Genomic DNA, 55,920 nt, shown 5'->3' on the forward strand with positions numbered 1-55,920 from the left:
AGTAGGAATTCGTTGTCCATCAATCATAAAAAAGCGGTCGAAAAACTAATTTCGACCGCTTTTTTATGATTTTAAAATTCGGGATGACTCATGTTAATCAAGAAATACTACTTCGTTCCATATTTCTCAGCATATTTTTTATACAAACGTTTTTGTTTGTCGTCCAAATCTACTTTGCGACCTTGGATGAATGCTTGTTCTACTTTCGCAGTACGCATGTCTAATACATCGCCAGCAGAAACTATCAAAGTAGCGTGTTTGCCTACTTCTAAAGTACCTACATATTTATCAATACCTAAGATTTTTGCATTGTTGGCAGTGATTAACTTTAAAGCATCTTCTTTATCCATTCCGTGGCCAGCAACAGTTCCAGCTACGAAAGGTAAATTACGAGTTCTCCAGTTTAAACCAATATAAGCTAAGCCAACCAAAACACCTTTTTGTTGTAATAATTGTGGTAATTTATAAGGCAAATCAGTATCGTCATCAACTTTGTTTGGTAAACGGTGTGTTGTACCAACGATAACTGGAACATTATTTTCTTTCAAGAAATCAGCCGCTAATAATGATTCTTCACCACCAATAATTACGATTTTCTTTACTCCTTTAGCTTTAGCAAATTGAACTGCTTCGATGATTTCTTTTCCATAATCAGCAGAAATGTATAGATTTTTTGAACCATCAAAAAGTCCTTTCATGGCTTCCAATTTTACATTAATAACCGCTGGACTTTTTACTTGAGCGTATGCGATGGCATCATCAAAAGTTTTGTCGATTTCTCTTAATAATTCATCTCTTTTATCATTTCTTTTTGTCGTTGCAGTGAAAGAAGCAAAATCAAATTCACGTTTGAAATAGCCAATCCAATTGATATGAATACCATCGTCTTTTTTCAATACTGCGTCTTCCCAGTTCCAACCATCCAATTGCATGATTGATGACATTCCAGTAATAATGTCACCTTGTGGAGTAGCTTGTGTCAACAAAATACCGTTACTTCTTACAGTTGGAATCAATTCTGAATCTGTATTATAAGCAATCAAAGCACGAACGTGTGGATTGAATGGGCCAATTTCAGCTTGGTCGTCAGTAGCACGAACAGCTTCAATTTCAACCATACCTAATTGGTTAGCAGGTGAAATTAAACCTGGATAAACGCTTTTGCCAGCTACATCAATTACTTCAGTATTTGCTTTGTTGAAAGAAGTATTAGCATCGCCAACAGCGGTAATAATTCCTTTGTCAAAAACGATTACTCCGTTCTGAATTACTTTTCCTGCGGCAGTATGAATCTTTGCACCCGTCAAAGCGATAGCTTTGGTTTGTGGTGAACCCGCTGCCTGATTTTGCGCAAACATTGTATTCGCCAGCAATAGGAATACAAGGCAGTATATGTATTTTATGTTTTTCATTGTATGTTCTTTTGAAAAAATGTTTTAAGTCTATGAGTTCATGAGTTTAACGTTGATGAGTAAATGCTAAAAATAATTTTAATCACTCAGTCGCTATTCACTCAATCACAACTATTAATCATGGTCATGACCTTCAGATTGAGAAACGCCAGTTTCCTTATAAGCTCCAGTTTCTTCGGTTAGGTCACCTTCAGAATTACAAACGAATAATCTTGGTCTTCTAACTTCTGGTTTTACCGTAGCAGCACCGCCCGCTTTAGCGTTTAACATTTTTTGAGTAATACGATTACGTTCAGCAGCAATTTTTAAACGTAATTCTTTATCTTTCTCAAGGTCGAAATACGTAGCACCGTCGATAATTACTTTTTCAGGTTTTGCATAAACTGAAAGTGGATTATTATTCCATAACACTATGTCTGCATCTTTTCCTACTTTGATACTTCCTAAACGATTATCCAAATGCAACATTTTTGCTGGATTCAACGTAACCATTTTCCAAGCTTGTTCTTCAGTCATACCGCCATACATTACTGTTTTAGCAGCTTCTTGGTTCAAACGACGAGCCATTTCTGCATCATCAGAGTTGATAGATGTATTTACGCCTACTTTCGTCATCAATGCCGCATTGAATGGAATGGCTTCTTTTACTTCCATTTTATAAGCCCACCAGTCAGAGAAAGTAGAAGCATTTGCACCATGCTCTTTCATTTTATCTGCTACTTTATAACCTTCCAAAATGTGCGTGAAAGTATTTACCTTAAAGCCTAATGAATCGGCAACTTTCAATAACATATTGATTTCAGATTGAACATACGAGTGACAAGTAATGAATCTTTTCTTGTTCAAAATTTCTACCAAAGCATCTAATTCTAAATCACGTTTTACTGGAGCCAATGCAGGATTTGCTGCTGCCGCTTTTGTTGCTTTTTCGTATTCTTTTGCTCTTAAGAAAGCATCCATCATGATTTGCTCAACACCCATTCTTGTTTGTGGGAAACGGATTCTAGCACGGTCGCCCCAGTTAGCTTGCTTTACGTTTTCACCCAAAGCGAATTTGATAAAACCATCTGCATTTGGAATTTTCAAAGCATCTGGTGCTTCGCCCCATTTCAATTTGATAATGGCCGATTGTCCACCGATTGAATTTGCCGAACCGTGTAATAATTGAGAAGAAGTAACTCCACCCGCTAATTGACGATAAATGTTAACGTCTTCTGAATTCACCACGTCTTCCATTCTTACTTCAGAAGTAACAGATTGTGTACCTTCGTTCACTGATAATAAAGCAATGTGTGAATGTTCGTCAAAAATACCGTTTGTTAAATGTTTGCCAGTTCCGTCGATTACTTTTGCACCACTTTCAGAAAGATTTTTACCTACTTTCGCAATTTTACCATTTTGTAAAAGTACGTCTGTATTTGCGATGATACCATCTTTTTCGTTCGTCCAAACCGTTGCATTTTTTACTAAAATAGTTTCAATTTTTGGTTTTTCTTCTGTTCCGTAGCTAGTGAAAGGATATGATAATTTTCCGATTTCTGGAACTACTTTTTTAGCAGTATCTACTTTTGCAGGTGTTTCTTTGAAAGCTTCTTTGAAAGTAGCGGTGAAAACAACCGCTTGTCCGTTGGCATCTAAACCATCACCTTTAAAATTCTTTCCATCGAAATAAGTGCTGATGCGAGTATCACCTTTGTCTTTTTTAGGATCAAGTTTAAAACTCAAAGTGAAATTTTCGCCAACTCTAGTCACTTTAGGACTTACTTTGATAGAATCTGTTACCACAATTTGGAAATCTGGTTTTTCTACTTTTCCAGTAACATTTAATTTCAAACCAGTTTTACTTCCTAAAGTTAAATCATAATTCGCACGAACATCAACAACGTTCATGTTTGAAATCACATAACGTTTTCCTTTTACCCAGTTTTCAAAAATTACGTTTCCGTCTTTGAAAAGATTATCAGAAGTAATCAAAAAATTCGCCAACATTCCCACTTTTAATGAACCTACTAAATTATCAACTTTCATCAATTGTGCTGGCGTAGAAGTAATGGCTGCTAAAGCAATTTTTTCATCTAAACCATATTCAATTGCTTTACGAAGGTTCGCCATAAAATCTGCTTTCGATTTTAAGTTTGAACTTGTAAAGGCAAAACTCACACCCGCTTTTGATAATAAAGAAGCATTTGCTGGTGCCATTTCCCAATGTTTCATTTCTGCCAAAGAAACCACAGAAGCATCATAAGGATCTTCAACGTCTGGTGTAGTCGGGAAATTTAAAGGTAAAATTAAAGTAGCACCTGTTGCTTTTACCTCATCAAGACGTTGATACTCATCGCCCATTCCTTTGATGATGTATTGAACGCCAAATTCTTTAGCGATTTTGTTGGCACGAAGAATTCCTAATTTATCACCCACTTCAAATACTTGTGGAATGCCTTGATTGGCATTGAAAGCATCTAAAGAAATATTAAACTCAACTTTGTTTTTTGATTTTTTGAACCAATCTGCATCATAATAAGTCTGGCGAATTAATGCCACAGAACCCATCATAGAGTTTGGATAGTCTTGCGTAGAAGTTCCTTTTGAGAAAGAGTAATGAGCAGAAACTTTACTTTTTAACAAAGCGTCTTGGTCACGACCATCGCCCAAAGCCAATAAAGTAGAAGTACCTCTCACGATTCCGTCTTGCACGTGGCTAATAGTAGCACCAAATCCAGCTTTACGAAATTCGTCTGCTGTTGTTGGGTTGATGGTGAAAAGACTTGCCGCATCTACTTCTGGCAAAATAGCTTGGTTCCAGTTATAAGCACCTTTTTTCTTAGATTCAAATTGTGGGTCAGCTCTGAAACCTCTTCCACCTTCACTTTTATTTTCGGGTATGCCATAATTTGAATAAACTTCTACCAAAGAAGGATAAATTCTTTTTCCTTTTAAATCTGTAACGGTAGTTCCTGTAGGAATGCTGATGCCCTTGCCAACTGCTTCAATGACTGAACCACGAATTAATAATGTTGCCCCTTCAAGCGTAGTATTGGCATCCACAACAATCGTTACATTGGTGAAAGCGTAAAGGTTTGGTCTTTCGTCCTGAACGCCATTGCGAGGGGAGAATTGTGTTTGCGCATGAACTATTGACCCCAACAGTAGTATGTTAATAAGGGTAATAAAAAGTTTTTTCATGTTTTGTTGATTTATGTGAGTGTGATAAATAATAATAAGGTCTAAAAATAGAGTCAAAATTAGAAATATCCTATTTCACTTTTATTTTTTCGCTCAAATAAGCCTTTATAATGCTTAGTGGTTTGTAAAAGTGATAATTCATAAATAGTTTCTAATTTAAATTAACTGATTGACCTTCTTTTTTAGAAAAGTTTTGCTGTAAACGTTTCCGTAAACGTTTACGGAAAAATATTCAAAAAAAACCTTGAAAAGTGATATTTATTTGATATATCTTTAAGAGAAAATTATACAGATACTTTTATTTTATCTATGATAACTACTAAAAAAATAATCGACGAGGTTGCATTATGGAATGAATTTAGAGCAGGAGACCATGCTGCTTTTTCTTCAATTTATCATAACTATGTTAGTTTATTGTACAATTATAGTACAAGTATTACCGCAGATAGAGAATTGATCAAAGATTGCTTGCACGACTTATTTGTAGAATTGTGGAAAAACCATCGGAATTTAGGTGAAACAACTTCTATTCGCTATTACTTGATGGCTTCTATCAAAAGAAAATTGGTACGTCATTTAGAAACTCAACAACGCCATTTCCAGCATCAAGAGGCTTATTATCTTGAAAACCCAGATTTTATTACTTCGCATGAAAACCGTTTGGTGGCTTTTGAAGAAGAACAATCTTTTAGTGATACTTTGGCGGAGTCATTCAAGTATCTGACAAAACGTCAGCGTGAAGCAATTTCATTGAAATTTTTTCATGATATGGACACTGACCAGATTTCTAGTAAGATGAGTATCAATCCGCAGTCGGTTTACAATCTTATTTTTGGGGCATTAAAAATTTTAAAAGAACACATTTCCGTAGAAAAACTCACAATCGCATGATATAAATTTACTTTTTGTACTTAGAGCCAAAATCACCAGATTTTGGCTCTTTTTTTTTGTCAAATTATTAGATTAATACATTTTTTAAAAAAAATAGTAATAAATGAGTAGAAAGCATAATTGACGAGTCTTTTATTCATAATACAAGTTTTACTTAAAATATTTATAAAATTGTTTGAACAGCGATTCACAAAGTACAAAGATTTTATGTCTGAAGATTTTATGTCAGACAGTTGCTTCATTGATTGGGTAAAATCAGAAAATCAGGTAGTCGAAAATAATTTTTGGCAAGCCTTTTTAAAAAAATACCCTGAGAAGCAAGAAGAAATCGAAATAGCAAAATTTATTCTAAACAGCCATGAAAAGAATGTTTTGCCAGAAAACGAAGTAGAATCGCTCTGGAGTCGTATCAATTTAACCATTTCAATTTTTTAATAATCAGAATACTTTAACTATCACAATTAAATCAATTAAAAACACATGGGTATGAAATCTTTACTTAAATTAAAAAGTAATGTAGGTTGGGCAATATGTTTAATGCTCATCACGATTACGATGTCCAGTTTTGGGCAGCAGACGATTACTGGGAAAATCACGTCAGCAGATGATTCTCAAGCAATCCCAGGAGTTAGTGTTATTGTGAAAGGTACAAGCAGAGGAACTACAACTGATGCTTCAGGGGTGTATAAAATTGCTGCGGCTAATAATGCTACCTTAGTATTTTCAGCAGTTGGTTTTTCTTCAAAAGAAGTAGCTGTTGCGAATCGTTCAGTTGTGGATGTAAAATTGAACACAGATGTTCAATCTTTGGAAGAAGTAGTTGTAGTTGGTTATGGTACACAGAAAAAGAGCCAATTAACAGGGGCTATTTCTTCGGTATCTGCCAAGCAAATTACTGAAATGCCTATTACAAACTTAGGTCAAGCTATTCAGGGACGTATCGCAGGGGTAGATGTAGCTCAGTCGGGAAGTAAACCAGGTTCAACTCCAAATATCCTGATTCGTGGTCGTCGTTCTTTTAATGCTGGAAATAATCCTCTATACGTGGTTGATGGAATACCGATGACAGGTGACAGAAATGAATTAGCGAACAATCGTCCTTTTGATTTTGCTTCAGGAGGTTACGAAGATATTAATCCAAATGATGTTGCTTCATTAGAGGTTTTGAAAGATGCTTCTGCGGCTGCAATTTATGGAGCAAGAGGTGCAAATGGCGTTATTTTGGTTACTACTAAGAGAGGCAACACCAAAGGGAAAACAACCATTACCTATGACAATTTCTTTGGAACAAGTAAAGTTTTAGATAAAATAAACTTATTTAGTGGGTCTGAATTTGCTGAATATGTACGTGAAGCCTACCGTGCTACGGGTGGATACAAAGATGCAAATGGAGTAGCTGTTCCGACGGGTGTAGCTGATGCTTTTGCAGACTCAAAAGTTGCGGTTTTGGGAGGAGACCCTGCTGTAGCAGATGGTATTACAAACAATAGAAATACAGATTGGCAATCTTTAATGTTGAAAACAGGGATAACTCAAAATCATACTTTGGGAATTCAAGGAGGTAACGAAAAAACTCAATTTTATATCTCAGGCGGGTTTTTCCAAGACAAAGGTATTGCGGAAGGGTTGGATTTTACTCGTTATTCTTTCAGAGCAAACATTGATCATCAATTAAATAAAACATTCAGGATTGGGGTATCTTCTTACATGATGAATAGCGTTAGAAATGGTGCAACTTTAAATCCTTACGCTTTTTCATTACAACAAAATCCTTTAGCCAATCCTTATAATGCGGATGGAAGTATCAAGTTTGCACCTACCAATGATGCTCTTTTAACAAATCCTCTGTCAGAAATTGTACCAGGGGCTCAAGTGGATGAAATTAAGAAGTACCGTATTTTTAATAGTATCAATGTTGAAGCTAAAATTATGGAAGGGCTTAGTTATAAAATCAATTTTGGCCCAGATTTTACCATTGCACGAAACGGACGATTTGTGGGTGCTTTAACAAATCTTAATAAAAATGGAAGCAATTTTGCTTCGGTAAACAATCAAATTGGTTTCAACTGGACACTTGAAAATATTATTAACTACCACAAAACTTTCAAAGGTGTGCATAATGTTAATTTCACAGCACTTCATTCTATCCAGCGTGAAAATTTCGAGTATTACAGCGTGTCAAATTCTGGCATACCTGTTGAAACTCAGCAATTTTTTAGTCTTGGAACTACCAGTGGAACAAACATAGTTCCTAATAGTGGTTTAATTCCATGGACTATTAACTCTTACATGGGACGTATCAACTATGATTATAAAGATAAATATTTAGTAACAGCTACTTTGCGGAGGGATGGTTCGAGTAAATTTGGAGAGAACGTGAAATATGGTAATTTCCCAGGAGTTGCATTGGCTTGGAATATTAGTAATGAACCTTTCATGAAGGAAGTTTTAGCAATTGATCAATTGAAGTTGAGAGCCAGTATTGGAACTGTAGGAAATCAAGGAGTTATACCGTTTCAAACCCAAGGACAGCTAGGTCGTACTGCTTACGCATGGAATACGACTCCTGCATTCGGTTATCGCCCAAATATCATTGGTAATCCAGATTTAAAATGGGAAACCTCTACTTCTAAAAACATTGGAGTAGATTTCTCTTTATGGAAAGGTAAAATTTCTGGTTCATTAGAATTATATCAAACCAATACGACTGACTTACTTTTATCTGATTTTTTACCAACTTCAACCGCATTTGAAGCAATAACTCGTAACGTTGGTGAAACTCAAAATTCGGGTATTGAATTAGGAATCACTACCGTAAATGTGGATAAAGGCGGTTTTAAATGGTCATCTGACATTGTTTTTACAAAAAATACTGAAAAAATCATCTCTTTGTATAATGGTGCAAAAGATGATATTGGTAACAAATGGTTTATTGGTCAGCCATTATCAGCAATTTATGATTTAAAAAAATTAGGTATTTGGCAAACTAATGAAGCAGATGCAGCTAAGGCCTTAGGTAGTTCAGTTGGACAAATTAAAATTGAAGATAATAATGGACGTGATGCCAACGGTAATCTGACAGGTTTGCCTGATGGAAAAATCACGCAAGACGACAGAGTAATTTTGGGTTCAGATATTCCAAACTGGACGGGAAGTATTACCAACCGTTTTAGTTATAAAGGATTTGATTTGAATTTTATTTTTTATGCACGTCAAGGACAAACAATTATAAGTGGGTTTCACCAGAGTTTAAACCAATTGGCTGGTCGTTATCAACAAATGAAGGTTGATTATTGGACTCCAAATAATCCAACGAATGAGTTTCCACAACCAAAATCTAATCAAGAATTTCCAGTGAATAATGGTGCTATCATCAATTTTGATGGTTCTTTCGTAAAACTTCGTAATATTAACTTTGGATATGCTGTTCCTCAGAAATACGCTAAAATGATTGGCTTGGAATCTTTAAGATTCTTTACCAGTATTCAACAACCATTTATTTGGTCAACATATCGCTCAAAATATAACGGTGTTGATCCAGAAACTGCTGGCAATAGAGTAGAAAGAGACGTTACTCCTGCTACTACAATCACAACCTTTGGGTTGAATGCTAAATTCTAATATTTATTAAAAATTAATGGGTTGAATCATTTCTGTTTGTAAAAATATTTATTGGTTCATTCTGATATAAAACATAAGAAAATGAAAAGAATATATTTTAGTTTAAAAAAATCAATAACCCTAATGAGTTTTGCAGTCTTTATGCTCATTAGTCAATCTTGTTCAGACTTACTGAAAGAAGAAATAGTGTCGGGCGTTGGTAATGATTATATCAATACTCCTGCTGGATTCAATGCTGCCATAAATTCTGCTTATGCGTCATTGAGAGGATTTTATGGAACTCAAATGGGGCTAACCGTAACGGAGTATGGGACAGATTTATATGCCACAGGTGCCGATGGAAGTTATAAAGGCTTTCACTTCTATGACTCACAATTAAATTCACAAGTGGATTGGTTAAAGTTAATTTGGGATGAATTGTATAGAGGTATCAATACTTGTAATGCAGTTATTGAAAGAGCTCCACAAGCAGCTGGTATATCTGATGCTTTGAAAAAACAGAGAGTAGCAGAAATGAAGTTTTTAAGGGGGCATCATTATTTCCTTTTGTTGCAACAATGGGGAGCAGTAGATTTAAGATTGACTGAAACCTTAGTCCCAACAAAAGTTACGAAAAGAGCAACCGAAGCACAAATGTATACCGCCATTATTTCGGATCTTGAAGGAGCATTGCCAGATTTGGAAAATAAAGCAAAATCATCTGATTATGGTCGTGCAACTAAGGCGGCAGCAGAACATTTATTGGCTCGGGTATATTTGGCAAAAGCAACCTCTTCGGTAAAAGCTGCCGATGATTACACAAAAGCTGCTACTTATGCTCAAAATGTAATTTCTAATTATGGATTCAAATTATTACCTGATTTTGCGAGTGTATTCACTCAAGGTGCTGGTGAAATTAATGACGAGGTGATTTTTGCTGTTCAATACACAACTGACCCAGCAACAAACTTAGCACCAGCACCCTTAAATAATGGTCAACCAAGTGGTGATGGAAATACGCAGGGAAATAACCTTCATCTATTTTTCGGGATGCAATATGACACTCAGGCAGGTATGACACGGGATATTTTTTACGGCAGACCTTTCAAGCGTTTACGTCCTACAAAATACGCTCTTGAAACTGTTTTTGCTCTTGATAATCGTGTGAACGATTCTCGTTATAAAAAATCTTTTAGAGACACATGGTTGAGTAATAACCCTGGAACTTACAACACGGCATTTGATAATTCAAAAGCTAAAGTTACCTACAAAGCTGGGGATACTGCCATTTATATTCCTGGATATGAAATGCCATTAGCTGAAAGAGCTAAAAAACCTTATCAAGTATTAGTGCCAAGTGCTTACAATGAAGCTCTTTTCCCGACGTTGGTGAAGTTTATGGATCCACTTCGTCCTGATAGAACTTATGCACCGGGTAGCCGTGACTTCTTGGCATTTCGTTTGGCGGATACTTATTTGATGTTGGCTGAAGCATTGTTATTTCAAGGAAAAACTGCTGAGGCTACTGCAGCAGTAAATGTTGTTCGTCGTCGTGCTGCTTGGCCAGGTAAAACAACCGCAATGGAAATAACGTCTGCACAAATGACTTTTGACTTTTTGATGGACGAACGTGGACGTGAATTAGCAGGAGAACAAATTCGTTGGATGGACTTAAAACGTTGGGGTAAATTAGTGGAAAGAGTAAAATTAGCAAATCCGCAAGCAGCTGGTAATGTGAAAGATTTTCATAATTTACGTCCAATTCCACAATCACAAATTGATAGAACAGATGGAGGAGCAACAGCATTTCCTCAGAATAATGGATATTAATTGAGTGTTTAAATATTATTAAAAGAAAAGGGGAAATTGAAATTTCAATTTCCCCTTTTCTTTTAATAAGCATTCTGTATTTGAGTTTCTACAATCTAACTAAGACGGTCTTTAAAGCTTTCATAACCAAAAGATTTAATCAAATCAAAAGTATCATCTTCTCTCCAAATACCAATTGAAGGCAAGTTTACGCCATTGAAAGTTGTCGTTTTTACCATCGTATAATGAATCATATCATCAAAAACGATTGAATCTCCGATTTTTAAAGGCTCATCGAATGAGTAATCTCCGTAAAAATCACCTGCTAGACAAGTCATTCCACCAAAACGATAAGTATGTTTGCCCGCTACTGGTTCTTGATGTGCTCCTAAAATTTTAGGTTTATAAGGCATTTCTAAAGTATCGGGCATGTGTGCTGCAAAACTTACATCCAAAATTGCCACATTAATTCCTTGAGAATCAAGAATATCAAGGACTGTTGACGTCAAGTAACCTGTTCTCCAACCCACGGCTGAACCTGGCTCTAAAATGATTTTTAGATTTGGAAATCTATTTTTCAAACCCTTTAAAACACTGATTAAATGTTCTGGCTCATAATCGGCACGAGTAATCAAATGTCCTCCGCCTAAATTCAACCATTTGGCTTGTTTTAATAAGTCTCCAAAACGTTCTTCAATGGCTTTTAAAGTACGTTCCAAAGTATAAGAATCGTTTTCGCATAAAGTATGTGAATGCAACCCTTCAATACCTTCGGGCAAAGTATCGCCTAATTGATTACGAGTAATTCCCAAACGAGAACCCGCAATACAAGGATTATACATGTCTGTTTCTACTTCAGAATATTGAGGGTTGATACGAAGTCCACAGCTAATACCGTTTGCAATTGATTTTTCTTTGAATTTTTCAAACTGATTCAAAGAGTTAAAAGAAATATGCGAAGAGTAAGAAAGTAATTCATCAAATTCTTTATCTAAATATGCTGGAGAATATACATGAGCCTTTGAACCCATTTCTTCAAAAGCCAAACGTGCTTCGTGTAAAGAGCTTGCCGTAGCTCCAGCCAAATACTGTCGAACCATCGGAAATGTAGAGAACATCGAAAAGCCTTTTAAAGCACAGATGATTTCGATTCCTGCTTGTTGCTGAACGTATTGTAAAAGCTCTAAATTTTTACGTAATAACCTATCTTCTAATACATAACAAGGAGAAGGTATTTGTGAGAAATCAATCATATTAAATTGAAATTGATTATCAGGAAAGTAGTTTACTTACCGTTGATTGTATAATTCTTTGTTATTAAAATTGCCCGCATTTTTCAACACGGGCAATGGATTTTATCATTTTGATGTAATTATAAGCTCTTTTTAATGTTTTCTACTTTAGCTATTGGCACTTTTAGCGTTTCAGCAATCTGAGCAACGGTCAGTAAATTTGACAATAGTAATTGTTTAATATTGTCGTTAAGTGTTTTTTCTTTACCTCTTGCTTCACCTCTTGCTTCACCCTTTGCTTCGCCTTTTGCTTCACCTTTATTCATACCTTGTATGAAACGGATGTCTGTTTCTAAATCATAAACTATTGGCATATTAGTCGTCTGTTTGATAGTTTCTTCTTGTAAATCACGAAGTTTTGATAAAACCTCTAATTGCTTCATATATTTTCCAAAACGATTCTGTCCTTTTAATAGTTCGTCTAATTTATTCAAAATCTTATGAATGACTTTTTCAGGTGAAGTATTTTTGAAGTTGCAAAGAATCGATAAAATTACTTCTTCTGGAATTTCAGATTTAAGAAAATATTCGTAATCAAATTCATGAATATCAATAATTTCATATTCAAAAGTTAATCCTTGACTAACCAAATGGTTCGTCATTCGTTTGTGTTTATTTTTACCAATGTATAGCACAAATTGACGAACATCTGATTTATATTTTCTTAAAAGTAATGATTTATACTCCAGCATTCTATAAACCATGTCTTTTTCATCAATCGACTGGAACTCAATTTGTAGAATATAGCTCTGACTTTCTCCTATTTCTTTCACCTTTTTCAAAAAATCAGGCTTTCTTTCAATAGTTGTATGTAAGTCATCTTTAATAGTGGTGTATTTTGCTCCAGTTAAACCTAATAACTTCTGAGCAAAAGGAAGGAGAATAGGTTCAATATTCTCCTTTAAAATCCTATCGTATTCATTAATACTCATGCGGAAGTGTTCCGTTGATTTCCTCGTTCCAAGGTAAACCATGAATATTCAACATTGCCATAAATGGATCTGGATCTAATTCTTCACAATTCCAAACGCCTGGCTTCATCCATTCACCAGTTATCATCATCATGGCACCAATCATTGCTGGTACGCCTGTTGTATAACTTACACCCTGAGCTTGTACTTCTTTCCAACAATCTTGGTGTTTGCAATTGTTCCAAACATAATATGTTTTTTCAGCGCCGTCTTTAATACCTTTAATTTGACAACCGATTGAAGTTTCGCCTGTGTAGTTTTCTCCTAAAGAACCTGGTTCTGGAAGTACAGCTTTTAAAAATTCAAGTGGTACAATATCAATTCCTTGGAATTTGATGGGTGCGATGGATGTCATTCCAACATTTTCCAATACTTGTAAATGTGTAATATATTGTTGCCCGAAAGTCATCCAAAATCTTGCACGTTTTAAAGTAGGGAAGTTTTTCACCAATGATTCTAACTCTTCATGGTATAAAACATAAGATTCTTTTGGCCCGATGCCTGGGTATTCAATTGCTTTATGAATAGACATTGCTGGAATTTCTACCCATTCTCCATTTTCCCAGTAACGACCCGCTTGAGTAATCTCACGAATGTTAATTTCAGGGTTAAAGTTAGTAGCAAAAGCTTTTCCGTGGTCGCCAGCATTACAGTCGATAATGTCCAAATAGTGCATTTCATCGAAATGGTGCTTGTTTGCATAAGCTGTATAAACTTGAGTAACGCCCGGGTCGAACCCGCAACCTAGTAAAGCCATCAAGCCAGCTTCTTTAAAGCGTTCTTGATAAGCCCATTGCCAAGAATATTCAAATTTAGCAACATCTTTAGGCTCGTAATTAGCAGTATCCATGTAATGTACTCCTGTTTCCAAACAAGCATCCATGATTGTTAAATCTTGGTATGGAAGTGCTACGTTGATTACCATGAATGGTTTTACTTGATTAATTAAAGCAACCAATTCAGGAACATTATCAGCATCAACTTGAGCAGTTTCTACTTTAGTTGGTAAACCTATTTTAGCACATTCTTCAGCGATAGCATCACATTTACGTTTTGTACGGCTGGCTAAAACTACCTCAGAAAATACTTCTGGATTCATGGCACATTTCTTTACTACTACGTTTCCTACGCCACCTGCACCAATAATTAAAACTTTCTTACCCATTATTTTTTTGATGTTATCTGTTAGACGTTTATCACAAATACTTTTATTACCTATAATAAACATGAATATATCTGCAAAATTAGTTAAAGCTGAGAAATTATGGGAGATATATAGATTAAATTTGTATTGAGTAATTATAATTCTATAAATAGGCTTTGAAATGTATGTGCTAATGTTTGATAAAAAGAGTGAAAAAAATGTTAGGCATGGACTATGTTAGGATTAAAAGTTTTGTACTTGTAAGTTTGTATTTTATCAACCGTTTCAGAAATTTTAACGTTCTCTACGAAATGCTTCCAAATATTAGTCTCCTCTTTGCCAAATTCAATTATTTTGTCAGTAAGTATTTGCAAAATAAGTATTGGAATATTGGCGTTTGCCTACTGGTTTTTCTGGTTTTTTCTTTAATATATTTTCCAGAAGCTATTAGGAAAAGAGTAAACAATGACTGGCTAAGTATTGATCTTACAGTGCAAAAGTTTGTGAATGATAAAATTGAAAAGCCTTTACAACCAACTTTAAATTTCCCTTCTGAAGATCATTTTAGAAAGCGAGACCTGAGAATTACTCCTTATTTGTTGGCAAATATATTTGGGTTAAATGCTCTTCGATTATTCTATTTACAGATTTTATTACTTCCTGTTTTTATTTGGTTTTCAATCAGAATCATTTTTCGGGTCACCAAGAATGCTGCTTTGAGCTTTTGGGCAACCATTGCATTATTGTTTTCTTATGTTGGAAATTCATTTAATTACGATACGCTTTTTTACGATTCTTACGCTTATCTTGGTTTATTGATTGCCCTGTATTTTTACAAAAAACCAATAAGTATTTTGTTTTTGTTAGCAAGTTATTTTGTTGATGAAAGAAGTATCGTTCCCTCTTTGATTATTCCCTTATTCGCTGGATTGGCTACTTTCCCTTTAGAGCAAACAACACAAGATTTTAAAACTACGTTTCAGAAATTATTTATCCATAACAAATCATTTTGGATGGTTTTTATCAGTGTGTTGATTTATATTTTTATCAGAATTTTATTTTACAAAAATTATCATTTAGATACGCCTATCGGAAAAGATAGTGGTGTTTCATTAGGATTAGGCTTTATCCATCGTACAAAAATTCCTTTTGCTATTTTCTCTTCATTAAAATTAAATTTACTTCTTATCTTATCTACGTCTTTTTACTTAATCAAAAAGAAATATTACATAGTAGCACTTTGGTTTATTGGAATTTTTGTGGCTTGTTTTTTAGTAGGAACAGCCGTTGAAGATGTTACAAGAAGTTTGGCTTATACTTTTTTACTTGTTTTTGTGGTCTATTTATTGGTAGGACAAACGAATGAAAAAGTGAGTAGGTTTATTTATTTCATTGCTTTGGTAAATATTTTAACGCCAACTTATTCATTATTGTCTAGTTTGTATAGAATAGAAGCTTTCAGTTGGTTTGTTCATTTTTCACAGAAATATTAATTCACTAAATACGCTTTATTTTCTTTCTTATTTCCATGAATCAAACTAATACTGTTTTTATTACTGCTTTGAGTATCATTTTGGTCGGATATTTTTTGAAACGCCAAAATATTGTTTCTGAAAAAGAGGGTAAAATTATTTCTAAATTGCTAATGCACACTACTTTCCCAGCGTTGATGTTTTTAACGATGAAACGTGTGCATTTTGAATTTAACCTCTTATTACTGCCAGTTATTTCTTTTTGCTTTTCATTGCTTACCATGTTTACAGCTGCGAAATTGTTTAAAAATCAAACGCAGAAAATGAAAGCAATTTTGATTATGGGAAGTGGAGGTTTTAATCTGGGGCTTTTTGCTTATCCATTGATTGAGGGCATTTGGGGACAAGCTGGAATGGTTTACGCTGCCATGTTTGATTTTGGAAATTCGTTCGCAGTTTTTGGCTTAGTTTATGGTACTGGCGTATTTATGTCGGATAGAAATGAAGGGGTAAGTATTTCACAAAATGCCAAAAAAGCCATCCTGAAAATATTTACTTTGTTGCCTTTTCAAGCCATACTTTTGGGCGTTTTTGTAAACTTAGCAAAAATAGAAATTCCTACGATTGTGATTGATGTAATAGACGTAATGGCAAGAGGAAATAAAGTAATTGTTTTATTAATCATGGGAATTTATTTGAATATTTCTACTTCTGGAGAAATATTCAAAAAGGTGTCAAAAGTACTTCTAATTCGTTATTTCTGGGGATTTTTGTTAGGTTTTACCTTCTTTTACTTTCTGCCTGTAGAGCAATTGTATAGAAATGTACTATTAATTGTTCTGATTATTCCTGTAGGGATGACAATTTTACCGTTTTCTGACGAATTAAATTACGATACCAAAATCGCTGGAATGCTGGTAAACGTTTCTATGCTGATAAGCTTCGCAATGATGTGGGCTTTGGTGATTGGGCTGAATTTAGCTTAGAACGGCCTACTTGCCTTGGCAAAACACCCCATCCAATATTTGCTGTAAAGATTGTCTTCTCTGATACCTTTTGATGAAGACGCATGAATAAACATTACTTCAGTTTTACTTTTTAGTTCTGTAATTAATCCAGCATGATTAATATTACTTACGTTGCCTTTATTGGTTACGAAAAAGACCCAATCGCCAGGACGAAGATCATCAATTGATATTTCTTTGCCAAAATCTGATTGTTGATAAGAAATTCGTGGAATTTTAAATCCTACTTGTGTATAAACACAGAATAATAAACCAGAACAATCCATTCCCTTTCTATCTGTTCCGCCCGCACGATATGGTACTCCTGTGTAGCTTCTCGCTGCTGAAATTAAACTATTGATTGTTTTGGCATTGTAAGTTTTAGAAGTATTTGTTGCAGGTGCTGGTTTTGGACGAGTAACCACAACGTTATTGTCTTCTTTTTTACGAAATAATTTACAAGAATCTAACAATACAACTACGCCAATTAGTACAGAAAAACGATAAAAAGTATTCAAATGGTTTTGTTTCATAAGGAATCAATAAAATAAATTTGTTAAAACTGGGTTGTTCCGTTCTGAGCATTTTTTAACATTTTTACGGTAACATAAAGTTGCCCAGTATGGCGTTGAGTATGTTCAGCAGCATGAAAAAGCAATCCTAAAACATTCGTCGGTATTCGTTTTCTTCCGATTCCTCTTGTTTCCAACAATGTTTTTTCGTCAGTATTTTTTAACTGTGTCAATGCCTTGTTTACTTGGTTATTAAAACGTGTGAGTAATGACTTTACGTTTATATTGTATTGATTTTTTACTGATTCTAGTTGTAATAAATCTAACTGTTCTTCGCTCAACATCTGGTCGTTTGCATAAGTAAAAAGTCTGTCTAACACCCCTGATAAATGTTGTAAATGAAAAGCAACAGAAGCACAATCCGAAGGAGATTCCCAAAGTAATTCTTCTGGAAAATCAATCATCATTAGATTTACTTCTTCACGTGCCTGCAAAATTGCATGAGCTACTGGTTGTAATAATGGAGCCAATCCAGCAATCGGCCCCCGCATCCATACTTCAAGGTTGTTCATTTTATTTTTGGACTTTAGGATTGTTAGATTTGAAAGACTTTAGGACTATATGATTATAAGACTTTAGGATTAAAAACAAATAAAGTGAACTATAGAATAGCCTCTTGAGTTCTTTTAAGTCCTAAAGTCCTAAAGTCCTAAAGTCCTGATAGAATTAAACCGCCTTCATACTCAAAGCAATTCTTTTTCTGGCGATATCAACTTCCATTACTCTTACTTGTACTTGTTGTTGTAATTTCACCACCTGATTGGGGTCTGAAACGTATTGATTGGCTAATTGAGAAATATGTACTAAGCCATCTTGTTTTACGCCAACATCTACAAAACAACCAAAAGCAGTAATGTTAGTTACGATACCCGGAAGCACCATTCCTTCATATAAATCTTCTACTTTTTTCACATTAGCGTCAAATTCAAAAGCTATTAATTGTTCACGAGGGTCACGTGAAGGTTTTTCTAATTCTTTCAAAATATCTTGAAGTGTGAGTAAACCTACTTTTTCATTGGCATAAGCGTTTAAATTCAGCCGTTTTCTTAATTCAGCCGAACTCATCAAATCTTTTACTGAACACTTTAAATCTTTCGCCATTTTTTCAACAATCGGATACGTCTCTGGGTGAACTGCCGAATTATCTAAAGGATTTTCTGCATTATGAATTCTGAGGAAACCAGCACATTGTTCAAAAGCTTTTTCACCCAAACGAGCTACTTTTTTAATTTGCTGACGAGATTTAAACTCTCCATTTTCCTGACGATACTTCACAATGTTGGCAGCTAAAGAAGGTCCCAAACCAGCAACATAACTCAATAAATGCTTGGAAGCCGTATTCAAATTTACGCCAACAGCATTTACACAACTTTCTACCACAGTGTCCAAAGTCCCTTTTAGTAAATTTTGGTCAACGTCGTGTTGATATTGCCCAACGCCAATAGATTTTGGGTCGATTTTAACTAATTCTGCCAAAGGATCCATCAATCTTCTACCGATAGAAACTGCTCCACGAACGGTTACGTCTTTATCAGGAAATTCTTCACGTGCAATAGGAGAGGCGGAGTAAATAGACGCTCCTTGTTCTGAAACTACAAATATTTGTGGTACTTTTTTGAAAGCTAATTTCTTAACAAAATCTTCAGTTTCTCTTCCCGCTGTACCGTTTCCGATGGCAATGGCGTCAATTTGATACTTTTCAGCAATAGCTAAAACGGTATTTTGTGCTTCAATAGATTTGTCAAATGGATAAATGACCGTATCGTGCAATAAATTTCCTTGAGCATCTAACACAACGGTTTTACAACCTGTACGATAACCAGGGTCGATAGCCAATACTTTTTTCTGTCCAAGTGGTGAAGCCAACAATAATTGACGAAGGTTTTGTGCAAAGATTTTTATGGCTTCTGTATCTGCTTTTTCTTTTGAAAAACCTGCGTATTCGTTTTCGATAGAAGGTTTCATCAATCTTTTATAGCAATCGGTGATAGATTCTTCTACGATTTTTTTAGCATCAGGTAAGCCTTTTAAGAAAATTCTATCTAATGCTCCTAAAGCGTTGTCTTCTTCTGGAGAGATACTAACGCTCAAAAATCCTTCTTCTTCGCCACGACGTAAAGCCAATAAACGATGTGAAGGTACTTTTTTCAAAGGTTCATAAAAATCAAAGTAATCTTTGTATTTGATGCCTTCTTCGTCTTTGCCTTTTTTTACTTTGGCATAAACCATTGCTTCACGCTCAAATACTTTTCTGACTGCATTTCTAGCTTCTACATTTTCGTTAATCCATTCTGCAATAATATCTCTTGAACCTTGTAAAGCTTCTTCTACATTTGCTACTTTATCATTCAAAAAAGCTTCTGCTTTTTTAAATACATTAGCCTCTTTTTGCTCGAAAATTAATTTTGCCAAAGGCTCTAAACCTTTTTCAATCGCAATACTTGCTCTTGTTTTACGCTTTTGTTTGTATGGTAAATAAAGGTCTTCTAGTTCTTGTAAATAATAAGCATTGTTAAGCTTTTCTAACAATTCTGGCGTCATTTTTCCTTGTTCTTCAATAGATTTTATGATGCCTTCTCTGCGTTTATCTGCTTCTTTGAGTTTGCCTAAAAGCTCTTTAATATCAAGGATTTGTACTTCATCTAAACTTCCCGTTGCTTCTTTTCTGTATCGTGCAATGAACGGAACTGTTCCACCTTCCTCTAATAAATTAATCGTATTTTGAACTTGGTTAACGTTTACGCCAACGGTTTTGGCAATAATTGAAAGCTGTGTTTTATTCATGAATTTGTATAAAATATAAACTTGACAGAGAAGTAATTAAGCGTATCTGACAGTGTTTGAATCTTGTTTTTGCTCAAATGATAATGCTTTAAAAAGCTTTTTTTCTAAATGATGTTACGTTTTTTGTTCGCTAAAATACGGATTTGTTTTATTCATTCCTCAACATTTCGATATGTTCGATGCCATCTTCTAAATAAATTTCACTAACTTGTTGAAAGCCAAAAGATTCATAAAATTGCTTTAAATATAATTGTGCACCGATTCTGATTGGACTGCCCGCAAAGATTTCTTCCATCATTTCAATTGACTTAAACATTAAAGTTTTACCAAAACCACCGCCACGAGCTAAAGGAGAAGTAACAACTCTACCAATTGAGGCTTCTTCATAGGAAATACCGGGTGCAATTAAACGAGTATAGGCTACAATCTTTTGACTGCTGGTATCAAAACCAATAAAGTGAAAAGAAATTAAGTCTTTATCGTCTAAATCTTGGAAAGGACAATTTTGTTCAACAATAAAAACCTCATTACGAAGTTGTAGAATTTGGTATAATTCGATTGTAGTTAAGTCTCTGAAATGCTTGAGGTACCAGTGAATGTTCATTATGAATTTAGTTTTGATGAGTAATTGATACAATCGTGAATATACAAAGTTTATTATCTTTGTAAAACTCAAACTTTCAAATATGCTAAATAGATTTATCTGGATTTTATTGCTACTGTTTACTTTCCAAGTCGGGAAGGCTCAGAATTCACTTCCTGAATATGAGTTAGCTTATAAAAAAGCACTAGAATTATATAAAAATCACGAGTACGAAAAAGCAAAATTTGCCTTCACGAATCTCTCCAATAGCCAATTGGTCTCAGCACTTGTGCCTAATTCTTTTTATTTTTCTGCATTAAGTGCGATAAAACTAAAAGAATATTCAGCGGCGAAAACTGCATTGAAGAATTTGATTACAGTTTACCCGTCGTGGACTGATAAAACTGAAATTAACTTTTTGTTGACACTTTTGGCTTTTGAAGATAAAAAATATTCGGAAGCTTTTGGCATTGCTCAAAAAATCCCAGCAGATTCTTTACAGGATGATTTGAACGAGATGAAAGCATTTTACGTACGTAAGATTGACGCTCCAAAATTAGTTCAAGAATTATCTAAGAAATATCCTAACGAAACAAGTTTGTCGGATAAAGTGCAACAAAATATCGTCATTAATACTACTTCTGCTGGTGTTACAAAGTCAAGAACAAGTAAAGGCTATTTCAATTTTGGCTTATTGTTACCAGTTGAAATTGATAGTTTTGGACCAGATAAAACCCGTAAAAATCAGTATGCATTGGATTTATATCAAGGTATGAAACTAGCGAAAGCACAACTTTTGAAAGAGGGAATTACCTTGAATTGCTTTGTTTATGACATGATAAACGAGCCTGATGAAATGCTTGAGCTTGTAAATAATCGTTCTTTTCAAATGATGGATTTGTTGGTTGGTCCACTTTATACCGAAACCAATAAAATCGCAACAGCTTATTGTGAAGCCAATCAGATTCCGATTGTGAATCCGATGTCGAACAATCAAAAGATTTTACAAGATTATAACTTGTCTTTCTTGGCACAACCTTCATTGGCGATGCAAGCTGCTAAAGCGGCAGATTTTGTGAGCAGACAAGCATTTTTGGGAAGAAATACTGCGATTTATTATTCTGATGCACAAAATGATTCTCTGATGGCGGTAAGCTATCGTGAACAAATGGAAAAGATTGGTTATGAAATTGTGAAATTCGAGAAGATTAAATCTTATTCGGAAGACATCGTCGCTAAACTACCTGAAAAAAGAGTGAGTCATATCTTCATGTCAACTTCTGATAAAAAGGCTGGACTTTCGATGATTACAGCTTTGAATAAAAAAGAAATCATGACGCCACTTGTTACCACAGCAGAGGCTTTTAATTCTTATAATTTGAGTAATGGTACTTTGTCGGGAAGAGAAATTTATTGTATTAATCCTGAATTTGTAGATAATGAAAAACCAGAAGTAGATGCTTTTCGTAAAGATTATTTAGCGAAGTATGGCGTAATTCCTTCTTATTATGCTTTTCATGGTTATGATTTAGCACTTTTTTGGGGAAGATTATTCGGTAAAAATGGTTATAATATCAGGAAAAGCTTAGATACGCCCGCTACTTACAACAATGCTTATACTTTAATGGGCTTTAATTATTTCAAATCACAAGACAATCAAATTTGCCCAATAACAACTTTAGATAATTTTAAGTTTGTATTGGCAAAGTAGATTTTTAGAAGTGAGATGTTAGATACAAGATACAAGAGGAAAGAAGTGAGATATAAGAGATAAGATGCAAGAAATAAGATTCGAGATTTAAGAATTGATGAAATAAAAAGTTATTAAGTAAGATTTATCAATCATAATTTGATTATCAATACCTTAGATTATGTCTTTTCTCTTCAATAATGTTTCTTTTATCTTATATCTTGTTTCTTTCCTCCTGCCTCTTGCTTCTTGTATCTAATATCTTGTTTCTCCACAAAAACAAAAACAATGACACAATCAGAACAACTTTTTCAAAAAGCTAAAAACTTTATTCCTGGAGGCGTGAATTCGCCTGTGAGAGCATTTCGTGCAGTAGGAGGAAACCCAATTTTTATAAAATCAGCCAAAGGTGCATACTTACATGATGAAGATGGAAATTCATACATAGAATTAATCAATTCTTGGGGTCCAATGATTTTAGGTCATGCCCATGAATTGGTAGAAAAAGCCGTTGCCGATGCCATTCAAAGCGGTTTTTCATTCGGAGCTCCCACTCGTAGAGAAGTAGAAATGGCAGAATTGATTTGTTCGATGGTTCCATCAGTTGAAAAAGTCCGCATGGTAAACTCAGGAACAGAAGCAACGATGTCGGCAGTAAGAGTAGCTCGTGGTTATACAGGTAGAGACAAAATCATTAAGTTTGAAGGAAACTATCACGGACACGGAGACTCATTTTTGATTGCCGCAGGTTCAGGCGTAATGACATTCGGAAGTCCAGATTCACCGGGCGTAACCAAAGGCGTAGCCAACGATACTTTAACAGCTCCATATAATGATTTAGCAGCCGTTCAAACTTTGGTAGATGCCAACAAAGGAAACATCGCTTGTATCATTCTTGAACCCGTAGTAGGAAATATGGGCTTAGTAAAACCCGCAGAAGGTTTCTTAGAAGGACTAAGAAGTATCTGTGATAAAGAAGGAATCATCTTGATTTTTGATGAAGTAATGACAGGCTTCCGTTTGTCAAAAGGAGGTTTCCAAGAGCGTTGTGGCGTTACTCCTGATATGACGACAATGGGAAAAATCATCGGCGGAGGAATGCCAGTAGGAGCGTATGGCGGTAAAAAAGAAATCATGGATTGCGTTTCGCCAGCAGGACCAGTATATCAAGCAGGAACATTGTCAGGAAATCCAATTGCGATGGCAGCAGGTTTAGCGATGTTGAATCACTTGAACGAAACGCCTTCGGTTTATACCCGTTTGGAAGAAGTAGGCACAAGATTAACCGATGGTATGAAAGCAAACATGGCTAAATTAGGATTGAATTATACCTTAAATCATGTTGGTTCAATGTTTACGCTATTCTTTACCGATAAGCCCGTAAACAATTTTGAAGATGCAAAAACTTCTGATACTGTAGCATTCGGAAAGTACTTCCAAGCGATGTTGAAAAGAGGCATTTACTTAGCACCATCACAATATGAAGCCATGTTCCTTTCAACAGCCTTGACAGACGAACATATAGCAACTATTTTACAAGCCAATTACGAAAGCTTACAAGAAATCCAGTAGCTCGGATTTCCAATCTGAGAAAATTTTACTAATGAAATACTTGATGAAATAGGCATTTAGTAAGATTGAATGGTCATCTAGTAAACTGAAACAGGCATCTAGTAAGATTGAATGGTCATCTAGTAAACTGAAATAGGCATCTAGTAAGATTGAATGGTCATCTAGTAAACTGAAACAGGCATCTAGTAAGATTGAATGGTCATCTAGTAAACTGAAACAGGTATTTAGTAAGATTGAATAAGCATAAAGTAAAATGAAATGCTCATAAAGTAAGATTGAATAGGCATAATTAAAACCGTAGGTCGGGTTTCCAACCCGACTTGCTGAAAAAACTAAAAATCATTGACTCCTAAATTTGAATAAAAAATGAATGCGTTTAGACAAAATACAGACCAATTTGGGGTTTATTTGAATAAGCTATATCTAAAAAATGTACGCTGTTTTAAAGGTAATCATGAAATTAATTTGAATGATGGGAATAATAAGCCTATTCAATGGACGGTGATTTTAGGAAATAATAATGTTGGAAAGACTACTTTATTGAGGGCTTTGGCGTCGCTTCAGTTTCAGCTTTTTGAAGGAGAGAAAGACATTAAAACTAATGTTAGAAATTTAAATATTTTTAGGAAATACATATCTTTTAAAAAGAATTTTCTTTTTTTTGGATACCAATTATTGACTACTAACAACAATGAATTAATTCCATTGAAAAATTCATCGTTTGATGATAAAGGAAATATATTGTTTGCAATTGAACAGGGAATAGTTGAAGAGTTATTATCAGATTGGATAACAAATGTAGATTTAACTTCATTTATAGTAAATGATTTAGTTAATGAAAAGCTAACTTACACTGGATTTTTAAAGGATCGTGATGATTTTATTGTATTCGGTTACGGCACTTCAAGAATGATGGTTGATTCTCAATCTCCAACTGAAGATAGTACACAAGGTCTGTTCGATAATAAAACCTTATTATTGAATGTAGAAGAATGGTTGAAAGAATTACATTTTGCTGCAATTAGTAAAATTGAGGGAGCAGAAAAAAGATATAATCAAGTAAAATATGTATTGTGCAACGGATTACTACCCGATGTAAGTGATATTCGTATCCAAACGATTCCTGATAAATCAAGCTATGAAACCTTTCCTGAATTTTTGACCTCGAACGATTGGGTACGAATGGAAGATTTAGGCTATGGCTATCAAGCTACTTTGGCTTGGGTAGCTGATTTAGCCAAGCGAATGTTTGATACTTTCCCAGATTTACCTAATCCATTACATGGTTCGTCAGTTGTGTTAGTAGATGAAATTGATTTGCATTTACATCCAGAATGGCAACGTAAAATTATAAAGTACCTAAGTGATTTGTTCCCCAATGTACAATTTATTGTTACGGCTCATAGTCCGCTTATTATCCAGTCTGCTGATAATGTAAACTTGATAATGCTTGAAAAAGATGATAATCCAGAGGGAAATGGCATTAATATCAGACAAAGATTTGGTTCATTTCAAGGTTGGACGATTGATGAAATTTTAACAGAGTTAATGAGTTTAGGAGAACGTACTCGTTCAGATTTATACTTGAAATTGATGGAAGAGTTTGAGAATGCTATTTTAGAAAATAGTTACGAAAATGCTCAGAGCCTTTACAAGCATTTAGACGAAATTCTTTCACCAAGTAGTTATCAACGCAAAGTTTTACAAATACAAATGTCTTCTTTAATGCCCATTGGAGTATGATTAAATTAGAAGCAGTTCCGCCACCCTCTCAACTTACACCACAATTAGTTGAAGACCTAACAGCAAAATTCAAACAAGATGGAAGTGCTGTTTGGAATAAAGAATTTATTAAAAATAGATTACTTGAAATGAGTAATGGAAAATGTGCTTATTCTGAAATTAAACTTCGAGTAGAAGGGAAGTATGTAGAAGTAGAACATTTTTTACCTAAATCAGCATATCCAGATAAAGTAGTAGAATGGGATAATTTATTGCCTGCTAGTAAGTTTTGTAATTCAAAAAAAGGAGATAAAACCCATCCAATTGTTCATCCTGTTCGAGATATACCTAAAGAGCATCTTTACTTGGATGAACTTCATTTTATGTCAGGGAAAACTCCTAAAGGTAAGAATTCTGTAATCATATTAGGATTAAATGATTCAGAACACTTACTCAAACCAAGGTTGGCAATTCGTGATGCAATTCAAGCTGAACTTAGTAAGCAGAAATATCTCCTATCATTTTATGAAAGGGAGACAACAGAGAATCAAGGTTTATTACTTACTGGATTTCTTATAAACTTGCTGAAACAAGGAACAAGAAAAGAAGCTTATAGTGCAACGGTGGCAACGACAATATTAAACGACCCTCATTTTTTAGCAATTAAGAACGTTTTTATAGCCAATAATCTCTGGACAAGTGAAATAGAAGTATTGGAAGATGAATTAAAATTTTGTGCTTTAGATACTAAACCTTGACAGAAAAAGTGCCAAATCTCTTCATCGGGTTGGAAACCCGAGTTACGGTTTTGATTATCAACTCGACCTTCAGATTTTATGGAAAATAATAAAAAAATATTACTCATCGAAGATGATAAAAGGGTTTCTGATAGTCTGAGAAATGGATTAGAGAAAAAGAATTATATCGTCGAACCCGCCTACGATGGTTTTATGGGAGCTAGTTTGGCTACCAATAATACCTATGATTTGATTTTGCTAGACATCAATTTGCCTTTAATGAATGGTTTTGAAGTCTGTAAAATTATTCGTCAAAATAATATTCTTACGCCGATTTTAATGCTTACTGCGATGGGAGAGGTAGATGATAAAGTAAAAGGATTAGAAGAGGGTGCTGACGATTATATGGTTAAACCTTTTGAATTTAGAGAGCTAACCGCTAGAATTCAGGCTTTGATTCGACGTGCGAACCAACAACAAGATGTGAGTACGGAGATTTTACGAGAAGCCAATTTGGCGATGAATTTAAGAAGTAAAACCGTAAGCCGAGATGAGCAAAGTATTGAACTAACAGCCAGAGAATTTGAACTGCTGGAATATATGCTTAGAAATAAAGGAAGAGTATTATCCAAAATGGATATTGTAGAAAATGTTTGGGATTTGAATTTTGATACAAGTACCAACATCGTTGAAGTATATATTAATTACCTCCGCAAAAAGATAGACCGTGAGTTTGAGCCTAAACTTATTCATACTAAAACAGGCTTAGGATATGTATTAAAAACGCTGTAAGTCGCATCTGTAAGATAAACGACTTCATTGTATGAACTAATTGTGGTATTAAAATTCATAACTCATCAGTCACAATTTATCACTATTAGTAATACATGCAAATTCGTTATAAAATAGCCATTCAGTTTACCATCATTGTAGCGATTATCTTGCTGATTTTCTCTGCCATTGTTTTTCTTCGGGCAGAAAGTCAACGCAAAAAAAACTTCTATGACCGCCTGCAAGCTCGTTCAAATACTACCGCTCGTTTGTTGGTAGATGTACAAGAATTTACCCCCAGATTATTGAAATTAATGGACAGTAATTCGTCTTTGCGTTTGCCCGACGAAGAAGTATTTGTCTATAATTTTAGAAATGAGCTACTATATACCAATGTAGAAAAGCGAGCGAATTATCTTAATAATCATTTATTGGAAATGGTTCGGAAGGAGGGAAGAGTCACTTTTGAAAGTAATCAAAGACAAGTAATTGGGATATTGTTCGAAGGGAAATTCGACCGTTTTGTGGTAATAGCTTCTGCCACGGATAGCGTCGGCATTGAACAAAAAGAGAATCTTATCAAAACATTAGCCATCGGTTTATTGTCGGGAATACTTATCACAATAGCTTTAGGAGTATTTTTTGCCAGTCAAGCCCTGAAACCGATTCAATCAGTGAATGAAGAAATTTCAAGGATTACGGCTCATAATCTTAAAAAGAGATTAGACGAAGGCAATGGTAAAGATGAAATTGCAGCCCTTGCTGTAAATTTCAATAGTATGCTTCATCGACTCGAAATGGCATTTATTCAGCAAAAACAATTTGTGTCACAAGCCTCGCACGAACTTAGAACGCCCTTGGCTGCTTTAAAAACAGAAGTACAAGTAGGCTTGGATGAGGAGTATTCCGCAAAGGAATATCAACAAATCTTAAATAATATTTTGAATGATACCGAAAGACTTATTCAATTATCCAATGGTTTATTGCAATTAGCTAAAGCCACAGATGATGGTGAAAAGTTTACTTTTGAGGTGCTTAGGACGGAAGATATTTTATTGAATGCCCAGAAAACAGTGCAGCAAATTCATCAAGATTATCGCATTACTTTTGATTTTGAAATCATTCCAGAAGAAGATAACCTTACTTTAATTGAAGGAAATCAAGTTTTGTTAGAAAACCTTTTTGTCAATTTGTTAGAAAACGCTTGTAAATACTCTGCCAATCAACAAGCCAATATTTTGTTAAGTTTTGATAAAAAGTATTGTATCGTAAAAATCCAAGACAAAGGAATTGGTATTTCAAAAAGTGATTTGCCCAATATTTTTAATCCTTTTTATCGTGCCAGAAATACCAATAATATCAAAGGATTTGGCGTGGGTTTATCGGTAGCCAAACATATTATTGAACTTCACAATGGCATTATTCAAGTAAAAAGCAAATTGAATTTAGGAACTGAATTCGTTGTAAAAATTCCACATCAATGATATTTTGTACTTTCTAATCAAATTCTAATGTTAGGTTAAGCTCATCTTAAGATTAAAACGAGACCTTTGACGTATAAACAGTGTTCTTCTTATTTGAGATAAAAATCAAGATTTGATAAACATGAAATAATGATGGGATTTCTGTTATAACGTAGTAGAATAATTTGATCTGTTAAGGAATCACCGTTAGTTATGCTGACGGTGATTTTTGTGAGTAATCATTTCTGTAAATATTTAACCAAATCCATATTCTTAAACCATAACGATGCAAACTTTATTAATTCTTACTTTTGTAATTGGCTATTTGGCAATTGCTTTTGAACACACCATTCATCTTAACAAAACGGCAACTGCTTTAATAACAGGGGTATTATGTTGGACGATTTACATTCTTTTCGACCATGAACCTGCTAAAGTTGGCGAAGAATTATCACATCATTTAGGCAGCGTTTCTGAAATACTTTTCTTTCTTTTAGGGGCGATGACTATCGTGGAATTGATTGATTCTCATTATGGTTTCAAGATTATTACCGATAAAATTACCAGTAAAAACAAAGTTACTTTACTTTGGATAATCAGTTTGATTACCTTTTTCTTATCGGCTGCTTTAGATAATCTTACCACGGCCATTGTAATGGTTTCTGTTTTGCGAAAATTGATTAAGGATAAAGAAACACGAATGTTTTTTGCAGGAATTGTCATTATTGCTGCCAATGCAGGTGGGGCTTGGTCGCCGATTGGCGATGTTACAACAACAATGCTTTGGATTGGCGGACAAGTTACTGCAACGGCTATCATCAAAGGATTGTTGATTCCGAGTTTGGTTTCCCTTTTTGTACCACTGATTTATCTTTCGTTTACGATGAAAGGAAATATTACCTCGCCATCTTCTAAAATTAGTGTAGAAAATGAAACGTATTTGGCTAGAAAACACTCTATAATAATGCTTTCAACAGGTTTGGGGATGCTTCTATTCGTACCAATCTTTAAAACCGTTACACATTTACCTCCTTACATGGGTGTGCTTTTAGGCTTAGGAGTTGTGTGGGTTGTTTCAGAAATACTTCATCATGGCAGAGATGATGCTGAGAAAAAACCTTTTTCAGTTGCACACGCACTGAGTAAGATTGATTCTTCGAGTATTTTATTTTTCTTGGGAATTTTGTTAGCGATTGGTTCTTTAGAAGCAACACATTTGTTGACGGCTCTCGCTACTTGGATGGACAGTAGTATCGGTAATCAAGATGTGATTGTATTTGCAATAGGTATAGCTTCGGCTATAATAGATAATGTTCCTTTGGTGGCAGCATCAATGGGAATGTATGATTTAGCAAGTTTCCCGACGGATTCAAAACTTTGGGAGTTTATGGCTTATTGTGCAGGTACGGGAGGAAGTATTTTAATCATTGGTTCAGCTTCTGGTGTAGCTGTAATGGGTATGGAAAAGATAGACTTTATGTGGTATCTAAAAAAAATAAGTTTGTTGGCTTTTGTTGGTTATTTAGCTGGAGCTATTACTTATTTGATACTTTTTTAATGGATGTTAGTGAATTGCCAATAAATCATACAAACAATTTATTGGCAATTCGCTATATCATAATTGAAATTGTTGCTTCAACATAATCATCTTTTTGGGTTAATGTAAAAGATGCTTTGTCTTGAAAATTCAAAAACAAACGTTTTTGTAAATTCTTCATTCCAACGCCGTCTTCACTAGCCGTACTTACAATTTTTCCTGTGTTTATTACCTTTAGTGTAAAAATATTTTGACTATAATCTGATATAATTCTTAATTTCCCACCTAATTTGTTTTTACCAATTCCATGCTTGATTGCATTTTCAACTAAAAGTTGTACCGACATCGGAGGAATACTTAAACTTAATGTTTCGGGTTTAATATCGAAAGAGTAATCTAAACGTTTTTCATACCTTATTTTTTCAAGGAAAAGATAATCTCTGACTAAAGTCAATTCCATAGACAAAGGCACTAATTGCTGATTGCCCATGCTCAAAGACGTTCTCAGTAATTGAGAAAGCTCAGTCAAAGCTTGACGAGCAAGTTCTGGGTCGAAAATCGTGAGAGCCTTAATACTGTTGATGGCATTAAAAAGAAAATGTGGATTAAGTTGATTTTTCAGGTTTTCAAGTTCTGCCGTTTTCAAGGACATTTCTGCATTTGCCAATTCTAATTCTTTCTTTTGGGCTTTTCTGTTGCTTAGGAAGAGGTGAAAAAACAGAAACCAAATAATAACATATCGCACAGATTCAATAAAAAATTGATAATAATCATAAGCTTCTAAAGCGATGCCCATACTTGGTTTTCGGTAACGTTGAAAACCAAAAAAGTAATCAATCAAGAAAAAAACTAAGCCCAAGAGTAAGGAAGAAACGAAAGGGAAAACAATCATCTGTCCGTTTTCTCGGTCTTTGGTTAAATAAATTTTTGCATAAAAGTGTGTAAAAAAAAGACCCACCAAGAAATTAATCGTTAGGTAGGAACCCAATTGCATGGGCTGGTTGAAGTATTTTGTTGTTGGTTGTCTAAGAACAAGTGTCGTAAAGAGCCACCAAGAAACTTGCATTATCCAATAAACTCGGTATGAGAAAAAATTCATATTAGATGTACCAATTTGAACTGATAGATTATTTCTCAAACATAAATGTTTTTTCTTAAAAACCAATATCAATTACCAAGGGTTGAAAGATAAATCGTCCTTGATTTGGTAAATAAATCCCTCTACAACCTGCTTCAAATTGTTGTGAGAAACGCAAAAGATGGAACTGAGCGGTAAAATCAAAGCCGATTGAAGTGAAATTTCCTTTATCTGAACCTTTAAAAGTAACCGTTTGACCATTTCGAACTTCTGTCCAGTTATAATTGGTTTCACCTTGACCAAAATCTGCGAAGAAATTAGCTTTTAATCTTTTTAAATAAACTAATCTTCCAAAATTCCAGTCGGGATCTAATAATGGTAAACGATATTCTACTGAACCTGTACTAAGGTTTTCAAAAGCACGATAGTTATAACCTCTAGGAAAAAACGTTGGACTACCAAAAATATATACTTTGCTATTAGGTGAACCATTCGGATTTTTAAAACCACTCTGATTTTGTAAAGCTGCTCTTAAACGAATGCTATGATGTTTTAAAAAACCTGGGACATAAATACTTCCCTGAATCGCTGTCAATCCACCATTCAAATCTCCGCCAAAAGGCATATTTCGTGCATAAAAACTAATACTTTGTCCCCAACGTGGTGCTACGTCTCTCAAGGCTCTTTTCAATTGTCTTGAATATGCGAAAGTATAAATCATTGAATTGACATTACCATTGAAACTTTCAGAAAGGTAACGGTCTTGTAAATCGTAGCCAGATACTTGTGAAATAGCCGTATTTACGCCAATTTCCATGGATTGATAATACTTGGAACGAGTAAAATTAAATGGTAAACTCACTCCCAATACCATTTGTTGCTGATTCCATTTATCAGATCTTAAACTATCTCTTGGACTGCTTTTATCTATATAAATATCCGTTTGACGTTGCCCGTTGGTATAGTTCAAATTGATTTTTGGATACCAAGCTTCAAAACTTAAATCAGCGAAGAATTGCCCAGTTTTTTCGTTGGCATTGTATGAATAACCAGTACTAATGGCAGTAGTACTTAATAAATCTTGAGAAGTTAGACCAACGTTAAGATTATTGCTATTTGAACTAAAAACTGCACCCCAATTATAAATATTAAAAATATTGGCTTTGCTATAAGGCTTGGTTTCGTAAACTTGATTTGGGATATTTTTGAGTAAGTTTTCTCCTGCTTCTTGAACCAGCATTTGTCCAAAAAACTTTACAGGTTTATTCAGAGATTCATCAAAAGCCAAGAAATTAGTAGGATTAAAAGGCATTTCAACTATGCGATTACCATTTTCGGTAAAATCGTTGAAGTAAAGCGTTTTTCCATCACTTGAAATGGCAGGATTAAAAGCACCAAATTTTCGATTAGTTACTTGAAAACGCTTTTTTGTTTTTGTATCAAAAGCAAAAATATTATCAATTCCTGTTACTCCTGAATTAAATAAAATGTAATCGCCTACTTTTATAGGATGAGCGATGTTTTCAGTAATTGGCGAAAATAATTCTTTTTCAAAATTGCTTTCAGGATTAATGGTAACGATGTTTTTTTTGTCATCAAGTAATTTTACAGCAATAATTTCATTGTTTTCCGTCCAACGTGGATGCAAGTAAAAAGCATTTTTAGGATTCTGAATTCTTGCAATTTCCTGTCCATTTTCAGCCTCTAAAATCACTAAACTACATTTATTTTCAGGAGTATTTTCTATCACTACAATTTTACTAGCATCGTTTGATAAAGCTGGTGCTGTAAATTTTGTTTTGTGAGTAAGTGTTTTTGTTATTTCTGTATTAAAATCATACATTTTGATGACAGAAAAATCTTTTTGTCCCCAACGGACATCAAAATTAAATTCAGACCAAACTACTTTTGAACCTGCAGTAGAGAGTATTCCTGCATTATTGAAAATACCTAATTCAAGTAATTTTTCTTCATTATTTTCCTTATCTAATAATACAAATTGTTGAATATCAGCCAAGCCAGATTTCAAGGCAATAATTCTGCCATCAGGAATAATTTGTGGAAATTCGTACTGCGTAAAAAACTTGTTTTTTGAAGTTTTCAAAGGAGAAACTGCTGTTTCTTGAATGTCTTTTAACTGTGTTTCCCAAGCTTGTTTGGCATCATCAAAAGCATTTTTGTAAAGTTGTTCTGTTTTTAAACCTGTAACTTTTTTGATATTATTCGAAAAAGAAAAAGGATAAAAAGGCATTTTGTATGTTCCTTCCAAAATTTTATCCCAAGCATCGGCTCCGTACTTGGTTTTCATATAAGACGTCATCAAATAACCATTTACATAATGATTAGGAATGAAATTTTTATATGAACCACTTACGGCTTTAGCATAACTATAAGTGCCTTTTGTCAGCAACTGTGTACGCAAAGCCATATCAAAAGTAGGAATTTTTCCTCTTCCAGAATGAGTCAATGCAGATTCTGTTCCAACCGCATCGCCTTCTGTAAACCAATTAGGAACAGCCAAAGAGTTGATGATGCCCAAACCATTGTTTCCAAAAAGAGTGTGCATTAATTTGGTAGTTCCTGTTAATGCTTTGTCGTATTGAACGATGTGCCGAAATTCATGGATTGCTAATAAATCTAACCAATTGTTAGTGCCGAGTAAAGTATAGTCTTGCGGAGGAGTAATATAAAATTCTGAACGACGAGGAAACAAAGTAACAAAACCATTTGAAACAGTCGTTTGATTTTGAAGAAGTATAGCAATCGGACGTGGATTTTTTCCAAGTGTTTTACTGACAGGCTGATAAACTGTTTCTAATACATTGGCGGTTCTTTCACCTAATGACTGGATATTGCTAGGAAAAATTAAGCGAAAGTGAGGTGTTTTAATCTGTGACCATTTCAGCGAAGCAGGGTTTTGAGATAAATTGACAGCGTTTTCTTGAGCAAAAATTTGGCATCCACCAATCATGATGAATAAAAAAAAGAATACTCTTCTCATAGATTTTACACAGTAAAAATTGGTTAGGAAATGGAAATAGTCGCTCCACGAGAACGACTATTTTTAATTTTTTACTATAAATATGCTTCAAATTTTTGATATAAATCTACAATGTAAGCTCTGTTTCCATTCGGATTTTTTAAGCTTTTCGTGAATTCATACCAAAAACCATCACCAATTGAAATGAATTTTCCAACGGTTTTGGGTTCAGCTTTTTGTGCTTTATCAGTGATAAAATCACCGATGAAAATGTGTTGTAATAAATCGCTGGCTTCTTCCCAAGAAAGATTTTTACTTTCTTCAATTCCATTCGTAGTGGTTGACGCAAGTACTTTTCTATCGGTATAATGTAAATTCAATTCAAATGTTGAAGTACTTTTATCTTTTTCTATTTTTTTGAAAACCAATTGAAAAGGAGCTTCTTTGCCATAAGTTTCATAAACAGCTTGCGTAAGTTCTTGTAATAAATATTCCCAAACGTCTTGATTTACAGGATTTCCTTTTATTTTTTGATTGATAGATATTTCCAAAAAATTCTGTTCTTCTTCCAATGCTTTAGTATTGAATTTTTCCGAAGTTTGACCAATAAGTTTTAGAATCGGAGCTTCCCATGCTTTTGATAATTCGCCAGCCCAAGCCAAATCTTCATTGCCAGTAAAACCTTCTTCTAAAATTTCTTCGTCGGTCAATTCATCTCTGTAAGTATAGGCAATCTCAAATTTTGTATCAATAAAGTTTTCTTTAAAATCTAAAGTGAGGAGAATTTGGTGTGAAAAAGGAGGAGGCAAAATGTCTGCTGTCTCGAATTTGATTTCTAATTGTGATAATTTTTCTACTTTCATGCTTTCTATTTTCCTTTAGTCATGTTGACTTCGCTATTTTTATTACAAATTTAATCTTTTTATGGTAGCTTTTTTATCAATTTTTCCTGTTGGTGTTTCCGAAAAAGTAGAAATTGTAAAAATGTTTTTGGGAATTTGATAAATAGTGTCCGACACATTTTTTATATCCTCCAACAATTTACGTTTTATTTCATCGTCCAGATTCTCTGATTCAAGTACTAAAATTAATTTTTGTCCTAGTCGTTCATCTGCCATGCCAAAAGCAAAAAAACGATTGATATGAAGCGATTCTAGAAAGACTTCAACAGTATTTTCTACTTTTTCAAGCTGAATTTTTACGCCACCGCTATTAATGATATTATCAAAACGACCAAGTAATTTAAACTCATCTTTAGCAATTATTTCCACCAAATCGTTTGTTTGCACTAATTCAAAATTGCTTGCTGCTGACAGAATATTCAAGCAATTACGTTCGTCAATTCCGATTTTTACGCCTGATAAAACTTTAAAGTTTTGAGAAGTATTTTCTCCATTTATCCTACGAATGGCAATGTGTGAAACCGTTTCCGTCATGCCATAAGTACTATAAGCTGGAACTGATAATTCTTGAGTTTGTTCAACCAGTTGTTGACTAACTGCCGCTCCGCCAACGATAATGGCTTTCATCCGATTTAAAGTAATCAACAAATGCTTGTTATCACTTTCTAAAATACTTTGTAATTGTAAAGGAACAAAAGCAGCGAAATCAATCTTTTGATTTTCAATGTTTAATAATGGATTACTGGAAGGAGGAAGAATCAGCAGTTTCAGCTTCAAAACCATACCTCTGACCAACATCATAATGCCTGCGATATACTCTACATTCAAGCAAACCAAGGCTAAATCTTGTTCTTTTAAACCAAAAGTTTTGCCTGTTAATAAAGCACTCGCTTCCATTTGCTTTCTGCTCAATGAAATGGGTTTAGGTTCACCCGTTGAGCCAGAAGTTTTTAGAATAAAACTTTCTTGTCCATTTAGCCAAAGTTTACAAAAGGTTATTACTTTTTCTTCATACTCCGAATTGGGCTTCGGTAAATTATTATAATCGTCGATCAACATCATTTCTCAAATAAAAAACACTCCTGAAAATACCAAAGTTAGCATTTTTGAGGAGTGTTCTTAATAAAAGGTTAGTTTTTCTAAGATACTTTTAGCGTGTTCTTAGCACTATCAAAAGAAGTAGAGAATTGTGTGAGTGGACTAGCCGCTGGGCCATTGATTACTTTTCCAGTCAAATCAAAATTTGAACCATGATTTGAACAATTAAAACGGTTATTATCTGCTTGGAAATCTACCGTGGTTCCTTGGTGAGTACATGCTTTGGCTACTGCAATGTAATTTCCTGCTTTCGTTCTAGCAACAATTACATCGCCAGTTACAATTGCCTTTCCATCAGTTTTTAAATCAGCAAAACTTGTACTTGTTAAATCTAAGGTAAAATTTATGGCACCTTTTGAGATTGTGTTATTACCTGTTAAACCAGTTGTAGTACCACCAGTACCACCAGTGCCACCAGTATTACCATTGTTGTTGTTTGTAGGCGTTGGGTCTGACGAATTTGAACAACCCGACAAGCAGCTTTGTAAAATAATAGCACCAACACTTACTCCAACCAGCGATAAAAATTCTTTACGTTCCATAGGACTGAAATTTTAAATTAAATGAGAAGATTTAGTTTTTTAAACCATACGCCAAAAACTTTGGTGAGGTTGCGTTTGTTATAATTATTAAATGATTGAAAAATTGTTAAAAAATATTTTCGATGTAAAATAATAGCCTTATTGAGCATTTATTTGCAGGGAAAATGTCTTTTAAGGAAACTATTTGTTAATAATTTTAAAAGAATACTCTTTTGGTTTCTTATTTTAAAGATTTATTATCTTCATTTTTATTGAAAAGTAATTATATTATCCTTATTTCTTAATTTTGGCAGATATTCAATGGCGTTTTGTTTAGAGAATTTATATGTTGAGCTCAAGACAAATGCTAATCAATGTTCAAATCATTTCATCATTCAATTAAATAAAAGCTCGTTATGGCAGCAACTGAAGATAAATTTTTAAACCCTATCAATAAAGATAAAGTAGCCGAAAATCCCGGTTTACTTCCTTATGCTCATACGGCTGGCGGCGCCGTTATCAGACCTGAAGATTTGGGTAAATCAAAAGGTCGTTCGGTTTTAGCGATGCGTCAACAAACTGATAGACAAATGAATCAGTTGTATGAACAAATGGAAACCTTGGCTCGTCAGGCAAAATTATTAGCCCAACGCAAAGAGATTTCAGAAAGAATTTATGATGCTGCCATCGGTTTTGAACCTATTATTAATGAAACCTATTACATGTACGAGAAAGAAGATGGTACGGATTTACTTTCATTAATTGCACCAAATGAATGGGGGCGTTCGTTTAAATACAGCAGATATTTAGCGAAGTGTTTATTGTTAGCAGACCATACTTGGGATGTTCAATATAATGAAGAAGCTTAAAAAGAATAATTGGAGCTTTGTAAATGAGTGATTAATTTTGAAGTTGTTTCTACAAAATAGCTGTCAATAAAATTTTCACTTTAAATTCAAAATCAATGGAGCAGTTGCAAAAAGAAGAAGAACAGCTTGTAAAAAATTTAGTATTTACTGCTCAATGGGCTAATCCTAGAAAAAACGGAGATGGGTACATCGTTACCTATTTAATTACCTCTCCAGAGATTCAAGTGCAGTCTGACGGGATGTTAGGTATCAAAGAGCAGAAAGGTATATTTGTCCGTTTACAAGCGAATGAAAGACCTGATTGTTTGCGAGACGAAACTGGTGCAATCATTGATGAACCAGGACACACTCCTAAGTCATGGACAATTTCTGTTGAAAAGTTTGTAGAACGCTTTATGATTGTTAGCCGTAGAAATAAAGCCTACACAAAACGAGACGGAACCTTTGTACCAGAAGCTCAGTTTGTGGAATCATGGATTGAACCAGTAAATAATAACTTCCTTAGAGATGCTTTGCATGTAACACAGGCTTTAAACAGACCTGCAATTCCTGAACAAGAGCAAGTAAATCAGCAAGGTATGGCTGAATCTAAAATAAACATTATAACAAACAATAATATGAAGTGGGAAACCCTTAAAGAATACAAAGAGATTTTATTTACTTTTCATGAAGGAATTGCAAAAATCTCAATCAACCGTCCACAAGTGCATAATGCCTTCACACCATTAACGGTGAAAGAAATGATTGATGCAATGAACATTTGCCGTGATACAGAAGAAATTGGCGTAATTATTTTGACAGGTGAAGGCGGGAAAGCATTTTGTTCGGGTGGAGACCAATCAGTTCGTGGACATGGTGGTTATGTTGGCGAAGATACAGTGCCAAGATTAAACGTGTTAGATTTACAAAGACAAATTCGTTCGATTCCTAAACCTGTTGTAGCGATGGTAGCTGGTTGGGCAATTGGTGGAGGTCACGTTTTACACGTTGTTTGTGATTTATCAATTGCAGCTGAAAATGCTCGTTTCGGACAAACAGGTCCAAATGTTGGTTCTTTTGATGGCGGTTTTGGTGCTTCATACTTGGCTAGAGTAGTTGGTCAGAAAAAAGCTCGTGAAATCTGGTTTTTGTGCGACCAATACAATGCTGAAGAAGCACTAGATATGGGCTTAGTCAACAAAGTAGTCCCTTTAGATAAATTAGAAGAAACAACTGTAGCTTGGTGTAAAAAGATTTTAGAAAAAAGTCCATTGGCTCTAAGAATGTTAAAATCATCATTCAATGCTGAATTAGACGGACAGGCAGGTATTCAGGAATTAGCAGGTAATGCTACTTTGTTATATTATTTATCAGAAGAAGCGAAAGAAGGTAAAAATGCTTTCTTAGAAAAACGCAAACCAGATTTTAGCAAATTCCCTAAATTTCCTTGACATTAACTTCCGAAAGTTTCAACACTTTCGGATTTTTTTATTCCATTAATGGAGTAATAATTAATGAAAAAGAGTAATTTCATTCTCATCAATTAAAAATTTCTCAAAAAAATAAAATTTAGAAAAGCATGAATTATTGGCTCGTAAAATCAGAACCTTTCAAATATTCTTGGGATGATTTCGTTAATCAAGGCACAGGCGTATGGGATGGTGTGCGAAATTTTCAGGCACGAAATAATTTAAAGGCCATGAAAGTGGATGATTTAGTTTTGTTCTATCATTCAAATGAAGGCATGGAAGTAGTAGGAATCGCCAAAATTGTAAAAGAGGCTTATCAAGACCCAACAACTGATGATAAAAATTGGGTTGTTGTAGATCTTGTTCCTGTTGAGAAACTTCCGAAAACTGTTACTTTAAAACAAATGAAAGCTGATGAACGATTGAAGGATTTATCTTTAATCAAACAATCTCGCCTTTCGGTTGCTCATATCAAACCTGAAGAATTTGATATCATCCTTGGTCTTGCTCATGAATAAACAAGCTCAAACATTTAATTTAAAAATATGAAAACCGTCGTTAAAAGTATTGCTTTTTTTGTATTGATGACATGCAGTTTTCAATTCTCACAAGCTCAAAGCGTTAAAAGAGTTGAAATCCCTTTGCCTTCAAGCAATTCCGAACTTTTTACCATTCCAATCAATGACCAAGGGGTTTTGGTACTTTCTCAAATAAGTAAAACCAATTTTACGCTTACCAGATTCGATACAAATCTAGAGCAAATTTGGTCGATAAATGGTACTATTGATGGTAATTTGGATTATGTAAAACATTGTTATGATGGTAAAAATTTGTATTTACTTTTTAGCCGTTATAGAAGTAACGTTTATGAAGTAATTAAAGTAAATATTGGTCCTGGTTTTATTGAGAAGTACCAAATTATGTCGGTTGATAGAATGGAAGTTTCTGATTTTCAGGCAATCAATGCTTCAATTTTTATTGCAGGAATGGTGAATAATCAACCTGTAATTTTGTTTACAAATCTTGTAGAACGTAAAACAAAAGTATTGCCAAGTGCTTTGAAGAGCCAAGCTGAGATTCAATCAATGGAATTGGATACAAGCACTGCCATTGTTAATGTTACTTATGCCGTTGGAACAAGAGGTAAAAATTATCAATTGGTCGTAAAATCGTTTGACGAAGACGGTAAACAGATTTCGCAAGTAGTGATGAATCCTGAAAATGAATTTGCCATGATGAATGGGAAATTGAATCTTGTTTCAGATTCTACCGAAGTAATGTTTGGTACTTATGGACATAAAAATTCAATAGGCTCATCTCGTGGACCAACCTCTCAAGGAATTTATTTTTCTAAGTTGCTCGACAATGAAATTACAGATTTGAAATTCCATAGCTTTACTGAATTCAAGAATTTCTTCAATTTCATGGGCGAACGCCAAAAGGAAAAACAAGAAAAGAAAATTCAGGATAAAAAAGAAAAAGGTGGCGATTTACGTTTAGATTATCGTTTGTTGGTACATGACATCATCAAACAAGACGATAAGTATATCATGGTTGCTGAGGCTTTTTATGCCGATTATCGTTACAACAATTATAGTCCGTTTGGTGCATTTAATGGTTTTGGTAGCCCCTATAGTTCGTTTTATAATCCATATCGTTGGGGTTATGGTTATTATGGTTTGTATTCGCCATTTAGTTCATATTATAGCCCGTGGGGTTGGGGAAACAGATATTATGGAAACCAACAGACTTTTGATGGTTGGATTTATACTCACGCCATAGTAGCCGCTTTTGATGAAAAAGGGAATTTACTTTGGGATAATAGCATCGAAATGAAGGATGTAAAAGAACAAAAGCTGAGTGAAAAAGTAAAAGCATCAGTAAAAGGGGATGAAATTACGCTTTCATATAGTAACAAAGGACAAATTTTTACTAAAATCATCAAAGCAGACAAAGTTCTCGAAGATACTCAAAGTGCTAAAGTAGCTACTCAATTGGAAGGAGATAAAGTAAAACAGACAACTTCTGATGCAATTGATTATTGGTATAAAAACTATTTTATTGCTTCTGGTTATCAGCGAATTACGAATGATAATGAAGGTGGAAGAAGAAATGTATTTTATATGAATAAGATTTCATTTTAGTTCAAACAAAGGCTTTTGAGTAACTTGCAGCGGTATCTACGGATACCGCTTTTTTTATGAATGAAAAAATCATTACAGATTTCATAGACATTACATTATGCAACAAGAAATTATTAAACTTGAAACCCCGCAAAGCTGGAAAGAATATCAATTGATAGATTCTGGAGGTTTTGAGAAATTAGAGAAATTTGGTAAATACATTTTGCGTCGTCCAGAGCCACAAGCTGCTTGGGATAAATCAATGCCAGAAGCAGAATGGGAGAGAACCGCAAATGCTACTTTTAAAAAAGACAAAGGTTCGCAAGAAAAAGGAGAGTGGATTTTGAAAAAAGGAATGGAAGAGCGTTGGTTTATGCCTTATAAAACGGATGCTTTAGATTTGAATTTTAAATTAGCACTTTCTTCTTTCAAACATGTTGGTATTTTTCCTGAACAAGCTTCAAATTGGGAATTTATCATGGATAAAGTAAAAAAGCTTCCTGTTAAAAACCCGAAAGTACTCAATATATTTGCTTATACTGGTGGTGCATCAATTGCCGCTAAACAAGCTGGATCCGATATTACTCATGTTGATTCTATCAAACAAGTAATTTCATGGTCGAGAGAAAATATGGAAGCGAGTAACCTTGAGAATATACGTTGGGTGGTTGAAGACGCACTTAAATTCGTAAAGCGTGAAGCTAAACGTGGTAATATTTATCAAGGAATTATTTTAGACCCACCAGCTTATGGTCGTGGTCCAGATGGTGAAAAATGGATTTTGGAAGAACAAATCAATGAATTATTGAAAACAGTAGCACAAATTCTTGATAAAGAAAATTACTTCTTAATCCTGAATATGTACTCAATGGGTTTTTCTTCACTGATTGTTGAAAATTTAGTCAAATGTTCTTTTAGCCAAACCCAAAATCATGAATTTGGTGAATTGTATCTACAAGATGGATTCAAGAAAAAACTTCCGCTAGGAGTGTTTTATAGATTTGCTAGCGTTTAGTGGGCAAATACTTCTATTACTTTTAATAAAAGTAAAAAAAGCACGAAATAGTACATCTTTTTCATTGGTATGTTTTATTTTTCAGTGGTTAATTATTTGATACAAAAGTAGTTATATTCTATTCGTTTTTCAAAAGAAAATATTTCAAAAAACTGTTTTTACAGAAAAATAATATTGTATCTAAATAATTAACCACCAAATATTTACCAAATCATTCTATCTATTACGATATACTCTTTCGTAAAAGAGGGGAAAGATAAACAATGTTAGAATTGTTGCTCCAATCATTCCGCCGATTACCACAATGGCTAAAGGTTTCTGTGATTCCGAGCCAATTCCTGAAGAAGTAGCCGCTGGTAACATCCCAAAAATTCCCATCAAAGCTGTCATCATTACAGGTCTTACTCTCGACTGGACTCCTTGCATAATAGATTCATGCAGTGATAATTTTTGATGAAGGTTATCCTTAAATACTTCAATCATAATTACCCCATTCTGAATACAAATTCCAAACAAAGCGATAAATCCAATTCCAGCCGAAATACTAAAGTTTGTCCCCGTGACTAACAGTGCCAAAGAACCACCAATAATGGCAAAAGGAACATTGGAGAATACCAAACCAGCATCTTTCAAACTACCAAACATTAAATAAAGAATGAAGAAAATCGTAATCATTGAAATTGGAACTACTTGAGCCAAACGTTTTGATGCTCTTTGTTGATTTTCAAAATCGCCTTTCCACTTCATTTCATAGCCTTTTGGTAATGAATGAATTACTTTGTTTACTTCTGTTTGTGCTTCTTCAATGGTACTTCCCATATCACGTCCACGGACTGAGAATTTTACGGCGATAAAACGTTTTGTATCTTCTCTGAAAATCAAACTTGGTCCAGTTAAAGTACGAATCGTAGCAATTTCTTTGATTGGAATTTTTGTTCCATTCATGGTTGGTACCATCAAATCGCCAATTTCAGCTTCTGATTTACGATATTCAGATTGAAAACGAATTCTAATATCAAATTTACGTTCGCCTTCAAATAACTGGCTAGCTGTTTGTCCACCAATTGCCATCGAAACTACAGCCTCAGCATCAGCCGCCTGAACTCCATATAAGTCCATTTTTTGTTGGTCGAGTTCAATGCGTAATTCTGGCTGTCCTAAGTTTTTGATGATTCCTAAATCTTCAATACCTTCAATTTTTTTCAAGACATCATTTACTTTTTCTGCTTCTTTTTCTAAATATTCAAAATCTTGACCATAGATTTTTACTGCTATTGAACCTTTTACTCCTGAGACTGCTTCTTCAACGTTATCCATAATTGGTTGAGAAAAACCAAGACTTACTCCTTGGAAAACGTCTAATTTCTTTTGCATTTGCTCAATTAATTGGGCTTTCGTCAAACCACTTTTCCACTCTTTTTGCGGATAAATATCAACGTGAAACTCAACATTGTAAAACCCTGTCGGGTCGGTTCCATCATTTGGTCGCCCAGCTTGTGACATTACTTGTCGTACTTCTGGAAAACCTTCAAATACTCTACGCATATCATTAGCATAGCGAACAGATTCATTCAAACTGATACTTCTTGGCATAGTTGCTCTTACATAAATAGAACCTTCGTTCAATTGAGGAAGGAATTCCGTTCCATGAATTGTAAGCGTCCATAAACCAACTACTGTTGTGATTGCTGTAATGATAAAGGTTTTCTTTTGATGAGAAAAACAGTAATTGAATAATTTCATAGAGTATTTTAGAACAGCATCTACAAAGAAATTAGATTTTTCTTTGACGTTCTTATTCATCAAAATACTTACCATAACTGGAACAAGTGTCAAGGTAAAAATCAAAGCACCCAACAAGGCTGCACCTAACGTCCATGCTAAAGGTGTAAACATTTTTCCTTCTACTTTTTGGAAGGCAAAAATGGGTAAAAGTGCAACCAGAATAATTACTTTTGAAGTAAAAATGGCTTTCCCCATCGAAGTACCAGTACGTTTAATTAGCGATAATTTGGCTAATTTATTAAAACGTTCCATACCAACTTCATGAGCTTTATGAGAAAGAACTACAATCAATCCTTCTACCACGACGACCGTTCCATCAATAATAATCCCAAAATCGACAGCACCGAGCGAAAGTAAATTCACCGACATTCCCATTAATTTCAAACAAGTAAAAGCAAAAAGTAAAGCTAATGGAATAATCATCGCCACAATCAAAGACGCTCGCCAGTCTGCCAAAAAGATAAGTACCATCAGAGTAACTAAAACAATTCCCTCCAGCAAATTATGAGAAACTGTTTCAATACAGAAATCAAGTAAAGTTTGACGATTGTAAAACGCTTTGATATTTACATCAACAGGAAGAATTTTGGTATTCAATTCTTCAACTTTTTCATTCAAACTTTTGATAACTGCCGAAGGGTCTTCACCTTTTCGCATCACAACAATACCTTCAACGGCATCATTGTTTTGTCCACGACCAACTTGTCCTAATTTTGGTAAAGCAGATTCGTTAACCGTCGCAACGGTTTTTACATAAACTGGAACGCCATTGATATTTTCAACCAAGATATTTTCGATGTCAGAAATCTTGGCTAATAAACCAATTCCACGGACAACATAAGCTTGATTGTTTTTAGTGATAACATCGCCTCCTACGTTAATATTACTTTTTTGAACCGCCTGAAAGACATCTAACGGAGTAATATTATACGCTTGTAATAGATTTGGATTAACACTTATTTCATACGTTTTTACTTCTCCACCAAAACTTACAATATCAGCAACACCAGGAACTGAACGTAAATTTCTGTCAACTACCCAGTCCTGAATTTCTTTTAATTTTCTAGCATTCAGTGATTTAGAATCTAACGTATATCTAAAAATTTCACCAGTTGGGCCATAAGGAGGTTGAATTTCTGGTTCAACGTCGTCTGGAAGACTTAATCCTTGAAGTGCATTATTAATCTGAATTCTAGCAAAATTATTATCAACACCATCATCAAACATTACAACGACAACCGATAAACCGAAAAGTGTCGTAGAACGAACGGTCGTTTTTTTCTGTACACCATTCATTGAAATTTCGAGTGGAGCAGTGACAAATTTTTCTATTTCTTCTGCACTTCGCCCTTGCCACTGTGTAATAATAGTTACTTGAGTGTTGGTAACATCAGGAAAAGCATCAATTGGCGTATTAATGAAACTAAAAATACCTCCAACAACAATAACAGCCGTAAAAAAAAATACGGCAAATTTGAATTTAAGTGATAAAGCCAATAGTGTCTTCATTGTATCGATTCCTTAATTATTTAAGGCATTATAGATCATTAATTGATTTTTTACTACTACTTTTTCTCCTTCGGCTAAGCCGTTGAATACAAAAGCTTTGTTGTCTAATACTTTTGCTACTTGCACTCTTCTGGCTTCTACTTCTCTAGCATTTTTATAGACGATTACAAAATTTCTATCTTTATCGAAAATGATAGATTCGGAAGGAATTGATACAATTTTTTGATTGTCAGAATAGCTCACCGTTACTTTTGCGAACATTTCTGGTTTTAGGATTTTTTCAGGATTGGGCAAGTTGATACGTACTTGCATTGTTCTTGTTTGTGGGTCAAGAACATTATTAATTTTATCAATTTTTCCTTGAAAAACTCTATCTGGATAGGCTACTAATCTAATAGTTGCCTGATAACCTACTTTGATTTTAGCAATGTCTGATTCATAAACATTGGCAATAATTTGTACTGTAGAAAGATCTGCTACTGAAAAGAATGGACCAATGTCACCTTCACGATATGCCATTTTTTCAGAAATATTTCTGTTCACATCTACGATATAACCGTCTATTGGTGCTTTTACAGTATAAAATGAATTTTTTACGCCATAAATGCCAGAGATTTCATTGGCTCTTCTCAAAGTTCCCTCTGCTTTCAAAAGTTCATTTTGAGCGATAGTGATGTCTTTTTCAGAAGCTAAACCTGATTTATACAAATCTTGTTGTACTTGTAAGTTTTTCTGTGCTGTTAGAAAATCTGATTTTGCACTTACAATTTGGTTTTCAACATCAGCAACTTCCGAACTATGGATGATTGCCATAGATTGTCCTTTTCTAACATAATCACCTAATGTGACAGAAATTTTCTCGATTACGCCATCTACCAAAGGTGAAACTTTTACTTGTTTTTCCTCAAATGGAGCAAGCCTTCCAGTCAATTGCAATTCACTTGATATGTTTTCGACGATGGCTGGTGCTAAAACCAATTCTTTACGAAGTTTATCCGAAAGAACGAATTCTTCTGAATTATCTGTTTTTGTATCCTCTTTTTTTGATTGACAAGCCAAGCAAGTAGCAAAGAGCAGTACGCCTATTATGATTTTATTCTTTTTCATGATGTACGTGAAATAGTTTTTAATTTTTAGCAAAAAATAGTGGTTATTAAAGTACTTTTTTCCCAACAACAAAGTTGAGTTCTTCGATTGAACGCATTCTATCACTTTTCAAAGCGTTGAGTTCCACAACTGAAGTTTTGTATGATTCTACAAAATCTACAAATTCAATTAAAGAAATATTTCTTTTCTGATAACTCGCCACAGCTCCTTCAATTAACGTATCAAAGCTTCTAATGAATTTGCTGTCAATACTTTGTGCCAAGCGATTATTCTCTTGCACTTTCATAAAAGCACTGAGTACGTCATTTTGCAAACTTGTTTGTGCTTGTTCCAAGGTTTTTTGAGCAGCTTCAATTCTGAAAGATGATGTTTTGATATTTCCTTGATTTTTATTGAAAACAGGAATATCTATCTGTAAAGTAATAGCGTGATAGTTTGGAATAAAACTTCCGTTGCGGTCATACGAATAACCAAGTCTAAGGTCAGGGGTAGCCATCGCTTTTTGTAAAAGCAGATTTTCTTTTTCGTAGCGGACAGAAGCATCTTGCATTTTCAAATCGTAACGATTTTCAAAAGCTGTCGCTGTTAATTGTGCTAATGTTAAGTCATTGATACCAAGACTATCCAATACTTTTTCATCAATTTTTGGAGCGATAAATAAAGTCTCTTTTGTATTAAGCAATGTCCTTAAAGTACTTTGTTTTTCGATAATCTGCTGACGAAGCTCATTTTGTTCCTTTTTCAATGAGAATAAAAAAGCCTTTAAACGAATCACTTCTTTCAAGGGAATATTGCCTTTGCCATATTGTTCTTCATAGGCAACCAGCAATTTCTGAAACGTCAGGATTTCCTCATCATACATCGCTACAGATTTTATGATGAAGTAAGTATCATAAAAATTGGTTCTTAACTCAATGGCTAAAGTTCTCAACAAATCATAATAATTATATTCACTTGCTTCAGTATTGATTTTAGCCAACTCAATCTGTTTATTACGTTTGCCTGCCAGCAAAAAAAGTTGCTGAATTTGAAAGGCTCTTTGCCCCATGTTTCCGAGTGGGAGAGGCGTTCTTGTTTCCTGATTATAGATTTGTTGTTCTCCCGAAAAAGTTGGGTTATCCCATAATCTGGCTTGAATAATTTGGGCTTTAGAGGCTTCGATATTGTACTTTTGAGCCAATAAAAGTGCATTGTTTTTTAAGAAAATTGCTTCTACGTCGGTTAGAGCAAGTTTCAAAGTATCCTGCGAAAATGTCTTGAAGCAAGTCAAAGACAGCAGAATAATCCATAAACGTTTCATTTTAGTGATTTTATAATGAGAGAAAAAGAGAATACAGCACAGTTGTGCATTAGAAGTACATTTAGCTTCTAATGAAATTGATAAAAAATAAAAAACAGTTTTAGTGTAAGACAGCAGTTCATGTTATGCTACAAAAACAATTATATTATTTTTAAAAATAAAGGAAGGAAATCAAAGACGAAGTACTCTGATTTTTAGATAAATTTTAGGAAGATAATTGAATATTAATTGATGACTGAACACATAGTTTTCACTGATGTGATTAATGTAAACATGATGTGCATCTTTACTTGTTTTCGAGAACCAGCTTGTGTAGTAATCCTCATCGTCATTATCATCAGATTCTTCTGAATTGGAATTGACATGGTTTGTGTTGACGAAATCGTCAACGGCATCTGGAGAATCAGAATGCGTACTTCTGGTAGGAAGTTTGAATTTGGTAACTTTTGACGTACTAACTTGTTGGAATTCAGTAGAACATAAAATTCCCTTTATTCCTAAACCTAGGAAAATAAAGGGAATTAGATATTTGATGAATTTGAATTTCACAAGATGTAAGCGAAACAGTATGTTTAAGTAATGTCTGTAATTTATGTAAAATAAATTACTTAAATGTATGTATGAATTCTATATTTAAAACTCATCACTCAAAATTCACAACTGTAACTCAACGCCTATTAGCCAATTTTATTTCTTCTTTTCTTTCGGAGAAAACATAATTGACATTCTTTTACCTTCCAAACGTGGTAATTCGTCAGCTTTTCCTACTTCTTCTAAACCTTTTGCAAAGTTTAATAATAAGATTTCTCCTCTTTCTTTAAATACGATTGAACGACCAACAAAGTGAACATAAGCTTTCACTTTTGCACCTTCTTTCAAGAAGTTGATGGCATGTTTTAATTTGAAATTAAAATCGTGGTCATCAGTATTTGGTGAGAAACGAATTTCCTTCAATACTGTTTTGGCAGCGTTTGCTTTAATTTCTTTTTGTTTTTTCTTCTGCTCGTACTTAAATTTTGCGTAATCCGTAACACGACATACTGGTGGATCCGCTTTTGGTGAGATTTCTACTAAATCTAAACCTTGTTGAACAGCAATAGCCAAGGCTTGCTTTATGTCCATGATGCCTTGCTCAACGTTTTCACCAACTAAACGTACATTTTGTACTCCTTTGATGAGACCATTTATTCTGTAAGGCTCTTCTTCTCTACGATTATTTCTAAAATTGTTATTCGGGCGTAACGCCATATTATCTAAATGATTTGTTTTAAAATGATACAAATAGCAGGTTTGAGAACTCAAAATTTCACTGCCAATGCTAATTTAACGGAAAATTCGCATAAAAGGTTACAAATTAACACTTTAATTACGAATCTTCCGAAAGCTAATTCAAAAAATAAAAAAATGCAAGTTTAATTTTTAGTTCTTATTCTTTAAATCTTACAACATTTTTATTTATTTCTGTTTGCATTATGTTAATAAACTGGTCAATTGGCATCATTCCTAAATCGCCTTCACCTTTTTTGCGGACTGAAACCATTCCTTGTTCTGATTCTTTTTCACCAACAATCAGCATAAATGGTAATTTATTTACTTCTGCATCACGTATTTTTCTACCAATTTTTTCATCTCTATGGTCAATATAGCCACGTAAATCGTTTTCTTGTAAACGTAAGAAAATTTCATTGGCATAATCCTCGTATTTTTCAGAGATGGGCAATACAGCCAATTGCTCTGGCGATAACCAAAGTGGGAAATTTCCAGCAGTGTTTTCAATTAAAATAGCCACAAAACGCTCTAATGAACCAAATGGTGCTCGGTGAATCATCACTGGGCGGTGTTTTTGGTTGTCTGAACCTGTGTATTCTAATTCAAAACGTTGTGGTAATTGATAATCCACTTGGATTGTTCCTAATTGCCATTTACGTCCTAAAGCATCTTTCACCATAAAGTCTAACTTTGGTCCATAGAATGCTGCTTCTCCTAATTCTACTACCGTTGGTAAACCTTTTGCAGCAGCAGATTTGATGATAGCAGCTTCGGCTTTGTCCCAATCTTCGTCTTTACCGATGTACTTTTCTTTATTTTCAGGGTCACGTAATGAAATTTGTGCTGAGTAATTATCAAAACCTAAAGCTTTGAATACGTACAACACTAAATCAATTACTTTCATAAACTCATCTTCTACTTGGTCTGGACGACAGAAAATGTGTGCATCATCCTGAGTAAAGCCACGTACACGAGTCAAACCATGTAATTCCCCTGACTGTTCGTAACGATACACTGTACCGAATTCTGCCAAACGTAAAGGCAAATCTCTATAACTACGAGGCTTAGTCTTATAAATTTCGCAGTGATGAGGACAGTTCATTGGTTTCAAGAAAAACTCTTCTCCTTCGTCTGGCGTACGAATTGGTTGGAATGAATCCGCACCATATTTCGCATAGTGACCAGAAGTAATGTATAATTCTTTAGAAGCAATATGTGGCGTAATTACAGGCGAATATCCTGCACGTACTTGAGCTCTACGTAAGAAATTCTCTAAACGTTCACGTAACATTGTTCCTTTCGGCAACCATAAAGGTAAACCCATTCCCACTTTTTCAGAGAAAGCGAAAAGTTCTAATTCTTTTCCTAATTTACGGTGGTCACGGCGTTTAGCTTCTTCTAATAAAGTTAAGTACTCTTCTAATTCTTTTTGTTTCGGAAAAGTAACGGCATACACACGAGTCATTTGTTTACGAGAAGTATCACCTCTCCAATATGCACCCGCTACCGACATCAATTTTACCGCTTTGATAAAACTAGTGTTTGGAATGTGTGGCCCACGGCATAAATCCGTAAAGTTACCTTGCTGATAAAAAGTGATTGAACCGTCTTCTAAACCTTCTAAAAGCTCAAGTTTATACTCGTCGCCTTTTTCAGTGAAGTATTGAATGGCATCAGCCTTAGAAACTTCAGAACGTTGATATTGGTTTTTCTGACGAGCCAATTCCAACATTTTATCCTCAATTTTCTTAAACTCATCCGCACTCAATGCTTTTTCACCCATATCAATATCGTAATAAAAACCAGTTTCAATGGCTGGCCCGATACCGAATTTTGTTCCAGGATGCAAGGCTTCAATTGCCTCGGCTAGTAAGTGAGCTGATGAATGCCAGAATGTAGATTTACCATCGGCATCATTCCATGTCAGTAATTGAAAATCGCAGTCATCATTGATAGGCAAAGAAGCATCTACTACTTTACCATTTACTTTTGCCGCTAAAACATTTCTTGCTAATCCTTCTGAAATGCTGAGGGCAATGTCCATCCCAGTTGTTCCCTGAGCATACTCTCTGACATTACCGTCGGGTAATTTAATTTTAATCATGGGGTTTGTGTTTGTTTTGAGCCTTGTTTTGGAAGAAAATGTTCTACAAATAACATTTCTTATCAAAAAGAATCTCAAAAAGCTTGTTTTAATTGTGTTGAGTAATATTTTGAAAATATTGGGTCAAAAGTATCTCTTTCATCTACAAAATACAAGATAATGTATTTTTAGTTATTCAGAATTCCTTTGGGTTTTAATGGTCTAATAGTGGTTGTATCAACTTTTCGAGTTGGTGCTTCAAAACTTGGATAAGAAGTTGTATCAAACTTGGTATCTAAACCTGTTGGATAAAGACCATACTTCTGTTTGTGTTGTGTTCTATATACTCCGTTCAATGCTCGGTAATCTTGACTATTGCTGGCCAGTAATTCGCTATAATAAGTTTCAGCTTTAGCAAAGTCACCTGTGTATTCAAGGCATTGAGCGTATAAGAATTTTACTTCAGGATATTTTGCATTTTGGTTAAATGCTTTTTCAATAAATGGAAGGGCAAAACGATAAGCTTTTGATTTAAAGTAAATCATTCCTGTGTTGAAATTGGCTTCAATCAATGAAGTATCTAATGTAATCGCTTTATTGTAGCAAAGTATAGCACTATCTAGCTTCCAAGATTTTTGATAAGTATTACCTTTTTGTAAAAATAAATTTCCGTTTTTAGGATGAAACCTCAAACCTTTATCAGCATAGAGTAAAGCCAAATCATATTCACGAAGGTTTGTATGGATTTGGGCTAATTTCAAATAAACAGGCAAAAAACTAGGTTTAAGGCTTAGCGTTTGTTGAAAATATCCTAAAGCAGTAGCCGTATCAGCCATTTTGGCGGAGATTTCTCCTTGTACAAAATAGGTTTCACCATTATTGGGTGAAATTTGTAAGGATTTTCTTAAATAAGCTTTTGCCTTTTCAAACATATTTAATTGCTGATATAAATCACCTAAAAGCGTATAAAGTTCTGGCGATTCAGCATTTAATACTTCTGCTTTTGATGCTGCTTCAAGAGCTAAACTTGGTTGATTGGATGCTCTTAGAATTAATGCTTTTGCTTGAAAATAAGTACCAACATTAGGTTTAATGCTAATGGAGGTATTGATGTCGTCGAGGGCATCGTTGATTTTTTCATTTTCCAAATAGAGTAATGAACGCTTGTAATAGTTTTCAGAACTACTTGGTGATGCTTCGATGGCATCTGTTAAAAAAGCGATGGCTGCTTCTCTACGAGCTTTTTCTGTTACTTCTGGCACAGGAGGAATATTGATTCCTTTTTTGGATTCAGAAATACAAGCACTTACTAACAATAAAATAGATAGAAAATAAAGAGATATGTGACGATTTTTTTTCATTACTCAAAATTACAAACTTAGGTGTTGAATTTATGCCTTAAATGATAAAATCTTTCAAATAAAATCTACAGCACATTCATTTTATTTGAATCACAAGTATTGTCTATCATATTTTTCCGTATCTTTGCATCCTATTTTACAAAATTTATATTTTTCATTTAAAACGTTTAATAAAATGCCAAAAATTAAAACCAAATCTGGAGCGAAAAAACGCTTTAAGGTTACAGGAACAGGCAAAATCAAGCGTAAGCACGCTTTCCACAGCCACATTCTTACAAAAAAATCTACTAAACGTAAGCGTAACTTAGTTCACGATACTTTAGTTAGTTCTGCTGATATGGACAGAGTAACGTTGATGTTAGTAATGTAATTCTCGTTTCTTTAGATTTATTCAATCGAAACAAATTAAAATTTAGTTATTGTTCAACCAGAAAATTGGCTCAATAAGTGTTAAGCATTAACCGCCATATTTCAAAAAACAACCAAAGATTATGCCACGTAGCGTCAATCACGTAGCGTCGAGAGCAAGACGTAAAAAAGTGCTCAAATTAGCTAAAGGTTTTTACGGAAGAGGTAAAAACGTTTGGACGGTAGCGAAGAACAAAATTGAAAAAGGTCTTCAATATGCTTACCGTGACCGTAAGGTTAAGAAAAGAGATTTCCGTGCTTTATGGATTCAGCGTATCAATGCTGCTGCACGTCAAGAAGGTTTATCTTACTCAGCTTTAATGGGTAAATTAAACAAACAAGGTATCGAGTTAAACAGAAAAGTATTAGCTGACTTAGCAATGAACCACCCAGAGGCGTTCAAAGCAGTAGTAGCGAAAGTAAAATAGAAAGATTAGAGCGATTCATTGAATCGCTCTTTTTTTGTTTCTAAGTTTCTATCAAAATTGTTTTTACGCCAATCCATTTATTTTCTTCATAGATTCCGAACAGAAAAACATCAATTTCTACTGCTCCGATTTTTAAGACTTGTATGTCTGTTAGTTTTTCAGTAAGTAATGTTTGTAATTTCAGGGCATTGTCAGCATACTTTTTTTCTTCTTCGCCAAACCAATCTTCAATTCTGGTCAATGGTTCGAAAAAATCTTCGATGGCAATCGCTTCTACTTCTTTATCGGGTTCAATGCCATTGAATAGCTTAAAGTCTTGTACAGAAATACTTTCAGCAGTTGTGTATTCCATTTCAAAATATTCAACAGCTTCGTCAGATTCACTTGGGTATCGTAAATCATCAATCAGAGGTAGAATTTGTTCTTTCAAAGTGTTCACTTCGTTTTGATCTGTGCTTGTTTCGAGCATTGTATTAATTAATTTAATATTTCCTGATTCTTTTTGAATAATTCTTGAAATTAGAAAAATCTGTCTATACTTTTACTCAAAATCACAAAAACTCACAAAAACAATTCCAAATGTTAGAACAATTAATGAGTCTTATTCAAGACAATTCTCAGCAAGCTATCGTAAAAAATCCAGCTATACCAAATGAAAAAAATCAAGATGCGATGCAAACTATTATGAGTGCAGTAACAAATGGTTTGCAAGGTCAGGCACAAAATGGTGCTGGTGGTTTGGGTGCTTTAACAAGTTTATTAGGCGGACAAACGGGCTTGAATGCAAGTACTTTGATGTCGAACCCGATTGTTGCGAACATTGCTCAACAAGCTATTACGGGTTTAATGCAAAAATTTGGTTTAGATAAAACCGCTGCGGCTGGTATTGTATCGCAGATTTTGCCAAATGTAATGAACTCTTTAATCACTAAAACAAACGACCCGAACGATACTTCGTTCAATTTGAACGATATTACTGGAGCATTTGCAGACGGTCAGTTTGATATGAATGATGTAAAAAATATTGCTGGCAAATTCATGAGTGGAAATGGTGGAGGTAGTGGTGTTGGTGGCATGCTTGGTGGACTGTTCGGAGGAAAATAATTCCATAAGATTTTGTATCTTTCGAGGTAAGCTTTTGGCTTACCTTTTTTTGTTATGAAATATCCCATTTACTTAGATTATAACGCTACTTGCCCAGTTGACCCACGGGTTTTAGAAGCCATGCTTCCATATTTTACAGAACATTTTGGCAATGCGGCTTCTCGTTCACATTTATTGGGTTGGACAGCCAAAGATGCTGTTGAAACTGCTCGTGAACAAATTGCAGAATTACTTCAAGCTAGTACTAAAGAAATCGTTTTTACAAGCGGAGCAACCGAAGCCAATAATTTGGCTTTAAAAGGCGTATTTGAAAGTGTTTTTCCTCAAAAAAATCACATCATCACCGTTCAAACAGAACATAAAGCAGTATTAGATGTTTGTTTGCATCTTGAAAAAATGGGTGCTGAAACTACTTTTTTACAACCTGATGAATTTGGGAGTGTAACGATTGAGCAAATTGAAGAAGCGATTCGTCCAGAAACTTTTTTGATTTCAATCATGTATGCCAATAATGAAATCGGGACAATTCAAGAGATTGAGGCAATCGGTACTTTAGCCCAAAAACATAAAATACTTTTCCATTCAGATGCTACTCAGGCAGTTGGGAAAGTACAGATTGATGTAAAAGCTGCCAAAATTGATTTATTGAGTTTGTCGGGACACAAACTTTATGGTCCAAAAGGAATTGGTGTTTTATACATCAACCGAAACTTGAAGAATCAAGATTTGGTTGCTCAAATGGATGGAGGAAAACACGAAAGAGGTTTTCGTTCGGGTACTTTAAATGTGCCAGCTATCGTTGGTTTGGGTAAAGCCTGTGAAATCGCCAATGCTGAATTATTGACTGAAAGTATTACTTTATCAAAACTAAGAGATTGTTTAGAACAAGGAATTTTATCGCAGATAAAAGGAACAAAAGTGAATGGTAATACGAATAATCGTTTGCCAAACCTTACCAATATTTCTTTTGAAGGCGTTGATGGCGAATTATTACTTTCTTCGTTCCGAGATATTGCCGTTTCTAGCGGTTCGGCTTGTACTTCGGCTTCGGTAGAGCCTTCTCATGTGTTAAAAGCAATTGGTGTTTCTGATAAATTAGCCTATTCTTCTATTCGTTTTAGTTTAGGAAGATTTACCAATCAGGAAGAAATTGATTTTACCATACAATATGTGAAAGAGGTTGTGGAAACATTGAGGGCTTGATTGGCTATAAGCTAAAATAAATTAGGGCTCAATCCTTAAATTAGGCTGATGACTTTTAATGTATATTTTTGTATTCAAAACATATAAGATATGCAAATACAACTACATAAGATTTTAGAT

The 55,920-nt window shown here is 34.4% G+C and carries 44 protein-coding genes; 22 read left to right on the top strand and 22 right to left on the bottom strand.

Annotation, left to right across the window (positions count from 1 at the left end; translation table 11 throughout):
• Positions 1 to 107: 107 nt before the first annotated feature.
• Both HNP25_RS18190 and HNP25_RS18195 read right to left on the bottom strand, forming a co-directional pair.
• The gene (locus HNP25_RS18190) at positions 108 to 1,412 is read right to left on the bottom strand and encodes an amidohydrolase family protein (RefSeq protein WP_184136544.1); all 1,305 of its coding nucleotides are present in this window, start codon (positions 1,410 to 1,412) and stop codon (positions 108 to 110) included.
• Positions 1,413 to 1,526: 114 nt separating this feature from the next.
• Positions 1,527 to 4,595 (bottom strand): amidohydrolase family protein, encoded by a 3,069-nt coding sequence (locus tag HNP25_RS18195; protein ID WP_184136546.1) that lies wholly within the window; start codon positions 4,593 to 4,595, stop codon positions 1,527 to 1,529.
• A 309-nt stretch (positions 4,596 to 4,904) separates the two neighbouring features.
• On the opposite strand from HNP25_RS18195, the gene HNP25_RS18200 reads away from it, so the two are divergent.
• The 4 genes from HNP25_RS18200 to HNP25_RS18215 all read left to right on the top strand — a co-directional run bounded on the left by HNP25_RS18200 (position 4,905) and on the right by HNP25_RS18215 (position 10,916).
• Complete coding sequence (locus HNP25_RS18200) at positions 4,905 to 5,486, top strand: RNA polymerase sigma factor (protein ID WP_184136548.1); 582 nt, start codon at positions 4,905 to 4,907, stop codon at positions 5,484 to 5,486.
• A 207-nt stretch (positions 5,487 to 5,693) separates the two neighbouring features.
• Complete coding sequence (locus HNP25_RS18205) at positions 5,694 to 5,921, top strand: hypothetical protein (protein WP_184136550.1); 228 nt, start codon at positions 5,694 to 5,696, stop codon at positions 5,919 to 5,921.
• Positions 5,922 to 6,023: 102 nt separating this feature from the next.
• Entirely contained in the window at positions 6,024 to 9,107 is a 3,084-nt protein-coding gene (locus tag HNP25_RS18210) for a SusC/RagA family TonB-linked outer membrane protein (RefSeq protein ID WP_229202907.1), read from the top strand.
• Positions 9,108 to 9,188: 81 nt separating this feature from the next.
• Positions 9,189 to 10,916: a RagB/SusD family nutrient uptake outer membrane protein gene (locus HNP25_RS18215; RefSeq protein ID WP_184136554.1), complete on the top strand. Its 1,728-nt coding sequence runs from the start codon at positions 9,189 to 9,191 to the stop codon at positions 10,914 to 10,916.
• A gap of 95 nt (positions 10,917 to 11,011) precedes the next feature.
• On the opposite strand, the gene nspC is transcribed toward HNP25_RS18215, so the two are convergent.
• From nspC to HNP25_RS18230, 3 genes are all read right to left on the bottom strand, one after another.
• Positions 11,012 to 12,148, bottom strand: a complete 1,137-nt coding sequence (nspC, locus tag HNP25_RS18220) for a carboxynorspermidine decarboxylase (protein WP_184136556.1) — start codon at positions 12,146 to 12,148, stop codon at positions 11,012 to 11,014.
• A 119-nt stretch (positions 12,149 to 12,267) separates the two neighbouring features.
• A complete protein-coding gene (locus tag HNP25_RS18225) occupies positions 12,268 to 13,119 on the bottom strand; it encodes an RpnC/YadD family protein (RefSeq protein ID WP_184136558.1) in 852 nt (283 codons plus the stop codon).
• A complete protein-coding gene (locus HNP25_RS18230) occupies positions 13,109 to 14,323 on the bottom strand; it encodes a saccharopine dehydrogenase family protein (RefSeq protein WP_184136559.1) in 1,215 nt (404 codons plus the stop codon). Before HNP25_RS18230 ends, HNP25_RS18225 begins: the two co-directional genes overlap by 11 nt.
• Before the next feature lie 188 nt (positions 14,324 to 14,511).
• Here HNP25_RS18230 and HNP25_RS18235 point away from each other — a divergent pair, with 188 nt between their 5' ends.
• Together HNP25_RS18235 and HNP25_RS18240 are read left to right on the top strand one after the other, a co-directional pair.
• A complete protein-coding gene (locus tag HNP25_RS18235) occupies positions 14,512 to 15,795 on the top strand; it encodes a hypothetical protein (RefSeq protein WP_184136561.1) in 1,284 nt (427 codons plus the stop codon).
• Positions 15,796 to 15,830: 35 nt separating this feature from the next.
• On the top strand, positions 15,831 to 16,760 hold the full coding sequence (locus tag HNP25_RS18240; RefSeq protein ID WP_184136563.1) for an AEC family transporter: 930 nt from the start codon (positions 15,831 to 15,833) through the stop codon (positions 16,758 to 16,760).
• Here the strand turns inward: HNP25_RS18240 and HNP25_RS18245 are convergent.
• The 4 genes from HNP25_RS18245 to HNP25_RS18260 form a co-directional block, all read right to left on the bottom strand.
• Positions 16,757 to 17,311 carry a C40 family peptidase gene (locus tag HNP25_RS18245; RefSeq protein WP_184136565.1) on the bottom strand — a complete coding sequence of 185 codons (555 nt, stop codon included), beginning with the start codon at positions 17,309 to 17,311 and terminating at the stop codon, positions 16,757 to 16,759. The genes HNP25_RS18240 and HNP25_RS18245 overlap by 4 nt on opposite strands.
• A gap of 23 nt (positions 17,312 to 17,334) precedes the next feature.
• Entirely contained in the window at positions 17,335 to 17,862 is a 528-nt protein-coding gene (locus tag HNP25_RS18250; protein WP_184136567.1) for a DinB family protein, read from the bottom strand.
• 154 nt (positions 17,863 to 18,016) lie between these two features.
• Positions 18,017 to 20,134: a Tex family protein gene (locus HNP25_RS18255; protein WP_184136569.1), complete on the bottom strand. Its 2,118-nt coding sequence runs from the start codon at positions 20,132 to 20,134 to the stop codon at positions 18,017 to 18,019.
• 148 nt (positions 20,135 to 20,282) lie between these two features.
• Positions 20,283 to 20,738 carry a GNAT family N-acetyltransferase gene (locus HNP25_RS18260; RefSeq protein WP_184136571.1) on the bottom strand — a complete coding sequence of 152 codons (456 nt, stop codon included), beginning with the start codon at positions 20,736 to 20,738 and terminating at the stop codon, positions 20,283 to 20,285.
• Positions 20,739 to 20,820: 82 nt separating this feature from the next.
• Here HNP25_RS18260 and HNP25_RS18265 point away from each other — a divergent pair, with 82 nt between their 5' ends.
• From HNP25_RS18265 to nhaD, 7 genes are all read left to right on the top strand, one after another.
• Positions 20,821 to 22,428, top strand: coding sequence for an ABC transporter substrate-binding protein (locus HNP25_RS18265; protein ID WP_184136573.1), 1,608 nt, complete (start codon positions 20,821 to 20,823; stop codon positions 22,426 to 22,428).
• A 267-nt stretch (positions 22,429 to 22,695) separates the two neighbouring features.
• The gene (gene hemL, locus HNP25_RS18270; protein ID WP_184136575.1) at positions 22,696 to 23,979 is read left to right on the top strand and encodes a glutamate-1-semialdehyde 2,1-aminomutase; all 1,284 of its coding nucleotides are present in this window, start codon (positions 22,696 to 22,698) and stop codon (positions 23,977 to 23,979) included.
• A gap of 366 nt (positions 23,980 to 24,345) precedes the next feature.
• Entirely contained in the window at positions 24,346 to 25,722 is a 1,377-nt protein-coding gene (locus tag HNP25_RS18275) for an AAA family ATPase (RefSeq protein WP_184136577.1), read from the top strand.
• On the top strand, positions 25,719 to 26,459 hold the full coding sequence (locus HNP25_RS18280) for an HNH endonuclease domain-containing protein (protein WP_184136579.1): 741 nt from the start codon (positions 25,719 to 25,721) through the stop codon (positions 26,457 to 26,459). Before HNP25_RS18275 ends, HNP25_RS18280 begins: the two co-directional genes overlap by 4 nt.
• Before the next feature lie 78 nt (positions 26,460 to 26,537).
• Positions 26,538 to 27,230, top strand: a complete 693-nt coding sequence (locus HNP25_RS18285; protein WP_184136581.1) for a response regulator transcription factor — start codon at positions 26,538 to 26,540, stop codon at positions 27,228 to 27,230.
• A gap of 95 nt (positions 27,231 to 27,325) precedes the next feature.
• A complete protein-coding gene (locus HNP25_RS18290; protein ID WP_184136583.1) occupies positions 27,326 to 28,693 on the top strand; it encodes a HAMP domain-containing sensor histidine kinase in 1,368 nt (455 codons plus the stop codon).
• Between the two features lie 265 nt (positions 28,694 to 28,958).
• Entirely contained in the window at positions 28,959 to 30,230 is a 1,272-nt protein-coding gene (gene nhaD, locus HNP25_RS18295) for a sodium:proton antiporter NhaD (RefSeq protein WP_184136585.1), read from the top strand.
• A gap of 52 nt (positions 30,231 to 30,282) precedes the next feature.
• On the opposite strand, the gene HNP25_RS18300 is transcribed toward nhaD, so the two are convergent.
• From HNP25_RS18300 to HNP25_RS18320, 5 genes are all read right to left on the bottom strand, one after another.
• On the bottom strand, positions 30,283 to 31,308 hold the full coding sequence (locus HNP25_RS18300; RefSeq protein ID WP_184136588.1) for a sensor histidine kinase: 1,026 nt from the start codon (positions 31,306 to 31,308) through the stop codon (positions 30,283 to 30,285).
• Positions 31,309 to 31,363: 55 nt separating this feature from the next.
• Positions 31,364 to 34,288 (bottom strand): BamA/TamA family outer membrane protein, encoded by a 2,925-nt coding sequence (locus HNP25_RS18305; protein ID WP_184136590.1) that lies wholly within the window; start codon positions 34,286 to 34,288, stop codon positions 31,364 to 31,366.
• 74 nt (positions 34,289 to 34,362) lie between these two features.
• Entirely contained in the window at positions 34,363 to 35,130 is a 768-nt protein-coding gene (locus HNP25_RS18310) for a hypothetical protein (protein WP_184136591.1), read from the bottom strand.
• A gap of 42 nt (positions 35,131 to 35,172) precedes the next feature.
• On the bottom strand, positions 35,173 to 36,231 hold the full coding sequence (locus tag HNP25_RS18315) for an AMP-binding protein (RefSeq protein ID WP_184136593.1): 1,059 nt from the start codon (positions 36,229 to 36,231) through the stop codon (positions 35,173 to 35,175).
• A gap of 77 nt (positions 36,232 to 36,308) precedes the next feature.
• Complete coding sequence (locus HNP25_RS18320) at positions 36,309 to 36,809, bottom strand: QcrA and Rieske domain-containing protein (protein ID WP_184136595.1); 501 nt, start codon at positions 36,807 to 36,809, stop codon at positions 36,309 to 36,311.
• A 395-nt stretch (positions 36,810 to 37,204) separates the two neighbouring features.
• On the opposite strand from HNP25_RS18320, the gene HNP25_RS18325 reads away from it, so the two are divergent.
• The 5 genes from HNP25_RS18325 (at position 37,205) to HNP25_RS18345 (ending at position 42,243) form a co-directional block, all read left to right on the top strand.
• Positions 37,205 to 37,657, top strand: a complete 453-nt coding sequence (locus HNP25_RS18325) for a DUF2452 domain-containing protein (RefSeq protein ID WP_184136597.1) — start codon at positions 37,205 to 37,207, stop codon at positions 37,655 to 37,657.
• A gap of 578 nt (positions 37,658 to 38,235) precedes the next feature.
• Positions 38,236 to 39,087, top strand: coding sequence for a 1,4-dihydroxy-2-naphthoyl-CoA synthase (menB, locus tag HNP25_RS18330; RefSeq protein ID WP_184136624.1), 852 nt, complete (start codon positions 38,236 to 38,238; stop codon positions 39,085 to 39,087).
• Between the two features lie 128 nt (positions 39,088 to 39,215).
• Positions 39,216 to 39,623 (top strand): EVE domain-containing protein, encoded by a 408-nt coding sequence (locus tag HNP25_RS18335; RefSeq protein ID WP_184136599.1) that lies wholly within the window; start codon positions 39,216 to 39,218, stop codon positions 39,621 to 39,623.
• 27 nt (positions 39,624 to 39,650) lie between these two features.
• Positions 39,651 to 41,249, top strand: coding sequence for a hypothetical protein (locus HNP25_RS18340; RefSeq protein WP_184136601.1), 1,599 nt, complete (start codon positions 39,651 to 39,653; stop codon positions 41,247 to 41,249).
• Between the two features lie 97 nt (positions 41,250 to 41,346).
• On the top strand, positions 41,347 to 42,243 hold the full coding sequence (locus tag HNP25_RS18345) for an RsmD family RNA methyltransferase (protein ID WP_184136603.1): 897 nt from the start codon (positions 41,347 to 41,349) through the stop codon (positions 42,241 to 42,243).
• A gap of 216 nt (positions 42,244 to 42,459) precedes the next feature.
• Here the strand turns inward: HNP25_RS18345 and HNP25_RS18350 are convergent, their stop codons facing one another.
• The 7 genes from HNP25_RS18350 to HNP25_RS18380 all read right to left on the bottom strand — a co-directional run bounded on the left by HNP25_RS18350 (position 42,460) and on the right by HNP25_RS18380 (position 52,657).
• Positions 42,460 to 45,537, bottom strand: a complete 3,078-nt coding sequence (locus HNP25_RS18350; RefSeq protein ID WP_184136605.1) for an efflux RND transporter permease subunit — start codon at positions 45,535 to 45,537, stop codon at positions 42,460 to 42,462.
• A gap of 12 nt (positions 45,538 to 45,549) precedes the next feature.
• A complete protein-coding gene (locus HNP25_RS18355) occupies positions 45,550 to 46,644 on the bottom strand; it encodes an efflux RND transporter periplasmic adaptor subunit (protein WP_184136607.1) in 1,095 nt (364 codons plus the stop codon).
• 46 nt (positions 46,645 to 46,690) lie between these two features.
• Positions 46,691 to 47,944 (bottom strand): TolC family protein, encoded by a 1,254-nt coding sequence (locus HNP25_RS18360; protein ID WP_184136609.1) that lies wholly within the window; start codon positions 47,942 to 47,944, stop codon positions 46,691 to 46,693.
• 171 nt (positions 47,945 to 48,115) lie between these two features.
• The gene (locus tag HNP25_RS18365; protein WP_184136611.1) at positions 48,116 to 48,493 is read right to left on the bottom strand and encodes a hypothetical protein; all 378 of its coding nucleotides are present in this window, start codon (positions 48,491 to 48,493) and stop codon (positions 48,116 to 48,118) included.
• Between the two features lie 138 nt (positions 48,494 to 48,631).
• Positions 48,632 to 49,192: a translation initiation factor IF-3 gene (gene infC, locus HNP25_RS18370; RefSeq protein ID WP_184136626.1), complete on the bottom strand. Its 561-nt coding sequence runs from the start codon at positions 49,190 to 49,192 to the stop codon at positions 48,632 to 48,634.
• A gap of 178 nt (positions 49,193 to 49,370) precedes the next feature.
• Positions 49,371 to 51,317, bottom strand: coding sequence for a threonine--tRNA ligase (gene thrS / locus HNP25_RS18375; protein WP_184136613.1), 1,947 nt, complete (start codon positions 51,315 to 51,317; stop codon positions 49,371 to 49,373).
• A 167-nt stretch (positions 51,318 to 51,484) separates the two neighbouring features.
• Positions 51,485 to 52,657: a tetratricopeptide repeat protein gene (locus HNP25_RS18380; protein ID WP_184136615.1), complete on the bottom strand. Its 1,173-nt coding sequence runs from the start codon at positions 52,655 to 52,657 to the stop codon at positions 51,485 to 51,487.
• 175 nt (positions 52,658 to 52,832) lie between these two features.
• Between HNP25_RS18380 and rpmI the strand changes: the two genes are divergently transcribed.
• Together rpmI and rplT are read left to right on the top strand one after the other, a co-directional pair.
• Entirely contained in the window at positions 52,833 to 53,027 is a 195-nt protein-coding gene (rpmI, locus tag HNP25_RS18385) for a 50S ribosomal protein L35 (RefSeq protein ID WP_109744687.1), read from the top strand.
• 121 nt (positions 53,028 to 53,148) lie between these two features.
• Positions 53,149 to 53,493, top strand: a complete 345-nt coding sequence (rplT, locus tag HNP25_RS18390; RefSeq protein ID WP_184136617.1) for a 50S ribosomal protein L20 — start codon at positions 53,149 to 53,151, stop codon at positions 53,491 to 53,493.
• Between the two features lie 40 nt (positions 53,494 to 53,533).
• Here rplT and HNP25_RS18395 read toward each other — a convergent pair whose 3' ends face one another.
• Complete coding sequence (locus HNP25_RS18395; RefSeq protein WP_184136619.1) at positions 53,534 to 53,962, bottom strand: nuclease A inhibitor family protein; 429 nt, start codon at positions 53,960 to 53,962, stop codon at positions 53,534 to 53,536.
• A gap of 110 nt (positions 53,963 to 54,072) precedes the next feature.
• Between HNP25_RS18395 and HNP25_RS18400 the strand changes: the two genes are divergently transcribed.
• Both HNP25_RS18400 and HNP25_RS18405 read left to right on the top strand, forming a co-directional pair.
• Positions 54,073 to 54,597, top strand: a complete 525-nt coding sequence (locus tag HNP25_RS18400) for a DUF937 domain-containing protein (RefSeq protein ID WP_184136620.1) — start codon at positions 54,073 to 54,075, stop codon at positions 54,595 to 54,597.
• Positions 54,598 to 54,651: 54 nt separating this feature from the next.
• Complete coding sequence (locus HNP25_RS18405) at positions 54,652 to 55,800, top strand: cysteine desulfurase family protein (RefSeq protein WP_184136622.1); 1,149 nt, start codon at positions 54,652 to 54,654, stop codon at positions 55,798 to 55,800.
• Positions 55,801 to 55,920 lie beyond the last annotated feature (120 nt).

Source organism: Arcicella rosea, from assembly GCF_014204325.1.
Lineage (GTDB): Bacteria > Bacteroidota > Bacteroidia > Cytophagales > Spirosomataceae > Arcicella > Arcicella rosea_A.

What these genes read in the sequence shown, in the direction of transcription:
- thrS (WP_184136613.1), bottom strand. Translation starts at nt 51,317, where the DNA reads ATGATTAAAATTAAATTACCCGACGGTAATGTCAGAGAGTATGCTCAG.
- HNP25_RS18320 (WP_184136595.1), bottom strand. Translation starts at nt 36,809, where the DNA reads ATGGAACGTAAAGAATTTTTATCGCTGGTTGGAGTAAGTGTTGGTGCT.
- HNP25_RS18345 (WP_184136603.1), top strand. Translation starts at nt 41,347, where the DNA reads ATGCAACAAGAAATTATTAAACTTGAAACCCCGCAAAGCTGGAAAGAA.
- HNP25_RS18315 (WP_184136593.1), bottom strand. Translation starts at nt 36,231, where the DNA reads ATGATGTTGATCGACGATTATAATAATTTACCGAAGCCCAATTCGGAG.
- HNP25_RS18360 (WP_184136609.1), bottom strand. Translation starts at nt 47,944, where the DNA reads ATGAAACGTTTATGGATTATTCTGCTGTCTTTGACTTGCTTCAAGACA.
- HNP25_RS18230 (WP_184136559.1), bottom strand. Translation starts at nt 14,323, where the DNA reads ATGGGTAAGAAAGTTTTAATTATTGGTGCAGGTGGCGTAGGAAACGTA.
- rplT (WP_184136617.1), top strand. Translation starts at nt 53,149, where the DNA reads ATGCCACGTAGCGTCAATCACGTAGCGTCGAGAGCAAGACGTAAAAAA.
- HNP25_RS18340 (WP_184136601.1), top strand. Translation starts at nt 39,651, where the DNA reads ATGAAAACCGTCGTTAAAAGTATTGCTTTTTTTGTATTGATGACATGC.
- HNP25_RS18310 (WP_184136591.1), bottom strand. Translation starts at nt 35,130, where the DNA reads ATGAAAGTAGAAAAATTATCACAATTAGAAATCAAATTCGAGACAGCA.
- HNP25_RS18355 (WP_184136607.1), bottom strand. Translation starts at nt 46,644, where the DNA reads ATGAAAAAGAATAAAATCATAATAGGCGTACTGCTCTTTGCTACTTGC.
- hemL (WP_184136575.1), top strand. Translation starts at nt 22,696, where the DNA reads ATGACACAATCAGAACAACTTTTTCAAAAAGCTAAAAACTTTATTCCT.
- HNP25_RS18405 (WP_184136622.1), top strand. Translation starts at nt 54,652, where the DNA reads ATGAAATATCCCATTTACTTAGATTATAACGCTACTTGCCCAGTTGAC.
- HNP25_RS18215 (WP_184136554.1), top strand. Translation starts at nt 9,189, where the DNA reads ATGAAAAGAATATATTTTAGTTTAAAAAAATCAATAACCCTAATGAGT.
- rpmI (WP_109744687.1), top strand. Translation starts at nt 52,833, where the DNA reads ATGCCAAAAATTAAAACCAAATCTGGAGCGAAAAAACGCTTTAAGGTT.
- HNP25_RS18195 (WP_184136546.1), bottom strand. Translation starts at nt 4,595, where the DNA reads ATGAAAAAACTTTTTATTACCCTTATTAACATACTACTGTTGGGGTCA.
- nspC (WP_184136556.1), bottom strand. Translation starts at nt 12,148, where the DNA reads ATGATTGATTTCTCACAAATACCTTCTCCTTGTTATGTATTAGAAGAT.
- HNP25_RS18285 (WP_184136581.1), top strand. Translation starts at nt 26,538, where the DNA reads ATGGAAAATAATAAAAAAATATTACTCATCGAAGATGATAAAAGGGTT.
- HNP25_RS18290 (WP_184136583.1), top strand. Translation starts at nt 27,326, where the DNA reads ATGCAAATTCGTTATAAAATAGCCATTCAGTTTACCATCATTGTAGCG.
- HNP25_RS18335 (WP_184136599.1), top strand. Translation starts at nt 39,216, where the DNA reads ATGAATTATTGGCTCGTAAAATCAGAACCTTTCAAATATTCTTGGGAT.
- menB (WP_184136624.1), top strand. Translation starts at nt 38,236, where the DNA reads ATGGCTGAATCTAAAATAAACATTATAACAAACAATAATATGAAGTGG.
- HNP25_RS18210 (WP_229202907.1), top strand. Translation starts at nt 6,024, where the DNA reads ATGCTCATCACGATTACGATGTCCAGTTTTGGGCAGCAGACGATTACT.
- HNP25_RS18205 (WP_184136550.1), top strand. Translation starts at nt 5,694, where the DNA reads ATGTCTGAAGATTTTATGTCAGACAGTTGCTTCATTGATTGGGTAAAA.
- HNP25_RS18200 (WP_184136548.1), top strand. Translation starts at nt 4,905, where the DNA reads ATGATAACTACTAAAAAAATAATCGACGAGGTTGCATTATGGAATGAA.
- HNP25_RS18380 (WP_184136615.1), bottom strand. Translation starts at nt 52,657, where the DNA reads ATGAAAAAAAATCGTCACATATCTCTTTATTTTCTATCTATTTTATTG.
- HNP25_RS18260 (WP_184136571.1), bottom strand. Translation starts at nt 20,738, where the DNA reads ATGAACATTCACTGGTACCTCAAGCATTTCAGAGACTTAACTACAATC.
- HNP25_RS18275 (WP_184136577.1), top strand. Translation starts at nt 24,346, where the DNA reads ATGAATGCGTTTAGACAAAATACAGACCAATTTGGGGTTTATTTGAAT.
- HNP25_RS18400 (WP_184136620.1), top strand. Translation starts at nt 54,073, where the DNA reads ATGTTAGAACAATTAATGAGTCTTATTCAAGACAATTCTCAGCAAGCT.
- HNP25_RS18265 (WP_184136573.1), top strand. Translation starts at nt 20,821, where the DNA reads ATGCTAAATAGATTTATCTGGATTTTATTGCTACTGTTTACTTTCCAA.
- HNP25_RS18325 (WP_184136597.1), top strand. Translation starts at nt 37,205, where the DNA reads ATGGCAGCAACTGAAGATAAATTTTTAAACCCTATCAATAAAGATAAA.
- HNP25_RS18395 (WP_184136619.1), bottom strand. Translation starts at nt 53,962, where the DNA reads ATGCTCGAAACAAGCACAGATCAAAACGAAGTGAACACTTTGAAAGAA.
- HNP25_RS18280 (WP_184136579.1), top strand. Translation starts at nt 25,719, where the DNA reads ATGATTAAATTAGAAGCAGTTCCGCCACCCTCTCAACTTACACCACAA.
- HNP25_RS18250 (WP_184136567.1), bottom strand. Translation starts at nt 17,862, where the DNA reads ATGAACAACCTTGAAGTATGGATGCGGGGGCCGATTGCTGGATTGGCT.
- HNP25_RS18240 (WP_184136563.1), top strand. Translation starts at nt 15,831, where the DNA reads ATGAATCAAACTAATACTGTTTTTATTACTGCTTTGAGTATCATTTTG.
- nhaD (WP_184136585.1), top strand. Translation starts at nt 28,959, where the DNA reads ATGCAAACTTTATTAATTCTTACTTTTGTAATTGGCTATTTGGCAATT.
- HNP25_RS18225 (WP_184136558.1), bottom strand. Translation starts at nt 13,119, where the DNA reads ATGAGTATTAATGAATACGATAGGATTTTAAAGGAGAATATTGAACCT.
- HNP25_RS18245 (WP_184136565.1), bottom strand. Translation starts at nt 17,311, where the DNA reads ATGAAACAAAACCATTTGAATACTTTTTATCGTTTTTCTGTACTAATT.
- infC (WP_184136626.1), bottom strand. Translation starts at nt 49,192, where the DNA reads ATGGCGTTACGCCCGAATAACAATTTTAGAAATAATCGTAGAGAAGAA.
- HNP25_RS18190 (WP_184136544.1), bottom strand. Translation starts at nt 1,412, where the DNA reads ATGAAAAACATAAAATACATATACTGCCTTGTATTCCTATTGCTGGCG.
- HNP25_RS18255 (WP_184136569.1), bottom strand. Translation starts at nt 20,134, where the DNA reads ATGAATAAAACACAGCTTTCAATTATTGCCAAAACCGTTGGCGTAAAC.
- HNP25_RS18300 (WP_184136588.1), bottom strand. Translation starts at nt 31,308, where the DNA reads ATGAATTTTTTCTCATACCGAGTTTATTGGATAATGCAAGTTTCTTGG.
- HNP25_RS18305 (WP_184136590.1), bottom strand. Translation starts at nt 34,288, where the DNA reads ATGAGAAGAGTATTCTTTTTTTTATTCATCATGATTGGTGGATGCCAA.
- HNP25_RS18350 (WP_184136605.1), bottom strand. Translation starts at nt 45,537, where the DNA reads ATGAAGACACTATTGGCTTTATCACTTAAATTCAAATTTGCCGTATTT.